At 55.1% G+C, this 57,116-nt stretch carries 56 protein-coding genes and 2 tRNA genes (1 of these 58 running past the window's edge); 39 read left to right on the top strand and 19 right to left on the bottom strand.

Annotated features, from left to right (window positions below; translation table 11 throughout):
- The 4 genes from OVA03_RS04000 to OVA03_RS03985 form a co-directional block, all read right to left on the bottom strand.
- Positions 1-413, bottom strand: the 5' portion of a protein-coding gene (locus tag OVA03_RS04000; protein ID WP_267526885.1) for a hypothetical protein. The gene continues 325 nt to the left of window position 1, outside the view; the window shows 413 of its 738 coding nt (coding positions 1-413); the start codon lies at positions 411-413; its stop codon lies beyond the left edge, outside the window.
- A gap of 94 nt (positions 414-507) precedes the next feature.
- Entirely contained in the window at positions 508-1,092 is a 585-nt protein-coding gene (locus OVA03_RS03995; RefSeq protein WP_267526884.1) for a hypothetical protein, read from the bottom strand.
- A 37-nt stretch (positions 1,093-1,129) separates the two neighbouring features.
- Positions 1,130-1,921 (bottom strand): exodeoxyribonuclease III, encoded by a 792-nt coding sequence (locus tag OVA03_RS03990; protein WP_267526883.1) that lies wholly within the window; start codon positions 1,919-1,921, stop codon positions 1,130-1,132.
- Between the two features lie 13 nt (positions 1,922-1,934).
- Entirely contained in the window at positions 1,935-2,270 is a 336-nt protein-coding gene (locus OVA03_RS03985) for a HesB/IscA family protein (RefSeq protein WP_267526882.1), read from the bottom strand.
- A 143-nt stretch (positions 2,271-2,413) separates the two neighbouring features.
- Between OVA03_RS03985 and OVA03_RS03980 the strand changes: the two genes are divergently transcribed.
- The 17 genes from OVA03_RS03980 (at position 2,414) to OVA03_RS03900 (ending at position 18,450) form a co-directional block, all read left to right on the top strand.
- The gene (locus OVA03_RS03980) at positions 2,414-3,583 is read left to right on the top strand and encodes a deoxyguanosinetriphosphate triphosphohydrolase (RefSeq protein ID WP_267526881.1); all 1,170 of its coding nucleotides are present in this window, start codon (positions 2,414-2,416) and stop codon (positions 3,581-3,583) included.
- A 246-nt stretch (positions 3,584-3,829) separates the two neighbouring features.
- Positions 3,830-4,579, top strand: coding sequence for an SPOR domain-containing protein (locus OVA03_RS03975; RefSeq protein WP_267526880.1), 750 nt, complete (start codon positions 3,830-3,832; stop codon positions 4,577-4,579).
- A gap of 9 nt (positions 4,580-4,588) precedes the next feature.
- Positions 4,589-5,680 carry a beta-N-acetylhexosaminidase gene (nagZ, locus tag OVA03_RS03970; protein WP_267526879.1) on the top strand — a complete coding sequence of 364 codons (1,092 nt, stop codon included), beginning with the start codon at positions 4,589-4,591 and terminating at the stop codon, positions 5,678-5,680.
- Between the two features lie 6 nt (positions 5,681-5,686).
- A complete protein-coding gene (locus OVA03_RS03965) occupies positions 5,687-6,568 on the top strand; it encodes a segregation and condensation protein A (RefSeq protein WP_420710474.1) in 882 nt (293 codons plus the stop codon).
- Positions 6,558-7,211, top strand: coding sequence for an SMC-Scp complex subunit ScpB (gene scpB, locus OVA03_RS03960; RefSeq protein ID WP_267526878.1), 654 nt, complete (start codon positions 6,558-6,560; stop codon positions 7,209-7,211). Before OVA03_RS03965 ends, scpB begins: the two co-directional genes overlap by 11 nt.
- A 131-nt stretch (positions 7,212-7,342) precedes the next feature.
- Entirely contained in the window at positions 7,343-7,546 is a 204-nt protein-coding gene (gene tatA, locus OVA03_RS03955; RefSeq protein ID WP_189486785.1) for a twin-arginine translocase TatA/TatE family subunit, read from the top strand.
- A 92-nt stretch (positions 7,547-7,638) separates the two neighbouring features.
- Entirely contained in the window at positions 7,639-8,163 is a 525-nt protein-coding gene (gene tatB, locus OVA03_RS03950) for a Sec-independent protein translocase protein TatB (RefSeq protein WP_267526877.1), read from the top strand.
- 49 nt (positions 8,164-8,212) lie between these two features.
- Complete coding sequence (tatC, locus tag OVA03_RS03945) at positions 8,213-9,055, top strand: twin-arginine translocase subunit TatC (RefSeq protein WP_267527672.1); 843 nt, start codon at positions 8,213-8,215, stop codon at positions 9,053-9,055.
- A gap of 178 nt (positions 9,056-9,233) precedes the next feature.
- Positions 9,234-10,760, top strand: a complete 1,527-nt coding sequence (gene serS, locus OVA03_RS03940) for a serine--tRNA ligase (RefSeq protein ID WP_267526876.1) — start codon at positions 9,234-9,236, stop codon at positions 10,758-10,760.
- Between the two features lie 149 nt (positions 10,761-10,909).
- A complete protein-coding gene (gene surE, locus OVA03_RS03935) occupies positions 10,910-11,701 on the top strand; it encodes a 5'/3'-nucleotidase SurE (protein ID WP_267526875.1) in 792 nt (263 codons plus the stop codon).
- A complete protein-coding gene (locus OVA03_RS03930) occupies positions 11,698-12,354 on the top strand; it encodes a protein-L-isoaspartate(D-aspartate) O-methyltransferase (protein ID WP_267526874.1) in 657 nt (218 codons plus the stop codon). The genes surE and OVA03_RS03930 overlap by 4 nt, the downstream gene beginning before the upstream one ends.
- 324 nt (positions 12,355-12,678) lie before the next feature.
- Positions 12,679-13,854 (top strand): M23 family metallopeptidase, encoded by a 1,176-nt coding sequence (locus OVA03_RS03925; RefSeq protein ID WP_267526873.1) that lies wholly within the window; start codon positions 12,679-12,681, stop codon positions 13,852-13,854.
- Between the two features lie 108 nt (positions 13,855-13,962).
- On the top strand, positions 13,963-14,322 hold the full coding sequence (gene yajC, locus OVA03_RS03920; RefSeq protein WP_420710473.1) for a preprotein translocase subunit YajC: 360 nt from the start codon (positions 13,963-13,965) through the stop codon (positions 14,320-14,322).
- Positions 14,323-14,425: 103 nt separating this feature from the next.
- Positions 14,426-16,024 carry a protein translocase subunit SecD gene (gene secD, locus OVA03_RS03915; RefSeq protein ID WP_267526872.1) on the top strand — a complete coding sequence of 533 codons (1,599 nt, stop codon included), beginning with the start codon at positions 14,426-14,428 and terminating at the stop codon, positions 16,022-16,024.
- Between the two features lie 18 nt (positions 16,025-16,042).
- Complete coding sequence (gene secF, locus OVA03_RS03910) at positions 16,043-17,020, top strand: protein translocase subunit SecF (RefSeq protein WP_267526871.1); 978 nt, start codon at positions 16,043-16,045, stop codon at positions 17,018-17,020.
- Positions 17,021-17,149: 129 nt separating this feature from the next.
- Entirely contained in the window at positions 17,150-17,764 is a 615-nt protein-coding gene (locus tag OVA03_RS03905) for a hypothetical protein (protein WP_267526870.1), read from the top strand.
- A gap of 11 nt (positions 17,765-17,775) precedes the next feature.
- Positions 17,776-18,450: a squalene/phytoene synthase family protein gene (locus OVA03_RS03900; protein WP_267526869.1), complete on the top strand. Its 675-nt coding sequence runs from the start codon at positions 17,776-17,778 to the stop codon at positions 18,448-18,450.
- Here the strand turns inward: OVA03_RS03900 and OVA03_RS03895 are convergent.
- Both OVA03_RS03895 and trmFO read right to left on the bottom strand, forming a co-directional pair.
- On the bottom strand, positions 18,413-19,129 hold the full coding sequence (locus tag OVA03_RS03895; RefSeq protein ID WP_267526868.1) for a DUF1353 domain-containing protein: 717 nt from the start codon (positions 19,127-19,129) through the stop codon (positions 18,413-18,415). The genes OVA03_RS03900 and OVA03_RS03895 overlap by 38 nt on opposite strands.
- Positions 19,130-19,183: 54 nt before the next feature.
- Positions 19,184-20,614, bottom strand: coding sequence for a methylenetetrahydrofolate--tRNA-(uracil(54)-C(5))-methyltransferase (FADH(2)-oxidizing) TrmFO (trmFO, locus tag OVA03_RS03890; protein ID WP_267526867.1), 1,431 nt, complete (start codon positions 20,612-20,614; stop codon positions 19,184-19,186).
- Positions 20,615-20,828: 214 nt separating this feature from the next.
- On the opposite strand from trmFO, the gene OVA03_RS03885 reads away from it, so the two are divergent.
- From OVA03_RS03885 to OVA03_RS03870, 4 genes are all read left to right on the top strand, one after another.
- Entirely contained in the window at positions 20,829-21,233 is a 405-nt protein-coding gene (locus OVA03_RS03885; protein WP_267526866.1) for a hypothetical protein, read from the top strand.
- On the top strand, positions 21,199-21,618 hold the full coding sequence (locus OVA03_RS03880; RefSeq protein ID WP_267526865.1) for a hypothetical protein: 420 nt from the start codon (positions 21,199-21,201) through the stop codon (positions 21,616-21,618). Before OVA03_RS03885 ends, OVA03_RS03880 begins: the two co-directional genes overlap by 35 nt.
- A 61-nt stretch (positions 21,619-21,679) precedes the next feature.
- Positions 21,680-22,603, top strand: coding sequence for a hypothetical protein (locus OVA03_RS03875; protein ID WP_267526864.1), 924 nt, complete (start codon positions 21,680-21,682; stop codon positions 22,601-22,603).
- Between the two features lie 117 nt (positions 22,604-22,720).
- Complete coding sequence (locus OVA03_RS03870; protein WP_267526863.1) at positions 22,721-23,659, top strand: hypothetical protein; 939 nt, start codon at positions 22,721-22,723, stop codon at positions 23,657-23,659.
- On the opposite strand, the gene OVA03_RS03865 is transcribed toward OVA03_RS03870, so the two are convergent.
- The 5 genes from OVA03_RS03865 to OVA03_RS03845 form a co-directional block, all read right to left on the bottom strand.
- Positions 23,646-24,500, bottom strand: coding sequence for a carbonic anhydrase (locus OVA03_RS03865; RefSeq protein WP_267526862.1), 855 nt, complete (start codon positions 24,498-24,500; stop codon positions 23,646-23,648). The genes OVA03_RS03870 and OVA03_RS03865 overlap by 14 nt on opposite strands.
- A gap of 56 nt (positions 24,501-24,556) precedes the next feature.
- Entirely contained in the window at positions 24,557-27,430 is a 2,874-nt protein-coding gene (gene uvrA / locus OVA03_RS03860) for an excinuclease ABC subunit UvrA (RefSeq protein ID WP_267526861.1), read from the bottom strand.
- A 169-nt stretch (positions 27,431-27,599) separates the two neighbouring features.
- Positions 27,600-28,040: a flagellar basal-body protein FlbY gene (locus OVA03_RS03855; RefSeq protein WP_267526860.1), complete on the bottom strand. Its 441-nt coding sequence runs from the start codon at positions 28,038-28,040 to the stop codon at positions 27,600-27,602.
- Positions 28,037-28,375 carry a rod-binding protein gene (locus tag OVA03_RS03850; RefSeq protein ID WP_189486825.1) on the bottom strand — a complete coding sequence of 113 codons (339 nt, stop codon included), beginning with the start codon at positions 28,373-28,375 and terminating at the stop codon, positions 28,037-28,039. The genes OVA03_RS03855 and OVA03_RS03850 overlap by 4 nt, the downstream gene beginning before the upstream one ends.
- A complete protein-coding gene (locus tag OVA03_RS03845) occupies positions 28,375-29,490 on the bottom strand; it encodes a flagellar basal body P-ring protein FlgI (RefSeq protein ID WP_189486827.1) in 1,116 nt (371 codons plus the stop codon). The genes OVA03_RS03850 and OVA03_RS03845 overlap by 1 nt, the downstream gene beginning before the upstream one ends.
- Positions 29,491-29,681: 191 nt before the next feature.
- Here OVA03_RS03845 and OVA03_RS03840 point away from each other — a divergent pair, with 191 nt between their 5' ends.
- The 5 genes from OVA03_RS03840 (at position 29,682) to OVA03_RS03820 (ending at position 33,272) form a co-directional block, all read left to right on the top strand.
- Positions 29,682-30,206 carry a flagellar assembly protein FliX gene (locus tag OVA03_RS03840; protein ID WP_267526859.1) on the top strand — a complete coding sequence of 175 codons (525 nt, stop codon included), beginning with the start codon at positions 29,682-29,684 and terminating at the stop codon, positions 30,204-30,206.
- 234 nt (positions 30,207-30,440) lie between these two features.
- Complete coding sequence (gene dksA / locus OVA03_RS03835; RefSeq protein WP_189486835.1) at positions 30,441-30,869, top strand: RNA polymerase-binding protein DksA; 429 nt, start codon at positions 30,441-30,443, stop codon at positions 30,867-30,869.
- Between the two features lie 57 nt (positions 30,870-30,926).
- Entirely contained in the window at positions 30,927-31,325 is a 399-nt protein-coding gene (locus OVA03_RS03830; RefSeq protein ID WP_267526858.1) for a TonB family protein, read from the top strand.
- A gap of 82 nt (positions 31,326-31,407) precedes the next feature.
- Positions 31,408-32,754, top strand: coding sequence for a glutamate--tRNA ligase (gene gltX / locus OVA03_RS03825; protein ID WP_267526857.1), 1,347 nt, complete (start codon positions 31,408-31,410; stop codon positions 32,752-32,754).
- A 62-nt stretch (positions 32,755-32,816) separates the two neighbouring features.
- Positions 32,817-33,272, top strand: a complete 456-nt coding sequence (locus tag OVA03_RS03820; RefSeq protein WP_267526856.1) for a DUF6265 family protein — start codon at positions 32,817-32,819, stop codon at positions 33,270-33,272.
- Positions 33,273-33,295: 23 nt separating this feature from the next.
- On the opposite strand, the gene OVA03_RS03815 is transcribed toward OVA03_RS03820, so the two are convergent.
- On the bottom strand, positions 33,296-33,886 hold the full coding sequence (locus OVA03_RS03815; protein ID WP_267526855.1) for a TIGR00730 family Rossman fold protein: 591 nt from the start codon (positions 33,884-33,886) through the stop codon (positions 33,296-33,298).
- A 256-nt stretch (positions 33,887-34,142) separates the two neighbouring features.
- On the opposite strand from OVA03_RS03815, the gene OVA03_RS03810 reads away from it, so the two are divergent.
- Together OVA03_RS03810 and OVA03_RS03805 are read left to right on the top strand one after the other, a co-directional pair.
- Complete coding sequence (locus OVA03_RS03810) at positions 34,143-34,805, top strand: hypothetical protein (protein ID WP_267526854.1); 663 nt, start codon at positions 34,143-34,145, stop codon at positions 34,803-34,805.
- Positions 34,806-34,921: 116 nt separating this feature from the next.
- Positions 34,922-34,997 (top strand) — tRNA-Asn (locus tag OVA03_RS03805).
- Positions 34,998-35,250: 253 nt separating this feature from the next.
- On the opposite strand, the gene OVA03_RS03800 is transcribed toward OVA03_RS03805, so the two are convergent.
- Both OVA03_RS03800 and OVA03_RS03795 read right to left on the bottom strand, forming a co-directional pair.
- Positions 35,251-35,976: an SGNH/GDSL hydrolase family protein gene (locus OVA03_RS03800; RefSeq protein ID WP_267526853.1), complete on the bottom strand. Its 726-nt coding sequence runs from the start codon at positions 35,974-35,976 to the stop codon at positions 35,251-35,253.
- Between the two features lie 173 nt (positions 35,977-36,149).
- Positions 36,150-36,223 (bottom strand) — tRNA-Cys (locus tag OVA03_RS03795).
- Between the two features lie 207 nt (positions 36,224-36,430).
- On the opposite strand from OVA03_RS03795, the gene OVA03_RS03790 reads away from it, so the two are divergent.
- The 4 genes from OVA03_RS03790 (at position 36,431) to OVA03_RS03775 (ending at position 42,194) form a co-directional block, all read left to right on the top strand.
- Complete coding sequence (locus OVA03_RS03790; protein ID WP_267526852.1) at positions 36,431-37,060, top strand: protein-L-isoaspartate O-methyltransferase family protein; 630 nt, start codon at positions 36,431-36,433, stop codon at positions 37,058-37,060.
- Between the two features lie 160 nt (positions 37,061-37,220).
- The gene (locus tag OVA03_RS03785; RefSeq protein ID WP_267526851.1) at positions 37,221-38,639 is read left to right on the top strand and encodes a TolC family outer membrane protein; all 1,419 of its coding nucleotides are present in this window, start codon (positions 37,221-37,223) and stop codon (positions 38,637-38,639) included.
- Between the two features lie 158 nt (positions 38,640-38,797).
- On the top strand, positions 38,798-39,361 hold the full coding sequence (locus OVA03_RS03780; RefSeq protein ID WP_267526850.1) for a DUF2497 domain-containing protein: 564 nt from the start codon (positions 38,798-38,800) through the stop codon (positions 39,359-39,361).
- 124 nt (positions 39,362-39,485) lie between these two features.
- Positions 39,486-42,194: a valine--tRNA ligase gene (locus OVA03_RS03775; RefSeq protein WP_267526849.1), complete on the top strand. Its 2,709-nt coding sequence runs from the start codon at positions 39,486-39,488 to the stop codon at positions 42,192-42,194.
- Between the two features lie 105 nt (positions 42,195-42,299).
- Here OVA03_RS03775 and OVA03_RS03770 read toward each other — a convergent pair whose 3' ends face one another.
- Both OVA03_RS03770 and OVA03_RS03765 read right to left on the bottom strand, forming a co-directional pair.
- Complete coding sequence (locus OVA03_RS03770) at positions 42,300-43,541, bottom strand: hypothetical protein (protein WP_267526848.1); 1,242 nt, start codon at positions 43,539-43,541, stop codon at positions 42,300-42,302.
- A gap of 3 nt (positions 43,542-43,544) precedes the next feature.
- The gene (locus OVA03_RS03765; protein WP_267526847.1) at positions 43,545-44,738 is read right to left on the bottom strand and encodes a hypothetical protein; all 1,194 of its coding nucleotides are present in this window, start codon (positions 44,736-44,738) and stop codon (positions 43,545-43,547) included.
- 127 nt (positions 44,739-44,865) lie between these two features.
- Between OVA03_RS03765 and OVA03_RS03760 the strand changes: the two genes are divergently transcribed.
- A complete protein-coding gene (locus OVA03_RS03760) occupies positions 44,866-46,029 on the top strand; it encodes a glycosyltransferase (RefSeq protein WP_267526846.1) in 1,164 nt (387 codons plus the stop codon).
- A gap of 111 nt (positions 46,030-46,140) precedes the next feature.
- On the opposite strand, the gene OVA03_RS03755 is transcribed toward OVA03_RS03760, so the two are convergent.
- Positions 46,141-46,590: a glycine zipper 2TM domain-containing protein gene (locus OVA03_RS03755; protein ID WP_267526845.1), complete on the bottom strand. Its 450-nt coding sequence runs from the start codon at positions 46,588-46,590 to the stop codon at positions 46,141-46,143.
- 324 nt (positions 46,591-46,914) lie between these two features.
- On the opposite strand from OVA03_RS03755, the gene OVA03_RS03750 reads away from it, so the two are divergent.
- Positions 46,915-48,168 (top strand): class I SAM-dependent RNA methyltransferase, encoded by a 1,254-nt coding sequence (locus OVA03_RS03750; RefSeq protein ID WP_267526844.1) that lies wholly within the window; start codon positions 46,915-46,917, stop codon positions 48,166-48,168.
- On the top strand, positions 48,165-48,833 hold the full coding sequence (locus OVA03_RS03745; protein WP_267526843.1) for a glycosyltransferase: 669 nt from the start codon (positions 48,165-48,167) through the stop codon (positions 48,831-48,833). The genes OVA03_RS03750 and OVA03_RS03745 overlap by 4 nt, the downstream gene beginning before the upstream one ends.
- Here OVA03_RS03745 and OVA03_RS03740 read toward each other — a convergent pair.
- Together OVA03_RS03740 and OVA03_RS03735 are read right to left on the bottom strand one after the other, a co-directional pair.
- Positions 48,830-50,728, bottom strand: coding sequence for a lytic transglycosylase domain-containing protein (locus OVA03_RS03740; RefSeq protein ID WP_267526842.1), 1,899 nt, complete (start codon positions 50,726-50,728; stop codon positions 48,830-48,832). The two genes, OVA03_RS03745 and OVA03_RS03740, sit on opposite strands and share 4 nt — an antisense overlap.
- 173 nt (positions 50,729-50,901) lie before the next feature.
- A complete protein-coding gene (locus OVA03_RS03735) occupies positions 50,902-51,756 on the bottom strand; it encodes a uracil-DNA glycosylase (protein WP_267526841.1) in 855 nt (284 codons plus the stop codon).
- A gap of 106 nt (positions 51,757-51,862) precedes the next feature.
- Here OVA03_RS03735 and OVA03_RS03730 point away from each other — a divergent pair, with 106 nt between their 5' ends.
- The 4 genes from OVA03_RS03730 to OVA03_RS03715 all read left to right on the top strand — a co-directional run bounded on the left by OVA03_RS03730 (position 51,863) and on the right by OVA03_RS03715 (position 57,100).
- Positions 51,863-53,542 (top strand): electron transfer flavoprotein-ubiquinone oxidoreductase, encoded by a 1,680-nt coding sequence (locus OVA03_RS03730; protein ID WP_267526840.1) that lies wholly within the window; start codon positions 51,863-51,865, stop codon positions 53,540-53,542.
- A 42-nt stretch (positions 53,543-53,584) separates the two neighbouring features.
- Positions 53,585-55,363, top strand: a complete 1,779-nt coding sequence (locus OVA03_RS03725) for a tetratricopeptide repeat protein (RefSeq protein WP_267526839.1) — start codon at positions 53,585-53,587, stop codon at positions 55,361-55,363.
- Positions 55,364-55,366: 3 nt separating this feature from the next.
- Complete coding sequence (locus OVA03_RS03720) at positions 55,367-56,257, top strand: 4-(cytidine 5'-diphospho)-2-C-methyl-D-erythritol kinase (RefSeq protein WP_267526838.1); 891 nt, start codon at positions 55,367-55,369, stop codon at positions 56,255-56,257.
- A 90-nt stretch (positions 56,258-56,347) separates the two neighbouring features.
- Complete coding sequence (locus OVA03_RS03715) at positions 56,348-57,100, top strand: NYN domain-containing protein (RefSeq protein WP_267526837.1); 753 nt, start codon at positions 56,348-56,350, stop codon at positions 57,098-57,100.
- Positions 57,101-57,116 lie beyond the last annotated feature (16 nt).

The raw sequence follows: 57,116 nt of genomic DNA, 5'->3' as shown, positions 1-57,116 counted from the left end.
AAGTCCGGACGGGCCGGATCATCAAAAATCAGGCGCATGGTCACGCGGGTCACCTGCGGCGCGATATCATCCAGCATCTTGTGCGGGCCGGAGCGCAGGACACGCGCCACGACCTTGGAATCGACAAATATCTCAATCCCCATCAGTTCGCGTATCGGATAGATGCGGGTGGGCACCTTACCAAATTCGCGCACAATGATAACGCGGTTGAGATTATAGGCGATGGCGCAGGCCGCACGCCTGACCGGTTCCAACGCCTGAACATCGGCGCGGGTGCCTTCCAAAGCTTCGTTAAGTTCGTCTTCGAGTTTTTTAGGCTGCTCGACGCGCGAATTCCAAACACGGTAAAGGATCAGCAGAATCGCGATGCCTGCTGCCGATAAAATTATCAATGTCGGAAGAAACCGTTCCAACCCGTCCACCCCAAAGAATTGCCGCGCATATTAACCATGAATTATATCAGCCGGTAAGGGGGCAGTGAAAGACTTTGTTGAATCCGCGTCATATTTAATCGTCTGCCGTGTCGTCTGCGTCATGATCTTCGCCTGCGGGGCGAGCGCGCACCGTCGCGGGCCGTTTGATGACGGCATCGACATGCGACAACCACTTACGTCCCAGACGCACCGCATCGGCTGCCGTCTTGGGGTGGACTGGATTTGGGGACATCTGCCCAAACAATTCGACTTCAAATTCCGGCGTCTCAATGTCGTCAAACATCAGCCGCAAGATAACCCGACTGGCATTGGGGTAGGTTTCATCCATCACCCGGCGGGTTTCGCCTTTTTGCGTGCGGGCAACGATTTTTTCATCGACGATCAATTCAGCGCCGTCAATTTCATCAAAGGTGAACACCAGACCTTGTTTGCCACTGTCCCACAGTACCGCCATGTCGCCAGCGCTGAAATCAAGGCCGGCGGCTTTTTGTCCGCCCAGATCATAGACAATAGCATCGGCAGGTTTGCCCAAGGCCCTTAACAGGCCACGGGTTAACCTGCGGCTGGATTCAAACCACCATAAAACCACGGATGACACGATAAGCAAGCCAATCCCGGCCAGCAAAAACCATAACAGTACCCGCAGAGTTTCATCCATATCAGGAATCAGCCTTTCAGCCTGAGTTTAAGCTCAATCAGAGGTTAAACTCAACGCTGACCGGCACATGGTCGGAGGCTTTGGCGTTTTCGGTCGCAAATCCGCGCGTGGCTTTGTGGATGGTGAACGCCGATAGCTTATCCGCAGCCTGCGGTGACATAAGGTGATGGTCGATGCGGATGCCTTCGTTCTTTTGCCAGGCACCGGCCTGATAATCCCAGAAGGTGTAACGATTGTCGGCGGGGGGCATAAGGTCGAACGCATCGCTGTACCCTAGGTTTTTAAAGCGCCGGAACGCGGCTCTGACCTCAGTCTGAAACAGGGCGTCATCCATCCAAACGGCCGGATTATAGCAATCAACAGGTTCCGGTATGATGTTGTAATCGCCGGATAAAATCGTGCGTTCTTCAAGTGCCAGCAATTGCGTGGCGCGGGCCATAAGCCGCTCGATCCAGCGCAGTTTATAGCTGTACTTCTCCGTGCCAATCGGATTGCCGTTGGGCAGGTAGATGGAGGTGACGCGAAACGGGTGAGGGGCGTCAACGACGGCCTCCAGATACCGGGCCTGCTCGTCTTCATCTTCGCCTTTGAGGCCCTTGGTGATGTCGGACAGCGGATATTTCGACAGGATAGCCACACCGTTATAGGTCTTTTGGCCATGAACGGCGATGTTGTAACCCAGAGCTTCAAAGGCCTCATAGGGGAACTTTTCGTCGATGCACTTCAGTTCCTGAAGCGAACAGACATCGGGACGTTCCTCTCGGAACCAGTTGAGAATGACCTCTAACCGGGCATTGACAGAGTTGACGTTCCAGGTCGAAATTTTCATGAAATGATCTGTTTTATATCGAAAAGGACACGCCGCACCCGCAGGATGACTTGGCATTGGGGTTGAGGATTTTGAACTGGGAACCGACCAGTTCCTCAACATAGTCAATGATTGACCCGCTTAATAAGGGGGCAGAGACATCATCAACCAGTGCGCGGGCCCCGTTATAGCCGATGACGCTGTCGCCATCTTCGGCCGCGTCAACCAGATCCAGTTGGTACTGAAACCCAGAGCAGCCACCGCCTTCGACGGCGACCCTCAGCAGGATTTCGTGACCGGCCTGCGCAGATAAAGCGTTGATATGGCGCGCGGCGGCGGCGGACAAAGATATGGAATTAGACGTGCTCATAGCCCCTATATAGTCGGATTTGGCGTAAAGTTCAGCCGTCGATTAAATTTTTTAGGTAAAGTTTTTCGGAAATTAGCCATTCGTTTGAGGTTTAGGCTAATATAGGCGATGAACCTGTTTGAAATATATGGATAAAGCCCGACGTGCCCCCATACACACCTCTGTCGCCCTACGCTGAAAATTCCGCCAAAAGCCTTGGCCGTCTTTATACCGAGGACGAAAGCTCCACCCGCACGCCCTTTGCGCGCGACCGGGACCGCATCATTCACTGCACGGCCTTTCGCCGTCTGAAGGGCAAGACGCAGGTTTTTGTGGCGAATGAGGGCGATTACTTCCGCACGCGTCTGACCCATTCGCTGGAGGTGGCGCAGATTGCCCGCTCACTGGCCTTGTCGCTGAATGTCGAGCAGGATCTGGCGGAAACCGTGGCTCTGGCCCATGATCTGGGTCATCCGCCGTTTGGCCATGCCGGTGAGGATGAACTGCATAAGTGTATGGAGCCGTGGGGCGGTTTTGATCACAATGTGCAGACCTTCCGTGTGGTTACAAAGCTGGAGCATCGCTATCCGGCGTTTGAGGGCCTGAACCTGACCTGGGAAACCCTGGAGGGGATCATAAAGCATAACGGCCCGTCGGTGCATCTGCTGTCGCGCCCAAGCTGGAAGGCCGTCAAGGATTTCAATGATATCTATGACTTACGCATGGATACTTATGCGTCGATTGAAGCCCAAATCGCCGCTATTGCCGATGATATCGCCTACAATAATCACGATGTTGATGATGGCCTTAAGGCCGGGTTGTTCACTATTGATGACCTGCGCGATATTCCTCTGATCGGCCCGGCCCTGGCATCGACTGAAAAAGACTGGCCGGATATCGACGACCGGATGCTGCGTCTGGAAGGGGTTAGGCGCATGATCGGGGCCATGATCCGCGACGTTACCGAAGAAACACAGCGCCGGTTAGAGGCTGACGGTATCGAAACGGCAGAAGATGTGCGCAAGGCCACGCGTCAGATGGTGGCGTTTTCCGGGACCATCATGGAAGGCTTGGCGCGGCTTAGGGCGTTTTTGTATGCGCGTATGTATAAGCACCATCACCTTAACCGCACGCGCTCACACGCCAAGCGCATCCTCAATCAGATGTTCTACCTCTATATGGAGGAGCAGGATGTGTTGCCGGATGAGTGGTATCAGTTGGTGTGCTCAAAGGATACCGAGGCGGGGCGGGCACGGGTCATTTGCGACTATATTGCGGGCATGACGGATTCGTTTGCCATCGAAGAGCATCGCAAGCTGTTCTCGTTTACATGAGGCTCGCATGAATAGCATAGGGTTGTTTTAGGCCACAGGGCGGAACAAAACATGCCCGTGCGGCGAATCAGCACTGGATTTTCGCCATAGAGATGCCAAAATGAGGTCTCAGTTTAGGATGATTCCCGCGCTGGCGGGAAAGGCCGGAACTATGCCAGGTCATAGCCGAATCATTGCATGGCGCTGATCGGCTTGATATGGCCCCAAATATCGCTCCCCTGGGATGCACCACAGGATCTGACGTTTATGGTTGATAAGGATCGCGGCACTTACACGCCGCCCACAGAAGACAATTTGAGCTATGAAGCGCGTCAGGGCGGGAGCGGCGGACGTCCGCAGACTCCGATCACCCTGATCGCCAGCGGTATTGTGCTGGTGGTGCTGCTGCTGGCGGTGGTCATGTTCTATAATTCCGGCCTCAATAGCCGCAAAGACATGGCTGAGATTGGCGAGTCCCTTTCGAATTACAAAGATAACCGCATCGAAGATGCCCGTCCGCTGACGGATGAGGATCTGCTTGATCCGGTAGCCCCCGATGCTGAGCCAAAGTTTGCGCCGGGCACCGAAGAGCCGATGGCGCGCGCCGAGGCGTCGGCAACTGTATCTGAGGCACCACCGCCGGCGCAAATCCGCACCGGGCCCATCCCCAGCAATACGATGGATACGCCAGCGGCACCTGCCGCTACGCCGGCTGTCCCGGCTGAAGTCGTGGCACCCGTCGCCCGGATTGAGACACCGAAACCCGTGGTGGCTGGTGCCGGGGCCGCGGTTCAGATTGGCGCCTTCACCTCACGCGATATCGCCGATAAGCAATATGCGGCGCTGGCTTCCAGCTACGGCATGTTTGTGTCGGGTACCTCGAAAGCCGTTGAAAAGGTCGAGCGTGACGGCGCTACGCTGTATCGGACGTCGTTCACGGGCTTTCCGACCAAAGACAAGGCTAAGGCATTTTGCGACGCGCTGAAATCGGCAGGTAAGTCCTGCTTCGTAAAGTAAGGCTGTACTGTGGTCAAAGCTTGCATACTGGGTTGTTCCGGCCTTGAACTGACGCATCGGGAAGCTGAGTTTTTCCGGCGGGAGCGTCCGCTGGGCTTTATCCTGTTCGGCCGCAATATTGACAATCCGCAACAGGTCAAACGACTGATCGCTGACCTTAAATCCAGCGCAGGGCATGCTGATGTGCTGATGCTGATCGATCAGGAAGGCGGGCGGGTTCAGCGGCTGAAACCGCCGCATTGGCCGCTCTATCCGGCCGTGGGCACATTCGCCCGCGTCAGCAACGATATTTATGAACAGCGTGAGTTGGTCCGTCTGAGCGCAAGGCTTATGGCAGCTGATCTTTATGAACTTGGTATCAATGTTGATTGTGCGCCGGTGCTGGATGTACCTTTACCGGGCGGGCATGATATAGTGGGCGATCGGGCCTATGGATTTGACGCCGAGACGGTCGCCGTTATGGGCCGTGCGTCCTGCGAAGGGTTGCTGGCGGGCGGGGTCTTGCCAGTGATCAAGCACATGCCCGGACATGGCCGTGCCGTGGCCGACAGTCATCATGCTCTGCCGGTAGTGACGGCGACGCGACCGGAATTGGAAGCCATAGATTTCCTGCCTTTTGAGGTGAACGCCGATATGCCGCTGGGGATGACGGCGCATATTGTCTATGATGCCTATGAACGCAAACATCCGGCGACGACATCACGCAAAATGGTTCGTCTGATCCGCCAAAAAATCGGTTTTGATGGCCTGCTTCTGACCGATGACCTGTCGATGAATGCGCTGAGCGGGTCAATGGCGGATCGCGTCAAGGCTGCCCGCGCCGCTGGCTGTGATGTCATGCTGCATTGTAATGGCAAGATGGAGGAGATGGAGGCCGTGGTCGCCCATAGCCCCCGGTTACGCGGGACGGCGCAAAAGCGGTTTGAGGCCGCGTGGGCGCGTCTGAATAAACGGATTGAGCCTGTCAATATTGATGAAGCGCGTCTGCGTCTTCAACAAGCTTTGTCGCGTATCGATAAGTCGTCCCCACGGCGTACCGATCCGACCGAAGCCTTCGCGGACACGTCGCTTGCGGCCATGCGCGAACTGGGCGGCGTGTAGGCAAAGGTGGCCCCCAAACTTTCAAAAGACGATATACTGGCTCAGACTCTGGAAAATGAGGTTTTTCAGCATCGTCTGGATTTCGACAATGGTCGGGCTGACAATGCGCCAGATATCGAAGCCGATGACGCACTGGTGCTCGATCTTGAGGGTTACGAAGGCCCGCTGCATGTCCTGCTGGAACTGGCGCGCCAACAAAAGGTCGATCTGCTTAAAATCTCGATCACAACGCTTGCTGAGCAATATCTGAAATTTATTCAGGAGGCGCGGCGTCTTCGGTTTTCGCTGGCGGCGGATTATCTGGTGATGGCGTCCTGGCTGGCCTACCTCAAATCGCGGTTGCTGCTGCCCAAGACTGAGCGCAAAGCCACCGATGAGCCGCCGCCCGAAGAACTGGCGGCCGCGCTGGCGTTTCGCCTGCAAAAACTGAATGCCATCAGAAAGGCCGTTGAGGCCATTCAGGGACGCCCTCAGTTGAAGCGTGATGTCTTTGCCCGCGGTGATCCGCAGGCGCTGGTGATTGTGCCGTCGTCACGTATCGAGGCGTCGATCTTTGATCTGATGACGGCCTATGTGACGCAACGCCGCAAGGAAATCGATCGGCATTACGATCCGACCCGACGCACCGAAGCCTACCAACTGGAGGAAGCGCGGGATCATCTGCGTGATATTTTGCCGGAACTGACCCAGTGGACAACGCTGGATAGCGTAGCCCCTGTGCCGGTCGGAGAACACGGACCGAAACGGCCTTCCTATCTGGCCTCAACGCTTGCGGCCTCGCTCGAACTGACCAAGGAGGGGGCCTTGTCACTGCAACAGCTTGGTGTTTTTGAGCCGCTTTATCTGCGTGTACGACAAGCTTCGGAGGAGGTCGCCCATGATACATGAGGAAACAGAGCGCGCCGTCGAAGCGCTGTTGTTTGCGGCGGCGGGGCCATTATCCGCTGCCGATCTGGCGCGTCGTTTGCCCGAAGGGGCGGAGGTGGGTAAGGCTCTGGCCGCCCTCAAAGCGCACTATGCCGGGCGCGGGGTCGTGCTCGATATCGTCGCGGATAAGTGGCAGTTCCGCACGGCGATCGACCTGTCCTACCTGATGATTGAGGAGCGCGAGGAGCCGCGCAAACTATCAAAAGCGGCGCTGGAAACGCTGGCCATTATCGCCTACCATCAGCCGGTGACGCGGGCGGAGATTGAGACTGTGCGCGGCGTTGGCCTGTCGCGCGGGACGCTGGATGTGCTGCATGAGCTTAATCTTATCAAGCTTCGTGGGCGCAGACGTTCACCCGGACGGCCGGTGACCTATGGCACAACCGAGGCGTTCCTTGAACAGTTTTCGCTACCGAGCCTGGCCGATCTGCCCGGAGCGTCGGAAATGCGGGCGGCGGGTCTGCTGGATCTTAATGTGCCCTCAGACTTTTTCGTGCCCGATCCGTCTGGCACAAAAGCGGTCGAAGATCCTCTGACGATCGAGGAACTGGAGCAACCGGAGTTCCATCAGGACTTTTTTGAGTTTGAAGAGGATAAACCCTGACAGTGGGGAAATGGCCAATCTATTGAAAAGGGATGATGGCCCAATTTCCGCTTTGATGTTAGGATAAAGACTGACTATATGGGGTAAAGTCTGATCCGAAAATTTTCCGGATCGTGTGAAGGAGATGTAACATGGGATCGTTCAGCATCTGGCACATTGCCATTGTTGCGGTTGTGGCGCTGATCCTGTTCGGCGGCAAGGGTAAGCTGTCGGGCATCATGGGTGACGCTGCCAAGGGCATCAAGGCGTTCAAGGACGGCCTGAAAGATGAGCCGGACTCAAAGGACACCACGGTCGCCGCGTCCGAAAAGAAAGACGAAAACAAGGCTGCCTAAGCCTTGGTTTATGTATTGCCGTCAGGCCCCCGCTCAAGGTGCGGGCGGCCTGATTGTGTGTTTTTATGCCTGTATGATGAGGGCCTGAATTAATGTTGCCCGGTATTGGGGCTTCCGAGCTCATAGTCATTGCCGTCGTGGCCCTGATCGTTGTCGGGCCGAAAGACCTCCCCAAAATGTTGCGTCAGCTTGGCCGGTTTGTGGGCAAGATGCGCGCTATGGCGGATGAATTTCGCACCAGTTTTGAGGACATGGCGCGTCAATCAGAGTTAGATGACCTGCGCAAAGAGGTCGAAGCCCTGCGGTCGGGAAAATCCCTGTCGCCGATTATCGATGACATCGATTCTGAGATGAAGTCGGTGCAGGCGGATATCGACAACACCATCCATAGCCCGTCGCGCGCCCTTAGCAGCGAAGCCTATGGCGCGGATGTCCCGTCGCCCGATGCGGCTGATGCTGACCATCTTGAAACCCTGACCACGGCGAACGTACGTGAAAACCCGGCGCCTAAGCCGCGCCGTGCCAAAAAGGCGGTTGAACCTGTGGCCGCCGATGCCGCGCCTAAACCCAGAAAGCCCCGCGCCAAAAAGGTGACCCAAAAGGTGACGAGTGAGTAATTCCGATAGCCAATTGGTCGTTCAGGACACTGACCCGGATGAGGTCGAAATGGAGGCGTCGCGCGCGCCGCTGATGGAGCATCTGGTCGAATTGCGCACCCGTCTGATCTGGATGGTGGTGGCGTTTGCGGCGGCGTTCATCGTCTGTTTTGCGCTGGCGACCCCGATCTATATGTTCCTGCTGCATCCGTTTGAAATGGCGGGGCGACTACTGGCGGCGGAAAAGGAATCCGGCGGCCATCCGGCGGGGATGTTCGATCTGGTGGGCGTGCTGCTGGGCCTCAAAGACATGCCACTCGGCGCCAGCAAGTTGGGGCTGATCTTCACCGCCCCGCTGGAGTTTTTCTTCACCAAGATGAAGATGGCCGGATTTGGCGCGATTATCCTCAGTTTCCCGATTCTGGCCTATCAGGTTTACCGCTTTGTGGCGCCTGGGCTTTATAAGCGTGAGCGGGCGGCGTTTTTGCCGTTCCTGATTGCGGCACCGGCTCTGTTCATTCTGGGTATGGCGCTGGTATATTACATCATCCTGCCGATGGTGTTGTGGTTCTCTTTAAGTCAGCAAATCATTGGCGACGGCGGGGTTTCAGTGCAACTTGTCCCCAAGGTGTCGGACTATCTGTCGCTGGTGACCACCCTGATGCTGGCGTTTGGGCTGTGTTTCCAGTTGCCGGTGGTGCTGACGCTGTTGGGCCTGTCGGGGATGGTTACGGCGGAAATGCTGCGGGCCGGCAGGCGTTATGCGATCATGGGCATTGTGGTGGTGGCCGCGGTCGTGACCCCGCCCGATCCGATTTCGCAGCTTATGCTGGCCGTGCCGATTGTGCTGCTTTACGAAATCTCGATCTGGTGCGTGCGGGCGATTGAGTTGCGCCGCAAGGACGAGGGATAAGGTAACCCACTCTGAATTTTTGCAAAATTCAGCTCCCCCTGCCTCAGGGGGAGTTCTCTTTGCGTGCGACTTACTTTAAAGGAAGCGCTTTCCTTATCCTCCCTTGCGTAGCGGGGGAGGTGGCTGCGGCGATTTGAGCCGCAGACGGAGGGGCATTTTACACGGCTGAGGACAGACCATGCACGATATCAAGGCTTTGCGCGAAACACCTGAGATTTATGTCAAGGGCTGGTCATCCCGCGGGCGTGAAACCGCGCAGTCCGATGTCGATCAGGCGCTGACGCTAGACAAAGACCTGCGCGCCGCTAAGACGGCGTTTGAGACCAATCAGGCCCAGTTGAAAAAGCTGTCGGGTGAGATCGGTAAGGCTAAGGCTCAGAAGGATGAAGCCAGAGCGGCTGAATTGATGGTCGAAGTCGAGGGCTTAAAAGGCGCGATTGCTGAGGCACAAGAGCAGGAACGCGCCAAGGGCGAGGCGCTGAAAGACCTGATGGCATCGCTGCCGAACCTGCCGTTTGAGGACGTGCCGCAAGGTGAAGACGAAGCGGGCAATATAGAGCTCCGCAAACACGGTGCGCCGAATATACTGCCGTTCGCGGCTAAGGATCATGCCGATCTGGGCGAAGCGCTCAAAGGCCCTGCCGGGGCGATGATGGACTTTGAAGCCGCCGCCAAGATCAGCGGATCGCGCTTTGTAGTGCTGAAAGGTCAACTGGCGCGACTGGAACGCGCAATCGGCCAATGGATGCTGGACGTTCAGACCGCTGAGCACGGTTATCTGGAGGTCAATCCACCGGTGCTGGTCAAGGATCATGCGCTGTTTGGCACAGGGCAATTGCCGAAGTTTGAAGAGGATTTGTTCAAAGCAACCAGCACTGATTTTGATGCTATTTCCTTCGATGCGAAACGTACTGCCAATATGACTGCGCCAGCACGTCAGGCGGAATTGGATAGAATCGCGGATGACTTAATTCAGCAGCAAGTTGGTGAGCAGGCTTATTATGAGGCTATGAGAGCTGCTATCGAAGAATTTGCCAACCAAACGGTTGAGGCGGAGCGTGATGGTTTCATCGAACGGCTGAAATCAGGTCAGTTTGCTGATACTCGCTACCTGATCCCCACCGCCGAGGTGTCGCTGACCAACCTTGTCCGTGAGGCCATCACGTCCGAGGAAGAACTACCCTTGCGGCTGACGGCGTTGACCAACTGTTTCCGCGCTGAGGCCGGATCGGCGGGGCGTGATACCAAGGGCATGATCCGTCAGCATCAGTTCCAGAAGGTTGAACTGGTCTCGATCACCACGCCGGAACAGTCTGCCGCCGAGCATGACCGCATGACCGACTGTGCCGAAACCATCCTGAAAAAGCTGGGTTTAAGCTTCCGCACCATGTTGCTGTGTACCGGCGATATGGGCTTTGGGGCGCGCAAGACCTATGACCTTGAGGTATGGCTGCCGTCGCAAAATACCTATCGTGAAATCTCAAGCTGCTCGAACTGCGGGGATTTTCAGGCGCGGCGCATGGATGCCCGTATCCGTAAGGCCGGCGAAAAAGGCACGCGCTTTGCCCATACGCTCAACGGGTCGGGGTTGGCGGTCGGGCGCACTCTGGTGGCCATTATGGAAAACTATCAGGACGAGGGCGGCCGGATTGCCATTCCGGATGTGCTGCAGCCCTATATGGGTGGTTTGACGCATATAGGGTAAAAGATACCCCTCCGTCTGGCCTTCGGCCATCCACCTCCCCACGCAGCGTAGGGAGGAGAGAAGCAGACGGACCGCCCGCGCCAGGTTTCGGGTGCAGGGACCGCGTCCCTGCCTTGCACACTTGAGGCAAATCGCCGTAGAAGGTTTTTATGCGTATTTTGTTAACCAATGACGATGGCATCGAGGCTTATGGCCTTAAGGTCCTGCGTGATATCGCCCATGCCCTGTCCGACGATGTGTGGATTTGCGCGCCGCTGACCGAGCAGTCGGGTAAGGGGCGAGGGATCACCCTGCATGAACCGCTGCGGGCCAAGCGGATCGACCATCAGGTCTATGCGGTGAGCGGCACGCCGACCGACTGCGTGCAGATTGCGATCAATGATTTACTGCCGGAACCGCCTGATCTGGTGCTGTCGGGTGTCAATCGTGGCTTCAACCTGGCGCAGGATGTGACGTTATCGGGCACGGTCGCGGGTGCGTTACAGGGCATGTCGCTGGGGGTGCCGTCGATTGCCCTGTCGCAGTGCCTTGATTTCGATATTGATGTGGAGGCGCAGTGGTCATCCGCCGTGGCCTATGGTGCGCCGGTGATATCGAACCTGCTGGAACACGGTTGGCCCAAAGATATCGTCATCAATATCAATTTCCCGGATTGCGATGCTGAGGCGGTGACCGGCGTTGAAGTGACCAAGCAAGGCTTTCGTGACCTGCACGAAATGCACGCCGTTAAGCGCGTCGATCCGCGCGGGCGGGACTATTACTGGATGAATTTCCATAATCTGGAACATACGCTGGTTGACGGCACGGACCTTAAGGCCGTGGCCGATAACCGGATTTCGGTCACGCCGCTGCATCTTGATCTGACGCACTATGAGACCTTTCATCATTTGCGAAAAACGCTGGGTGGCGCGGCTCCAAAGAAAATCGAGGTGGCGTCATGAGCGAAGAGGATGACGTTCCCGAAACCCGCTTGCATCGGTTGTTAAACAGCCTGAAAGCCCAGGGGATTTCTGAGCCGCGTCTGCTGCACGCGATGGAATATACGCCGCGTGACCTGTTTGTGCCGGAACTGTTCCTCGACCGTTCCTGGGAAGATTCGGCCATTCCGATCGCGGCGGGGCAGACGATCTCTCAGCCCTATATTGTCGCGTTAATGACGCAATCGTTGAAGTTGGAGGCGCGTCATCGGGTGCTGGAAATCGGCACGGGGTCTGGCTATCAGACGGCGATCCTGTCGCGCCTTTGCCGTTATGTCTATACCATAGAGCGCTATCGTTCGCTGATGCTGGAGGCGGAAATCCGCCATAAACGGCTGATGCTGGAAAACATCATTTACCGCTTTGGTGATGGCTGGGATGGCTGGCCGGAACAGGCGTCGTTCGACCGGATTCTGGTGACCGCCGCACTTCCCGATGAGCCGCATCCGTTGTTGTCGCAACTGAAGATCAATGGCGTGATGGTGGCCCCGCAAGGGCGCGGATCGGTACAGCAACTGCTGCGCTATACCCGCACCAAAGATGACCACTATGAGGTTGAGGATCTGGGCGAGGTGCGGTTTGTGCCGTTGCTCGAAGGGGTCGCGAAGGACACTTAAAAGAGATCCCCCTGCCGGATGACAGGGGGATAAGTTAATCCGGAGACCAGAGTGAGTGATCTCCATGCTTTGAAGTGGTACGCCCCCATAAGAAGCCCCCTCTTCAAACTCGAAAATGTAACCCTAGGTTACATTCAATAACGGCGTTATATATTTACTAGCATCATTCGTGCCAGCAGGCCAGTTAAGTAAGTTTAATGTAGGGCGCGGCGGTAGTTATTGACGGTTTATTACCGGGAATGGCGCAAAGGTAACGATTCGTTAGCCATGATTGATAACTATGTCGCGACTTACGTGTCTTTCAGGATCGGAGAGGGCAAGATCATGCACCGTTTCAAAGCTGTCTCTAGGATTGTGATGTTGACTTCGGTCGCGGCATTGGGTTTGTCGGCCTGTGCGTCGATGCAAAATGCTGAGCCGAAATATCCGATCTATATGCAGGATCGTCCGCCCGCGATGGCGCCCCATCCAATGGGCAGTGCGCCCGTGCCTTCGCCACAAGCTGCCGCCCCAGTAGAGGCTGCCCCTGTGGCAGCCCCCAGTGGTCAGATAACGTCGGCCCCACTGGCCGCTTTGCCCACGCCCGCACCGGCCACTGCGGCGGCCCCAAAGCCTGCAACGCCTCAAACCGTGACGGCGGTAAAGCCCGTAGCGACCACGAAAACAACCTATGTCTATACTGTTCAGGCCAAGGACACGCTTTATGGTATTTCGCGCCGTTTCGGTGTGCCGTTGAAAAACCTGATGGGACACAATGGTCTGGCCGAAGGGGCGGGCCTGTCGATCGGTCAAAAGCTTAAATTACCGGATGCCGCCAAGGACGCAGGGGCTGTGGCCCATGCCACCGGCCCGGCTCCGGCCAAGGTGGTGACAACGGTTGCAGTCGCCCAACCTAAGCCCGCGACTCCGGAGACCCCAAAGCCGGAGGTTAAGGTCACAACGACCGTGGCTGTGACGGAGCCCGCCAAGCCGACGACGACGACGACCGTAACCACTCCCACGGCCCCTGTGGCTAAACCGGTGGAAAAGCCTGTGGATACGACTGTGAATAAGCCTGTGGTCGCTAAGGCCGGAACCTTCCCAACCTCATCGACCCTGGCGCAGATGGGCAAAGGGCGCTTCCTCTGGCCCGTTAAGGGACCGCTGCTGGTGCCTTATGGTCAACTTGGGCCTAATGTCCGCAATGACGGCATCAATATTGGGGCCTCCGAAGGGGCTGAGGTGCGGGCGGCGGCTGACGGTGAGGTGGTCTATGTCGGCGGCCACGTTAAGGAGCTGGGCAACACTATCTATGTCCAGCATGGCAATGGCTGGTATACCGGCTATTCTCATCTCGATAAGATGGACGTGAAAACCAATCAAAAGATCCAGAAGGGCGAGGTCATCGGCCGGGTCGGTAAGACCGGAGCCGTGGAAAAGCCGCAACTGCATTTTGAGATTCGCTATACGCCGTCGACCGAAATCGCAAAGCCGATCGATCCCAATCTGGTTCTGCCATAAGCTATCCCCCATTGACCTTTTGAAACTTGGCCTTATGTAGTCTTGAACGCTGAAATCCGCGCGGTGAGGCCGTGGCGGATTTGGCACCTTATTTTTCAGGAGACACTTGTGTTCGCCACACCTGCCTTTGCCCAAGCCGCCACCGATACTGCCGCCGCCTCTGGTGGTCTGGCCGGTGCTTTCACCAGCTTCCTGCCGCTGATCGGTATTTTTGCCCTGATGTATTTCCTCGTCCTGCGCCCGCAGCAAAAGCGCGCCAAGGAGCATCAGGCTCAGATCGCGGCCATTAAGCGCAACGACACGGTGGTCCTGTCCAACGGTATGATCGGCAAGGTGACCCGCGTCGAAGATGCTGAGGTCATGGTCGAAATCGCCACCGGCGTGAACGTGCGCGTGGTCAAGGGCTTCATCACTGAGATCCGTACCAAGGGCGAGCCGGCTCCGGCCAACGACTCCAAGGCCGCCTAATCGCCTTAATATCAAAGCCCCTGCGTATTCCGCGGGGGCTTGTTTTTTGCCTTATTAAGGGCGGGTGAACCGCCTTGAGAGCCTCCAAAAGGGCGCAAACGCTATGATGGAATTTTCCCGCTGGAAGATATGGATGGTGATTATCGCCACGGTCTTTGGCGTACTGTATTCGCTGCCGAATTTCCTGCCGCAAGACATGCGCACCACTATGGCGCGCTACTACCTGCCGTCCCAAGTGCTCAATCTGGGGCTTGACCTTCAGGGCGGGTCTTACCTGCTGCTGGAGGTTGATACTGATGCCCTGGCTCAGGAGCGGACGAATAATCTGACAGAAGATGTACGCTCGGCTTTGCGTCAAAAATCAATCAATTTCAGCGGTCTGGCGGCAACACCGCAAGGTATTTACGTCCGGATCACCGATGCCGCGCAGGTAGATGCCGCGGTGACCGAGTTGCAGCGTCTGTCGACGCCCTTGCCGCGCAATCCGTCTGTGCGCGATATCAATATCGCTAAAGGCGACAACCAGACGATCACGCTTCGTTTTACCGAAGACGGTCGTAAGGCCGAAGCCGCCTCAGCGGTTGACACGTCAATTGAAATCGTCCGGCGCCGGGTTGACAGTCTCGGTACTAAGGAGCCGACAATCCTGCGTCAGGGCGCTAACCGCATCGTGGTGCAGGCACCGGGCGAGTCCGATCCGGAGCAGCTTAAGCGCGTGATCGGTCAAACAGCCAAACTGACCTTTCAGATGGTCGATGAAACCATATCGCCTGCCGAAGTTCAGGCCGGACGGGTGCCGCCGGGCTCAGAATTATTGGTGTCTGAAAACCCGGGCGAGCCTTATCTGGTCGTCAAAAAGCGTGTGCTGGTGTCCGGTGATAACCTGACCAGTGCGTCGGTGGGCACGGATCAGTACAACCGTCCCGCCATTGACTTCCGCTTTGACGGGCAGGGCGCACGTAAGTTTGGTGATGCCACAGCTCAAAACATTGGTAAGCGTTTTGCCATCATTCTGGACGGCAAGATTGTATCCGCTCCGACCATTCAGTCCGCCATCACCGGCGGTTCGGGGCAGATTACCGGCACTTTCTCCACTCAGGAGGCTTCCGAACTGGTCAACGTCCTGAAAGGCGGGGCTCTGCCCGCACCGCTTAAGGTCGAAGAACAAAAGACCGTCGGCGCTGAACTGGGGGCCGATTCGGTCGCCAAGGGTCAGTTCTCAACCCTGATCGCGTTCATCTCGGTCGTTATCTTCATGATCCTGGCTTACGGCTTCCTGTTTGGCGGAATTTCGGTGGCGGCCCTTTTGGTCAACCTGACCCTGCTGGTTGCGGGCATGTCGGTCACTCAGGCGACTTTGACCCTGCCGGGGATCGCGGGGTTAATCCTGACCTTGGCCATGGCGGTGGACGCCAACGTGCTGATCTATGAGCGGATGCGTGATGAAGCGGCCGCCGGTCGCAGCGTCATTGGTGCGCTCGATGCCGGGTTCTCGCGCGCGATTGAAACCATTCTGGATGCGAACATTACCACCCTTGGGTCGGCATTGATCATGTTTGCGTTCGGGGCCGGGCCGGTACGCGGCTTTGCCTGGACCCTGTCGCTGGGGGTCATCACCTCGGTGTTCTCGGCGGTGTTCGTGACGCAGATCCTGCTGGTGTGGTGGTATCGATCCGCCCGCCCCAAAAAACTTCCGATTTAAGCGCCAAGGAGTACATACATGGCTTGGCCACTTATTAAACTTTTGCCCGCAAAAACGAACTTCAGGTTCGTTGCCTTCTCGAAAATCGCGGCAGTCATTTCAATCGTTGCGGTCATCGGATCTATGGCCCTGACCCTGATCCCGTTTGAAGGCCCCTGCGGCGGCCTTAATTGCGGCGTCGATTTTAAGGGCGGGACTGTCCTTGAAATGAATCTGGGTGGTAAGTCTGTCGATCTGGGCAAACTACGCGGTGCCCTGACCGGTGATGAGGGCTTGCATGACGTGCAGGTCCAAGGGGTCGGTGAAAACAACACCGCCGCCATGATAAGGTTTGAAACCCCCGAAGGTGGCAACCCTGCCCAGAAGGTTGAAGAAATCAAAACTCACCTGTCGGGTCAGTTTGAAGGGGCTCAATATACCCGTACCGAAGTGGTAGGCCCCAAAGTTTCCGGTGAATTGCTGACCGGCGGCATTGTCGCCCTGTTTATGGCGATCGGCCTGATGATGGTCTACATATGGTTCCGGTTTGAATGGCAGTTCGGTCTTGGGGCGGTGATTGGGCTGCTGCACGACGTTATTCTGACGTTCGGTCTGTTTGCCTTGTTCGATCTCGAATTTACCCTGACGGCGGTGGCGGCCATCCTCACGATCATTGGCTATTCGATGAACGATACCGTGGTTGTGTTTGACCGTTTCCGAGAAAACCTGCGGAAATATAAGAAACTGCCTCTGGGGGACGTTATCGATCTGTCGATCAATGAAACCTTGTCGCGGACGATCATCACCGGTGTGACGGCCATCATGGCCTTGCTGGGTCTGGCTATTCTGGGCGGTGAGGCTTTGTTTAGCTTCTCGGTCGCGTTGATGTTCGGGATCATTATCGGCACCTATTCGTCGATTTATGTGGCCGCACCCGTTATCCTGCTGTGGGGTGTCAATCGCAACGAAGCCGATGCTGAAATCGTCGATATGGGCGGTTTCAAAGGTAAACGCTAATCCTTTTTAGAAACCTGTGGTCAGTTGGGGGCGAATTACCCTATGCTGACCACAGGTTTCTTATTTTAACGCGCATCATGGCCGAAAACCGCTTTACACTCTTCGGGATGCGCTTAGAGGGGCAGGGCCATGCTGAAAATTCTCAATAATCTGACGGCAACCCTGATCTTCAGCTTGTTGCTGGCGATCATCATGATCGTGGGCCTTGGCATGCATAGCGCGGGCGGGTTTGACCTGATCTTCCTTATCGGGGTTTTACGCTGGCTGCATGTAATTTTCGGCATCATGTGGGTGGGGTTGCTCTACTATTTCAACTTCGTGCAGATGCGGGCCATGCCTGAAATTCCGGCTGAGATGAAACCGGCTGTGACAAAGTATATCGCCCCCGAAGCCCTGTTCTGGTTCCGCTATTCGGCTCTGTTTACCGTGATTGCCGGTTTGGGACTGGCCTGGGCACGGGGCTATATTGCTGAGGCTTTGAGCTTTGGGTTTGCGGGCGGGTTTTATCCGGCCGACCTGCCGCTGGCCTTTATCGGTATCGGCATGTGGCTGGCCCTGATCATGTTCTTTAATGTCTGGCATGTGATCTGGCCAGCGCAACGCATCGCGCTCGGCATCCGTGAGGCGACGCCGGAAGCCAAGACCGCAGCGGCCTTAAAGGCCATGCGCTTCTCCCGGATAAATGTGCTGCTGTCGCTGCCGATGTTGGCGGTCATGGCCATGTACCAGACCCTGTTTGGATAGCCTGCATACCTATGCCTGATGACGACCTGAGCGTGAAAAACGAAGACCTGCTGCTGTCTTCGGCCTTTATCGATGATGCGGTTAAGCGCGCCGATATCCGTACACTCTATGCATTTTTTGACGTTTTGCGTGAGGTGCCTGAGCGCGTCACGCAACCGCTCATGGGCGAAATTCGTCTGCGCTGGTGGTACGAGGCTGTTGAAGAAATCATGGCAGGCGCGCCCGTGCGCTATCACCCTTTGAGTGCCGCGCTGGAGGGTATGTTCGGGCGCTACACCCTCGACGGACAAATCCTGTTGGATTTAATCGAGGGGCAGATGGTTCTGCTGGATAAACAGCCCCTAAGCCACAAAGACGCTCTGACGCTTGCGGATCGCAGCGAAGTTCTGCTGGCACGGATTGCCGCACAGGTGCTTGCCCCCGATACTGATGCGACAACCCTTGCTGAACCTGCCCGCTATTATGCGTTGGCAAGGCTACATGCCGGACAGATGATCGCACCGCCAGCCCCGCAGTTTACGAGCTTGCGAGAAGAGGCTAAGGCCGCGTTCAGACGCATCCCGACATCATTGACGCCGCTCGCAGCCCATGCGGCTTTGGCGTCAGACTACGCCAAACAGACCCACACCGGTCCGCTGATGCGCCGGTTTAAGGTTTTTTGGGCGTTCCTGACGGCGCGGCTATAGGCATTTGCGGCACAGCGTATGAGGCCCGCGCGACCGGATAGGCTTTCCAACCCCCGGCAATCAGGGTCTCAAAACCAATGCATTTAGGCATGATCTTGGTCGCACCGGTACGCGGCTTGCCAAAGGGCGCCGGTTGCTTGGCCAGTGGGCGGGTTGGGTCGATAAACATCCAGTCGTCGGCCAGCCCATAACCGCGTTCACCACCGGCGCGCACGGCATTATAGGCAATACCGGCTTCGAAATCTGAAACGCCGAATTTTTTCATGGCGCGGTAGAAAATATCGTCCGCTTCCTGACGCTTACCTTTTTCACCCACCGTATAGAGCCAGTCGTGGATGATGGCGGCGCGGGCCGTCGGGCCTTGCGGATTGACCACGCCCTGACCGTACCAAGGGACTGACGCGAAGTCGGTGACATACCACTTGGGCACGACCACGACCTTACCGGTCACGACATCGCAATAGGGGAACTCATCATTGAGTACGAACAGTTTGCGCCCCTGCTTGGTCATGTTGAACAGCATGATCGGCTGAGGTGTCAGGGAACTGGGCGGCGGGGGCGGGGCCACGACCACGGGCACATATACCGTCGTGGTAATAGGCTCAGGCGTGGTTTTACACCCTGCCAGCCACAAAGCCGCTAAACCTGCCACCCCAAGACAGATACGTGAAACCTTCATCCCCAATAACCCGCCCAATCACTCGACTGAAACACAAACACTATCGCGAAGCCTTTAGCCCGCAACCTTTTTAAACGATTTATCTAACCACGAATTAAGGTCATTTAATGCCTTTAAGCTCATCAGGCGTTTTTTCGCCCGCCCACGCTCTTTCAACGGGATTTTCTGGCCATTTTCATCAACCTTTGGTGCTTCAAGTGGCGGCAGTAAGCCGTAGTTAATGTTCATGGGTTGGAATGATCCGCCCTCCAGGTGTCCACCTGTGATATGATTGATCAAGGCGCCCATGGCTGTGGTCTCTGGTGGAGTCACCATGTCTCGGCCCAAACGATCGGCGGCGGCAAACCGTCCCGCGAGTAGACCAATGGCTGAGGATTCGACATAGCCTTCGACGCCGGTGATCTGCCCGGCAAAACGCAGAGAAACACCCTCGTTATTCAAGGCCTTAAGCCGGAGTTTTCGATCCAGAATCTTAGGTGACTGTATGAAGGTGTTGCGATGTAAGCCCCCAAGGCGTGCAAACTGGGCATTCTGCAAACCGGGGATCAATCTAAACACATCGGCCTGAGCGCCATGCTTAAGTTTGGTCTGAAACCCGACCATATTATATAATGTTCCCAGAGCGTTATCCTGACGCAACTGAACAATCGCATAAGCTTTGACCAGCGGATCACGCGGGTTGGTCAGGCCGACCGGTTTCAGCGGGCCATGACGCAGGGTTTCGCGGCCACGCTCAGCCATGACTTCGATCGGCAGGCAGCCGTCAAAATAGGGGACGTGTTCCCAATCCTTGAAATCGGCCTTAGGACCGTCGAGCAGGGCATCGATAAAGGTCTCATACTCAGTCTTGGTCATCGGGCAGTTGATATAGGCCGCCGCATCGCCGCCGGGGCCTTCTTTGTCGTAGCGTGACTGGCGCCATGCTATGTCCATATCAATGCTTTCGGTGTGGACGATCGGGGCGATGGCGTCGAAAAAGCTTAGGTGGCCTTCGCCGCTTAACTCCAGAATCACGTCCGACAAGGATTGCGAAGTGAGCGGGCCGGTGGCGCAGATGATATTGTCCCACCCGGTGTTTTTCAGGCTTGTAACCTCTTCGCGCACGACCGTGATGAGCGGGTGCGTGTGGATGGCTTGTGTCACGGCTTGGGCAAAGCCTTCGCGGTCGACGGCCAAGGCTCCGCCAGCAGGCACCTGATGTTTATCGGCGCAGGCCATGATCAGGCTGTCCATCCGCCGCATTTCTTCGTGCAGCAGGCCTACGGCATTGAATTGCCAGTCATCTGAGCGGAAAGAGTTGGAACAGACTAGCTCAGCCAGATCATCGGTCTGGTGCGCGTCGGTCGTTATGGCGCGCCCGTCATTTGAAGGGGCCCCACGCATCTCATGCAGAATGACCGGCACACTTGAGTTTGCCAGTTGCCACGAAGCTTCCGAACCGGCGAGGCCGCCGCCGATAACATGTACGGGTTTGATGTCGGTCATAATATATGCACTGAATGAATGTTGATCCGCCCCTTGGTGTGGCTCTATAGCCCGTGTTTTCAGCAAATGCGACCGGCTTTGATAAATATGCTTTTCAAGCGAATATGTTTGTCACAAAAAGCCGCTTGGTTTGTAGATGCGTGCCGACACTTGCCAGACGCAGACGGTCAGGTATGAGTGGTGGCAAGGTTGTGATTGGGGCGGGCAGTAATCCATGACAGTGAAACCGGCTTTTTCGGTTATAGCGGCTTTGAAGGCGGCGTTCGGTTTTGTACCGACAGGCATAGCCAGAGCGTGGTTGTCGCTCGGCTTGTTGCTTATTGTGTTTGGCCTTTATCAGTCCGGAGCCGTGCCACAGGCGGCGCATCCGGTGTTGCTACTAGCCTCGGTCGGGTTGCAGTTTGCCGCGATCGGCGCGCTTTACCGCGTGGCCATTTTTGGAGCCTATGCGCGCGCCGAAGGTCTGGGGTTTGGTGGATTGCAGTTTGCAAAGACTGAGTGGGCGTCTGATCGGGGCGACGCTTTTGGTCGGTTTGTTCTGGCTGATGGTCTTTATTACCTTAAGCCTTGTGCTGGCTGTGATTATGAGTGCGTCGGGTCTGGGGACCGAGACCTATAACAGTCCGGCAGGGTTGTTTCAGGAGTTGAAAGGCGGGCAGGCGGCCGGGTTGGTGATCATGGCCCTGATCGTATTAATTCTGTGCGTGCTTGGGGGATTGTGCCTCAAACTCAGCCTGTACCAGCCCGCAACGGTGGCAGGGCGGCAGATGATATCGCTCAATGCTCTGAACTTATCATCGGGACAGGTGTTCAAGCTGTTACTCGGCTATGGGGTAATCTGCCTTCCTCTCGCGGTTCTGTCCTATGGTCTTCAAGGGTTTGGCGGCCACTGGTCGGCGCGATTGATTGATGCGGTCGTCGGGGTGTTGTTTGTCCTGCCGGTCACAGTCGGATTTTTATCGTCAGCCTATAAACAGATTATGGATTTGCGGGCTTCGCATTAAGGTGCGACCCGGTGTATAGAGTGCGCGTGCCCCATGTCGGGGCAGATTTAGGTGGACTGAAGTGGCGCTAACGCTTGATTTTGCATTCGAAGGCTTTCGTATTATCCGTGAGCGGCCCAAGCTGATCCTTTTCTGGGCGCCGGTCCTGTTATTATCTCAGGTGATTTCGGCGGGCATATTGATCCTGATGGCCGGGCCTGAGTTCATGGCCATTATGGACATGTATAACAAATTTGGCTTTGGAGTGGTCACAGACCATGCCGCCGAATATGCCAATCTGGCGCAAAAGGTGACGCCAGCGTTTGGCGCGGGTTTTCTGGTTTCAATGTTTTTTTCCGCCATCGTCCTGTGCGCGGTTTATCGTGCGGTTCTGGGCGTAGGCGATGACCGCTACGGCTATCTGAAATTCGGTAAGGATGAACTGCGTCAGATCGCGATTTCGTTTCTGTTGCTGGTGTTTGCCTTTGTAGTGTCGATTGTCTTTACCATTGGACTGATCATTATTGGCGGCATATTGGTGGCCCTGACTCAGGCGACCATGGGGGCGCCCGCAATCACCTTTGGTTTTGTCAGCGCGCTGGTGTCCGTCGCATTTTATTTGTGGTTGGTCATTCGTTTGTCGCTCGTGCCGGTGCAAAGCTTCGATGAGCAGCGGTTGAATTTCATCGGCAGTTTCAAACTGACCAAGGGGCATTTCTGGCAGCTTTTGGTGGGTTATGTCGTCACCATCATCATGATCATGCTGGTGCAGATTTTGTGTGAAATCATCTTTGTAGCTCTGGCTGTGCCGTTTCTGGGGCTCGATATGGGCGGCGCGGATATGCGTCAAACCTTTGATCTGTCGCGCCTTGAAAGCTTGGCTAATCCGGTTGTCGCTGGCTACATGATCATGAGTGCTTTGAGGGCTCCGTTATTGTCGGCCTTGTTGATTGGGGCGCAGGCCGCAGCCTACAAATCACTTAAACCAGCGCGAACAACCACCTGACAACATTCTAAAAAAAATGACACGGAATTGGGGTATAGACGCGACAGACTGACCCCGCCTGAGCAACATGCGTGCAGGGTGGCGTAAGGTTCACCAGCGTGTGTAACAGGGGGGCGTGTGCGTACGGAATTATCCGAAGAGATCGCGTTTGATGGCCTTAGACTGTTACGCGACCGCCCTCTGACCGCGATAAAATGGCTTCTGGTGATGTTTGTTGGCTATGGCGTGGCTTATGGCTTTACAGTGTTCGCGTTTGCGGAACATTGGCTGGCCTTCTGGCAGGCTTTGCGCAGCCAGCCCCAACTTTTGTCAGGTCTGATATACACCACATTGATGGCCGTGAGTGTGTGCGGCATCTTGATCGGCCTGACCCACCTGATCGTGAAGTGTGCCATTTATCGGGCGCAGATAGCTCTTGGGAACCCTCGTGCCGCCACCTTGACCTTCGGGCCGGATGAGGTTCGACTGATGGCGTTTTACGTCCTCAAATTTTTGCTGATCATGGTTCTATCCGTGTCGCTGTTTCTGGTGGTGGCGGGTGTGGCCTGGGTTGCCAACACCGTGCTTGAGTTGCACATCGGGCGCAATTTTGCGACCTTCGGGATCATATTGCTGACAGCCGTGCTGCAGGCCCTGGGCGTGATCTGGCTTAAGTTGCGCTTATCTTTGGCGTCCATGGATACCTTCTACCAGCGGCGCATTAATTTTATTGGGTCGTTTCTGCTGACGCGTCGGTATCTCTGGTCGATACTGGTGGTCTATATCTTCACCTACGTGCTGGTGCTGATCTGCGTAACGGCAGCTCACGCGATATCCGCCATTGGCTTGAATATGTCGCTGATTGAACAGTTTAAGCTGTTTAAGCAAGGCCTTGAAGTTAAAACCTTAACTGACCTGTTACCCTTCATGCCATTTTTTACGGTCGTAGTGACCGTGACAGCGATTTCGGCCTTTTTGCGTGAACTTATGATCGCGGCGGCCCAAAGCCGTCTGTTTCTAACCCTGCGCGATCAGGCCCGTACAACGCGGCAAGTATCGGGTGTCAGCCCGCGCTGATTACGCTTAAAAGGTCACGGTCTTTACGAGCCTGAATGGGGCGGGCCGTTGATCCCAGCAGAGTCTCATAAGCGCTGACCTGTTCGGGAGATACGCTTAAAGGCGCAGAGAACACCATCCAAGTTACGCCCTCTGAGCAAGGCGGTACGGTAAGCGAGCCGGAATAGACAAAAAACTCCTCAGCCGCGGGCATGAGGTCGCGCGCATTGATCAGCAGATCCGGAATGGCGGCCGGTGCCGTCTGATCGCTAGGCAGGTAAGTCCAGATGGGGGCCAACATGGGATCGGCGACCCCGACATTGGACAGGACCCCGACCACCAGATATTCGCCTTTGGCATTTTGGTGAACAAAATGGCTTTCCAGTGCGGCGCGACGGCCATTGATAGTGTGCTCGCTGGGGCTGTGAAAATGTATTTGCTTCAGGTTATAAGGCGTACCATGGGCGATCAGTCCGCCCCCCTTGGACGGCACCACCTTGATGCTGTGGCCATCGTTTTGGATGGTCGCCGCTGAGGACAGGTAATCCAGCGTGATTTTTGACATTTGGGGGCGGCCATTTCCGGTCAGGTCGATCGGAGATTGGCGTGCGCCACTGGCACAGGTCGCCGCGTCCCCGCCCAGTTGGCCCCAGTGCGACGGGCCTTCATCGCCGCTATAGGCCCAATGCGTAAGTTTCGCGCCACCAGCGCCGCCATGAGCATCAGCCTGACCATGGGCGTCACCGTGACTATCGCCATGCGCGTCGTCCGACTTTACGGATTTTTCGCCGCCGCTACATCCCGATAGGGCGAGCAGCATAAGTCCAGCTAAGGTCAGCGAACGAAGTTGGGCGCAGCGCATGGGAGAATCCTTAATCTCAATCAGGTTCACCATGCGCCGATAATGGTTAATTTAGATTAAGCCCGTCTGCGTTCCTTATGTCGCGCCAAAAGATCCTTAAGGTAGCGTCCGGTCCACGATTTCGGATTTTCCGCCACGGCTTCGGGGGAGCCAAAGGCAACGATCTCACCGCCGCCGTCACCGCCTTCGGGGCCGAAGTCCAAAATCCAGTCTGCCGTTTTGATGACATCAAGATTGTGTTCGATGACGATAGTGGTATTGCCGCTGTCGGTCAGTTCATGCAGCACTTCAAGCAGTTTACGGGTATCCTCGAAATGCAGGCCCGTGGTCGGCTCATCAAGGATGTAAAGCGTCTTACCCGTGGCGCGTTTGGACAGTTCCTTGGACAACTTGACACGCTGAGCCTCCCCACCGGACAGGGTCGTCGCTTGCTGGCCGATCTTGATGTAGCCGAGACCGACGCGTTTCAGGGTTTCCAGCTTGTCGCGGATGGTCGGTACGGCCTTGAAGGCTCCGGCGCCTTCTTCAACTGTCATATCAAGAACATCGGCTATTGAACTGTCTTTGAACGATATTTCTAGTGTTTCACGGTTATAACGCTTGCCCTTGCAAACATCGCAGGTGACATAGACATCGGGCAGGAAGTGCATCTCGATCTTGATCAAACCGTCGCCCGAACAGGCTTCGCAGCGCCCGCCCTTGACGTTGAACGAGAAGCGGCCGGGGCCATAGCCGCGAGCCTTGCTTTCGGGCAGGCCTGCATACCAATCGCGGATCGGGCCAAACGCGCCGGTATAGGTCGCCGGGTTGGAGCGTGGGGTGCGACCGATGGGGGACTGATCGATTTCCACAACCTTATCGAAAAATTCCAAACCTTCGATCTTATCGTGGATGGCCGGGTTGGCGGAGGCGTTGTTGAGGCGTCGCGCGGCGGCCTTGTGCAGGGTTTCCAGCGTAAAGGTCGATTTGCCGCCACCCGACACACCGGTGATGCAGGTCATGACGCCCACCGGAATTTCACCCGTGACGTTTTTCAGGTTGTTGCCGCGCGCGCCGATGACTTTGAGCATCTTCTTTTTGTTGATCGGACGCCGATCCAGCGGCACCGGAATCTCGCGTTTACCCGTCAGGTACTGCCCGGTTAGAGAGTTCGGATTAGCCTTAATGTCGTTGGGCGTGCCTTGCGCCACGATTTCACCGCCGTGAACGCCAGCCGCAGGACCCATGTCGATCACATAATCTGCGGTCAGAATGGCGTCTTCGTCGTGCTCGACCACCAGCACGGAATTGCCAAGATCACGCAACCCCTGAAGGCTTTCGAGCAGACGGTCGTTATCGCGCTGATGCAGGCCGATCGACGGTTCATCCAGCACATAAAGTACGCCGGTCAGCCCAGATCCGATCTGCGACGCCAGCCGGATACGTTGACTTTCGCCACCTGACAATGTGCCGGAATTGCGTGACAAGTTGAGGTAATCAAGCCCCACGTCATTGAGGAATTTCAGGCGATCCAGAATTTCCTTTAAGATGCGGCGGGCGATATCCATCTGTTTTTCGCTCAGATGGTTTTCAAGATCGGCGAACCATTCATGAGCCTTTTTAATAGACAGGCCCGATACCTGAGCGATATCAAACGCCTTGATCTTAACCGCCAGAGCTTCGGGCTTAAGGCGCTTACCACCACAGGCTTCACACGGCGTTTCGGACTGATAGCGCGCCAGATCTTCACGCGCCCAGGCGGATTCGGTTTCACGCCAGCGCCGCTCCATATTGGGAATGACGCCCTCAAACGGCTTGGTCACATCATAACGGCGCGATCCGTCAGCATAGGTAAACTTGATCTTTTCCGAACCAGAACCATGCAGCACCACAGCTTGCGCTTCAGGTGTCAGGGCGCGCCATTTGGTGTCCATGGCAAAACCGTAATGGAGCGCCAGAGCTTGCAGCGTCTGCGTGTAAAGCGGTGAGGTGCCTTTTGACCACGGTGCAATCGCACCGCTCGCCAAAGTGGCCGTCTCATCCGGTACGATCAGTTGCTGATCGAAAGTAAGTTTAACGCCCAGGCCATCACAGGTCGGACAGGCGCCAAACGGGTTGTTGAAGGAGAACAGCCGCGGCTCGATTTCAGCAATCGTAAACCCCGACACCGGGCAGGCAAACTTTTCCGAAAAAATGATGCGCTTGGGCTCAGTTTCACCGTCAGCTATATCCGCATATTCGGCGATGGCCAGTCCGTCAGCCAGTCGCAGGGCAGTCTCAAGGCTATCCGCCAGCCGCGCCATCAACCCGTCCTTGATGACCACGCGGTCGATGACAACGTCAATATCGTGCTTATACTTCTTATCGAGTTTCGGGGCGTCTTCGATCGGATAATAGGTGCCGTCGACCTTGAGACGCTGAAAACCCTGACGCTGAAGATCGGCGATTTCCTTTTTGTATTCGCCTTTCCGGCCACGCACAAACGGCGCCAGCAAAAGGATGCGCGTCCCTTCAGGCAAGCTGACAAGCTTATCGACCATCTGGGATATGGTTTGGGATTCGATAGGCAGTCCTGTGGCCGGTGAGTAGGGCACACCGACCCGCGCCCACATCAGGCGCATATAGTCATGGATTTCCGTGACCGTGCCGACGGTCGAGCGCGGGTTTTTAGAGGTCGTTTTTTGCTCAATCGAAATGGCGGGCGACAGCCCTTCAATCAGATCGACATCGGGCTTTGACATCAGTTCAAGGAACTGCCGCGCATAGGCTGACAGTGACTCGACGTAGCGCCGCTGCCCCTCGGCATAGATGGTGTCGAACGCCAGAGACGATTTGCCCGAACCTGACAGGCCGGTAAGGACGACCAGCTTGCCACGCGGGATATCGACATCCACCCCTTTGAGGTTGTGCTCGCGCGCACCACGTATCTTGATAAAGTCAGGATCGGCCATGAGGTCCTATAGTCCGGTTTCTGGATAAGATGTCTATATAGGATGACTTGGCACTGACCAAAAGTGTCAGTATGCCGCTCATCCTTACTTTATCTTATATAGCTGCGGACTTTTAAGCCTGATTTGGCAATATGGCGCAAGAACAATTTGGCAACATGACCCCGGGTGTTCAGGCTTTATGGGACAGGTTAAGCGAGGTAGGCTCACGGTAAATTTGCCGGGCGCCGGGGCCGTAGCTGGCACCCTGAGCTTTGCGTTCCGACACATCGGTAGCGATGGCTTGCAAAATGCCTTCGGTTACAGCGCGGGCGGCTTCGACAGCAACCGCGTGGCGTTTGGCGATCTCCATGAAAGACTCGGTTGCGGTTCGCAATTGAGATTTCGTGGTATCGCTCAGGCCCGACAACAGAGTGGGATCCGCCTTAAGGCGCGCGGTTTCCATCCGGTACAGATTCGATAACTGGCGCGTTTCTTCTATGCCCGCGTGGATATCCTGCGGGCGATGAGCCTCCAGCGCTTTGGTTTCAAAGGCCAATCGCTCACCCAAACGCTCGGTCAGGCTAAGAATCTGGCGGGCACGATCTGAGGGATTGTTAGCGGAAAGGGTCATGACGCGGCCTTGGCTTCTTGGAGTTGCAGCAGTTGTTTTTGAATGGCGTCGGAAATGCCTATGCCGCCATGAAGCGCTGTCTGTTTAGCGATGGCTTCGGTATAGAAAGATTTAAAGGCTTCTTCGCCTTCGCCGCCCCCAAACATCCCATCCGTATCACCGACGCCCTGAAACATCGATTGCAGCATGGCCGACAGAACCATGGTTTCAAATTCCTGGCCGGTCTTTAGGGCGCGCGCCTGATTGGCCGATTTTGCTTGATCGCTGACGGCCGCAATCTTTGCGTCTGTATTCTGGCCTTGCAGGCTCAGGAGGGCGTTGCTTGTCAGGTTCATCACATCACCTCGATATCGGCTTGCAGGGCACCAGAGGTTTTGATGGCTTGCAGGATCGAGATCATGTCGCGCGGTGATACCCCCAGCGCATTCAACCCCTCAATCAAATCACTAAGGGAGGTCGTGGCCTTTAGGTCATAAAGCTTCTTGCCCTTTTCCTCATCGATGGAGACTTGGCTATCTGGCACGAGCGCTGTCTGGCCTTGGCTAAAGGGTGCTGGTTGGCTGGCGAAGGGTTGTTCCTGCACCGAGATGGTCAGATTGCCCTGGGCAATGGCAACGCGGGAGACGCGGACGTTTTCGCCCATAACTATGACGCCGTTCACTTCATCGATCACGACCTTGGCAGGTGTATCGACATTGACATTCATCTGTTCAATATCGGTGACGAAGTTCATCATATTGGTGCCCTGCGGCGCTTTCAGCGACACTATGGTGGGATTTTCCGCAAAAGCAGTCCCTGGATAACTGGCATTGATGGCCAAAGCGATCCGTTTTGAGGTTGTGAAATCTGGATTCTTAAGCGTCAGTCTCACAACCGGCATGGCGTTGAGGTCAAAGGCAATTTCGCGCTCAACAATACCGCCTGAAGCGATGCGGCCAGAAGTCGGCACGCCCTTGGTTATGGAGGAGCCTGACGCGCCGCCCGCAGAGATTGAACCGGTCTGGACGGTGCCTTGAGCGACCGCATAGGCTTCGCCGTCAGCGCCGAGAAGCGGGGTTACCAATAATGTGCCGCCCAAAAGGCTTTTGGCGTCACCCATAGCCGATACCGACACGTCCATGCGTGAGCCAGATGCCGAAAAGGCGGGCAATTCGGCGGTTACCATAACTGCGGCGACGTTTTTGGTGTTGAGGTTGGCGTCGCGGACGTTGACCCCCAGTCGCTCCAGCATGGCCTCAAGGCTTTGCTTGGTGAAGGGCGCGTTTCGCACGCTGTCGCCGGTGCCGTTCAGACCGACCACGATGCCGTAACCGATAAGCTGATTTTTACGCACACCTTCGACATCGACAATGTCCTTAATGCGGGACGCCGCAAAACCCGGTGCGGCGAACGTCAAAAGCGCCGTGGATAAAAGCAGCAATCGGGGCAGGAGGGACGTGAAAAAGCGCATGATCACCTAAACCTTACATTAGTCGGGAGGTGCTATGCGAAGTTTGTGCCAACTTGGGCTGTGAATTTTTCCAATAAAATCAGTGATAAAATTGGTTAATTGGCGTGCTGCGGCCGTGTGGGGAAAAAATTGCCCGGATATTAACGCCAAAGTTACCATCAGGGGGAAATATTGACCCATGGTGCAGGGGTATGATCCCGCGCCTCGAAAGCGGACGCTTTTTGAAAGCAGGCATAAGGCCTGAGCATATTTCATCCATAGTACAGGTGTTTTTGGCGATGACGCTCAGGATCAATCCTTCTCAAGGTTTAGGCGCTTCGGCGACTACAGGCGGCGTCAAGCGTACCGGTGGTGATGGATTTTCCCTATCGAAAGGAAGTTCAGCGCAAAGTGCGGGATCGGCTGCCGGAGCGGCACCTGCTGCCGGGGCCTTTGGTGTGGGCGGCATTGATGCGCTTTTGGCATTGCAGGCCGAAGAAGACGTACTGACGGGCCGTCGTCGTCGTCAGATCCGCCGGGCCAATGACATTCTGGATGTGCTGGAGGACGTTAAGGTCTCGCTTCTGGACGGCACTCTGGCGGATTCCACGCTGCTTAATCTCAAAACCATGATCGCGGATCGGCGCGAAGCGGTCGAGGATGAAAAGCTTCAGGCGGTTCTGGATCATATTGAAACGCGGGCGCTGGTTGAACTGGCTAAGCGCGGCCTGAGTTAAATCTGCATTGCAATGAAGGGTTTAGTTGCATAAGGCGTCTCACTGAGGCGACCTATTGTCTCCCTTGTGAAAAAATCCTGCGTAAAGTCATTGAATCGTCTTATTCCGGTGTCTATAAGCCGCCTAAAAAAGGGCTGTCCGGTTTGTGGCGCGATGTTTGCAGCCGGAGCTAAATGGTTTGGGGTCTGTTAGGACCTTTGGGGACTTAACAGTTAGATTCGGAGTGCAGGTCTTATGAGTACACTCGATATTCAGGTTAAGGGTGAGGGTTACAAACCGTCTGACGGCGAAGAGTATATGAACGATCGTCAGTTAGCCTATTTCCGTAAAAAGCTGGTGGAATGGAAAGAAGATATCCTGCGCGGCTCGAAAGAGACCGTCAACACCATGCAAAAAGAAACCGAAAATCATCCCGACCTGGTAGACCGCGCGTCATCGGAATCGGATCGTGCGCTGGAACTGCGTACCCGTGACCGTCAACGCAAGCTGATCTCCAAGATCGAAGAAGCCATCAGTCGCGTTGATGATCAATCTTACGGCTTTTGCGAAGAAACCGGTGAGCCTATCGGTCTGGCCCGACTTGAAGCCCGCCCGACCGCGACCTTAAGCATCGAGGCTCAGGAGCGTCATGAGCGTCGTGAGCGCGTCCACCGCGACGACTAAGCTTGCCGGAAGGCGCAAGCTCTGGTTTACTTATAGAAAAGTAGAACTGGAGGCCGGATGTTCAGGAAAATTTTGATCTTGGCGGCAATGGCTATGGTTGGCGGAGCCTCGCCTTTGTGGGCCGCGTCGCCAACCGTCGATCCTGTACCGTCCGCTCGTCAGGCTTTGCCAGAATTGCCGGTGACGTGGGATCATGTGCCGTATGAGCGCATGAAGCGGAATTATCCAACCGTGGCCAAGCAACGCAATCAGCCCGGCTCAGTTTTGGTTTCATGTGATTGGGATGACCATGGCCGCGTTACGGAATGCGAAATGATTCGCGAAACGCCCGAAGGCTTAGGGTTTGGAACCGCTACGCTTGAACTCATGAAAACCGCGACGGTCAAATCCAAGGTCGCGGGGGAACCTCTTGTCGCGGGTAAAGGGCTAAAGCTGTTTGTTAAATGGGGACAATAAAAACTTTTGGCCCTTTAAACTCAATGTGTGACAGCGTATGGGAATGTCTCAATTTCGACAGTAACCCAGAGACATTACGCCCATGACCGTTAAGGTTCGTTTCGCTCCGTCACCGACTGGCCGCATCCATGCGGGCAATGTTCGCGCCGCCCTGATCAACTGGCTGTTCGCAAAGAAGCATCAGGGATTATTCGTCCTGCGGATTGATGATACTGACCTTGAGCGCTCCACCAAGGAAAATGAAGACCTGATCGAGACCGACCTTAAGTGGCTGGGGCTCAACTGGGATGAGCGCTATAATCAGTCCAAGCGCTTTGATATTTATCAAAAGGCTGCCGATGCGCTGAAAGCCGATGGCCGCATATATGCCTGCTATGAAACTGCCGATGAACTGGATCGCCGCCGCAAGGTGCAGCTATCGCGCGGCCTGCCGCCCGTCTACGACCGTGCCGCACTAAATCTGACCGAGGCTGAAAAGGCCGCCTTTGAAGCCGAAGGCCGCAAGCCGCACTGGCGCTTTAAGCTGGATGGCAAGCGCGTCGCCTGGGAAGATCTGGTGCGCGGTCATTGCGAAGTCGATACGACCTCCATGTCTGATCCGGTGCTGATCCGCGAAGACGGTGCGTTTCTCTACACCCTGCCGTCGGTGGTCGATGACATTGATATGAAGATCACCCACGTCATCCGCGGAGAAGATCATGTCGCCAATACCGGCACTCAGATCGAGATTTTTGAGGCCTTATCGGCCTTTTTCGGAGGCGCACCTCTGCCCACTTTTGCCCATATGACCTTGCTGGTCGGGGCAGACGGTGAGGGCCTGTCTAAACGTTTGGGGTCCATGTCGATTTCGCAGATGCGTGAGGATGGTTTAGAACCCTTGGCGATTGCATCGCATCTGGCCAAGATTGGCACGTCCGATCCTCTGGAGGTTGCGGCGTCTTTGGAAGTTTTGGCCGAGGCGCAGGATTTCACCAAGATGGGCCGTGCGCCTGCGCGTTATGACTTTGACGATCTGATGCGGCTAAACGCCGGCGTTTTGCAAGTTATGCCTTATGCCGAGGCGAAGCCCCGTCTGGAAGCGCTAAGCGCCGATCTGGGCGAGTTATTCTGGGATACCATAAAGCCGAACCTGCATAAGTTTGCTGAGGTCGTTGAATGGGCTGCGATTGTCCGCGATGATGTGCCTACGGTCATCGAAGACGCGGGCTTTGCCGCCAAGGCGCTGGAGCTGCTGCCTGATCCCTATGGCCGCGATAGCTGGAGCGCGTGGACGGCGACCATTAAGGACGCTACCGGCGCCAAGGGCAAGACCCTGTTTATGCCGTTACGTCTGGCTCTGACCGGCAAACCGCATGGGCCCGACATGGGGGCGTTATCGTTCCTGATTGGCCGTGAAAAGATCGCCAAGCGCTTGGGGGCGGCGGCCTAAGCGCTAAATGCCTTGGCAGATGGGCATCAAGAGCGTTACCCTGACTGAAAACGGAGGGTGCGATGAAGGGCTTGCTGATTGCAATTGGCTTTGCAGCTTTAAGCGGTGTTGCCAATGCCGAAGGTGTTGGGGACTTAAGCTGGCTAACCGGGTGCTGGGTTCAGGCGGACGGTGATCGTGTGGTCGAAGAGTATTGGACCACGGGGTCCGGCGGTGTGCTTATGGGCGCGGGCAAGACGATGCGCGCAGGAAAATTACGCAATTATGAGCATATGCGCATTGAGGCGGTTGCCGGTGTGCTGACCTTCACGGCGATCCCATTAGGGCAGGTGGAGGCCAGCTTTCCGGTGAAATCTCAAGCCGAGGGTGAGGTGGTTTTCGAGAACCTCGCCCATGATTTTCCCCAGCGCGTTATGTATCGAAAGGCTCAGAATGGACTTTTGGCGCGTATTGAGGGCGTTGTAAACGGCCAATCCCGCAGTGTTGATTTCACCTATAAGTCATGCAATGCGAATTAATTGCGTTTCGCAAGTGAATGATTTCACAGAACTTTGCGCGTATCGATATCTTCATCCTGAGTCGACATATAGCTCACCGCTTTGAGAATGTCGGAAACCTTGTCGACGCTCATATAGGTTTTCAGGAAGGCCTCCGGGGTAAAGCCCTCAGCAAGCGTATGGCTGACCATGGCAAAGAACGGGTCCCAATAGCCATTCAGATTAAAGAAAATGATCGGCTTTTTGTGCAGATCCAGCCGCCGCCACGACAAAAGCTCAATAACTTCCTCGAGCGTGCCAACGCCACCCGGAAACACGACGAATGCATCCGAGTCCTCAAACATCAGCATCTTGCGCTCATGCATTGATTCGACAACGACGGTTTCGACTTCGTCAAACAGGCGCTCACGGGTGCGCAGAAAGCGCGGCATAATGCCTTTGACCTGACCACCGGCGTCATAGGCGGCGCGGGCGGCAGCCCCCATCAGGCCAACATCACCACCGCCATATACCAGTTTCAATCCCGTCTGTGCCAGCAGCGTGCCAAATTCCTGAGCGGCCTTAACATAGGCCGGGTCTTTGCCATTTGACGACCCGCAATATAGGCAGATCGTTTTAATATTCTGATGCGTCATGTCATTCCAATCGTTTGGGCTATCTTAAAATGGGCAAGCTTAAAATTAAAAGACTTAAATTGGTTTCGATGCGGTCGGGGGCTATTTTCATGTGGGGATCGTTACTCTATCATTGACACCCATGACCCTGACCGCCCGTCACATTGCTATGAGGTCGCTCACGAAAGGCTTACTTTGCCTTGCCCTGGTGATAGTGGCCGGCTGCCAGAAAGGTAATCCGCAAGATGACGCGGACGGCCCCTTTCTGGCGACGAATATGGGCTACATCCGCGCCCCTGAAATACTTAAGGTTACGATCGGCGGTAATGGTGTTGTCAAAATCAGTGGTGTTGCCCGCCCGGATGGACGGGTACGTCTGACCAGCCGACAAGGGCAGGCTTTCGGGGTAACGGCCAACACGCGCGGCGAGTTTGAGGCTGAGTTGCCCAATGATGTTAATGGTAATCTCTATGATCTGTCGATGGAAGACTCCGGCCGGCTGATGAAAGCAGAGGGACGTCTGTTCGTGCCGACCGGACAGCCAGAGCGGGCTGTCTTCATGCGTTCGGGATCCCCAAGCCTGCCTCTATCGCCCCATGCGCCGCTTTTGGCCGTTGTGGATTATGACGGCCTTGGCGGTGTGGCGGTTGCCGGGCGTACTAAGGCCGGGGCTGTGGTGGCTCTGGGGGTCAACGGTGCAGATGTTGCGCGCGTTAAGGCCGATGAGGCGGGGCTTTACAGCGCTATATTGCCATTACGGCAGAGCCTGGTGGGGCAGGCCGTTATGCTTACGGCGCAATCGGAAGGTGCCGTTGATGCCCGTACGGTCGAGTTGCTGGCGGAGCCTGGGGAAATGGATTCGATACAGCCTACTGAGGCCGCATGGAAGGTTCACTGGCTCTTGCCGGGGGGCGGCTCGCAAACCACCATGGTTTATTAGGGCCTTGAACGTAGAGGCCACAGCGGAAAATTCAAATTCGTGGATAATTTGAAACTTAGGCCTTGCGTCCTGGCCAGACAGCTTGCTATAGGGCGCTCCTTCGCTGCTACAAACATTCCCCGGTAGCTCAGTTGGTAGAGCAGTCGACTGTTAATCGACTTGTCACAGGTTCGAGTCCTGTCCGGGGAGCCAGCGCATTTATCCTGAAAATTGTTAGCGGCTGTCCTGTGAGCAAATCGTGCGCTCGCTTGCCCGTTTTGCTCCGGCTCAATCTCCTTCAACGCATAAAAAAAGCCCGAAGAAAACCTTCGGGCCTTATAAAGTTTGGTGATGGTGGGTGTCTTTAAGAAAGCAAAGACAATACCTGTCTGACTGATTTGAGTTAATGAAACATGAATATCGTATCGGCGTTATAATTTAAATCAATCATTGTCATGGGCGCCGATTATGCCTTGCAAACGCCGGCCATTTGCGTGCTCCAGAGGCTGTAAGCGCTGGGCTGTAAGTGCACACCGTCGCGGGTGGGAACGGGGTGGCCCAGTTCAATAAGCGTTGCGCCGGTCTCAGTGGCCAAAGTGCGAATACCCGCGTTCAGGCGGTCGATATAGGCTTGATCAAAACGATCTGCGGCTGCGGCTCCGATATTAGGTATGGTCGCAATCGCAATGTCATAGCCCTTATAGCGAGTGATGAGCGTGCGATAGGCTGAAAGCGTTTGCTCAACCGGTTGCGCCTTCACCAGGTAGGTCTTGGCATTATTGGTGCCAAGGGCAAAAATCAGGCGCTCTGGTCGGGCGGAAGAGGCTATAACGTCATCGCTCCAGCCTGCGGTGTCCTGAATCGTGGCGCCGCTGACGCCAGCATTAAGCACGGGCTGACCGCACAGGTCGTTAAGTCTGGCAAACTCAGTCAGGCTGTCGCCCAGAACAATGGTCTTGGCTTCCATCTGACCGGCTTGCGATTTTATGGCGTTAAGCCTTTGCGGGAAATGGGCGATGGGCTGGTTTTTCTGAGCCGTTTCCCAGCCATTATCCGTGCCTAACTTCCATCCGACCGCGCCAGCCAGGGCTGTGGCCGAAATAAGGGCAGGAAGAATCAACCACGCCATATGCAGGCGGTGGGGGAGACCCTTGAAGGGAAGTGCGGGTGCGGGCAGTGATGAGGTGGGCATGGTATCTCTATGCGAATATATATTTTGCGACCATTTCAATAAAATTACAACTAAAGATTGTTTTTGTAATGTTATGGTATGGCTGCGTGCTGTTAAGCATCGCAAAGCAAGACTTCGGCCACAGCAAAATGGCTCTCAATGCATAGAGTTTGGTGCTTTTGGTTTAGGGATATTGGAGGCCTGACCCGGAGTCGAACCGGGCTACACGGATTTGCAATCCGCTGCGTAACCGCTCCGCCATCAGGCCTCATAGAGCGTTTAAGGTCAGTGCAGCTATCAGATCATATGCATGGCTGCAATTGATTTTGCGATGCGGCTGTCAGAATTGTTTGGAAAACTCTTCTTTTTATGGCTCATTTTCGTATTTGTAAGAATTGCTGAAACGCATCTGAACGCCTATAAGCGAAGAATCTTCACCAGCATACGTATGGCTTGGTTTTTTAGAGGTCTGAACATGGATTACGTCGCCGCTCGCAATAATATGGTCGAATCTCAGGTGCGTGTGAACGATGTCACCGACATGGCTTTGCAACGGGCTATGCGCCATGTTGAACGTGAGCGTTTGTGTGCGCAATCTCAGGGCTTTGCCGCCTATGGCGAGGTTGAGGCCATGATCGCACCGAACCGTTACCTGATGAAGGCCCGCGATATTTCCAAGCTGATGCACGTTCTGTCGCCCAAGGCCGGTGAAAGCGTTCTGGCGATTGCCGCGCCCTATGCCGGGGCGGTTCTGGCTCATGCGGGCCTAAACGTAATTGTGCAGGAACAAGATGCGCGCACCCTGGCGGTTGTTGAGCCTTATCTGAAAACCCTGGGCGTTAAGACGCAGACTCAAGCCTTTGCAAGCCCTGTGGCGGGTGAGTACGACCTGATCATTATCGAAGGCGCGGTAAGCGAAGTCCCTGACGCCTGGCTTAAGGCGCTTAAGATTGATGGACGTCTCGGCGTGGTGGTGCGCACCTCTGCTGTCGGTAAGGCAACCGTCTTTACGAAGCTTGATTCCGGGGTATCCGCCCGTGAGGTTTTCGATTCGTCGCCATCTACGCTTCCCGGCTTTGAAAAGGCCAAAAGCTTCGTTTTCTGAGCTTGCCTGTGACATTTCCACGCATACGGCAAATGTGAAAAAAGCTTAATTCGCCAAATACCGTAACTTGTGCCAGAGATGACTCTAAGGGTTCTTCGCGCCCAACGGCGCAGGGGCATGACGCGTAAGCGCGTCATTAATCTTTTTAGGGAAGTTATTTATGTCGGGTGCGAAGTCTGTTCGGTTACGTGTCGGTTTAAGCGTTCTGGCGCTATTGGCTGGGGGCAGTTGGGCCGGACTGGCCTCCGCTGAGACGCTGACGGATGTCATAGCCATGGCCTATGCCAGCAACCCGACCATACAAAGACAACGTGCTTTGCAGCGGGCGCAGGACGAAACCTATGTGCAGGCGCGTTCCAGCCTAGGGCCGTCGCTGAATGTCGGGGCGGATGTCGGTTACAATGACCTGCCGGATCTGTCTGGCAACCGTTCAACCACCTCTCTGACCCTGTCCGCCAGCCAACCGATTTTCGCGTCGGGCGCGCTGGTATCGACACTGGATGCCGCCAAGGCTGATGTTCTGGCCGGGCAGGAAGGCCTGCGGTCGGTCGAGCAATCGGTTCTGTTGAACGTGATCTCGGTCTACACCGCCGTGCGCCGCGATCAGGAAGCTTTGCGCATCCGTCAGGAAAATTATGAGGTTTTGAAGCGTCAACTGGATGAGGCCAATGCGCGCTTCTCGGTTGGCGACAACACCCGCACGGATGTGGCGCAATCCGAAGCACGTCTGGCGGCATCCCAAGCATCTCTGGCTCAGGCCAAGGCGCAACTGGACACCAGCCGCGCGTCATATATCGCCATCGTTGGTCAGGCCCCGACCAATCTGGAGCCGGAGACGGCGCTGCCCAATATCCCCACCGATTTTGATTTGGCGCTGAATGCGGCTGAAAAATATAACCCTGATCTGAACTCGGCATTGTTTGCAGAGGCCGCCGCGCGGGCTCGTGTCAAGGCCGCCCGCTCAAATCTGGGGCCAACGGTTGGGCTATCCGCCAGTTACGGCGCGTTTGCGCCGACGAACGATTTCAATAATCTCGATAACCGCGATGCCGCGTCAGCCACTTTGCGGCTCTCTATTCCGCTGTTTTCGGCCGGGTTTAACACCTCACGCATTCGTCAGGCCGCCGAAGGGCACACGGCGCAAAAAATGACGGTCGAAGAAAGCCGCCGCGGCGTCATTCAGGATACCTCATCTTTCTGGGCGCAGATGGTGGCGGCCAAGTCGGCAACGGCAGCCAATCTGGAGCAGGTGCGTGCCACCCGGCTTGCGGCCGAAGGTGTCAAGATGGAGTTTCAGGTGGGGCTTCGCACCAATATCGAAGTGTTGAATGCTGAGCAGGAATATCGGTCTGCCCAGTTGGCGCTGATTAATGCCCAGCGCGACGAATATGTGGCTTCATCTCAGCTTTTGGCGGTTATGGGCAGCCTGAATGCGCGTGAACTGGTGCCCCAGGCTGAGGTTTATGATCCCGCTAAGAACTTTGATCGCGTCAAGAATAAAGGCATGACAATTGAGCCGGTGATTCGCGCAATTGACGGTCTTGGCGCGGGCGTGACCGACGGTATGACTGAAAAGTAGTCATTTTCGCCATTGCAAAACAGGCTGATTTTTCAATGAGTAACAGGAAAATTAGCCCGTTTCGCGAATTAATGGGCGGCTTATAAGCTTAAGAGTTGCCAAAATCCCTTAAGCCGTGTCTTTATAGCACAGTTTTCCGATTCAACGGCGATATTACCATGTCAGACCAATCCGCACACGAGCCGACTATGGAGGAAATCCTTGCCTCCATTCGCCGCATCATCTCCGAAGATGATGCGCCTGAAGAGGCGGCTGAGGCACCGGCCGAAGTGGCGGTTGCCGAACCGGAACCTGCGTCTGAACCGGAGCCGGAACCCATGGCGGCGTTCGAAGAGGACGAGCCGGAGGATGATGTTCTGGAATTGACCGAGCCTTATGTGGCCGCACCGGTCGCGTCGATTGGTGATCTGGATGCCTATGAGCCGGTGGCGGCGGTGGCACCTGCGCCTAAGCCGGAACCCAAGCCCGTTTATTCGGCACCGGAGCCTGATTTTGGCGCGTCGCGTCTGGTTAGCGATCGCACGGAGAGCACGGCGGCAAATGCCTTTGGTGCCTTGACCAATGCCTTGCTGGTGCCCAAAGACGGTCGTACCTTAGAGGACGTGCTCAAAGAACTGATGCGCCCCATGCTTCAGGACTGGCTTGATAAAAATCTGGCATCCATCGTCGAAGAACAAGTCCGCCTCGAGGTCGAGCGTATCGCCCGTCAGGCCCGGCGCTAATAATACAAATTATCAAAGGCGGCTAAAGACTTTCGCTTCGCCGCAAATGGTTATAGAGAGAACGGCGTCCATTGCGGGCGCCGTTTTTGTTTTCCCTTCCTGTTTTTATTGTCAAAGCCTGAGCATGTTAGAAAAGACTTTCGATCCGAAATCCGTTGAACCGCGCCTTTATGAGATCTGGGAAACGTCCGGTGCTTTTAAGCCGACGGACAAGGAGGGGGCTGAGAGCTTTTCGATTGTGATCCCGCCGCCCAATGTGACGGGATCGCTGCACATCGGCCATGCGCTGAATAATACCTTGCAGGACGTGCTGATACGCTTTGAGCGGATGCGCGGTAAGGCGGCTTTGTGGCTGCCGGGGACGGATCACGCCGGTATTGCCACTCAGATGGTGGTTGAGCGTCAACTGGCCGCCGCCGGTCAGCAATCGCGCCGGGATATGGGCCGTGAGGCCTTTGTACAAAAGGTCTGGGATTGGAAAGCCGAATCGGGCGGGACGATTGTCGGTCAGTTGCGCCGTCTGGGGGCATCGTGCGACTGGTCGCGGGAACGCTTTACGCTGGATGAGGGCTTATCGGCCGCGGTGCGCAAGGTCTTTGTGCAGTTGCATAAAGAGGGGTTGATTTACCGCGATAAGCGTTTGGTAAACTGGGACCCGTATTTTCAGACGGCGATTTCCGACCTTGAGGTCGAACAAAAAGAAGTCGACGGGGCCTATTATCACTTCGCCTACCCCTTAGCAGACGGGCTGACCTATCAGCATCCCGTCACGGATGAAGAGGGCAATGAGACCTTTGAGACGCGCGACTATATCGTCGTGGCTACCACACGTCCGGAAACCATGCTGGGCGATACGGCGGTGGCCGTCCATCCGGATGATGAACGCTATAAGGGCTTAGTCGGCAAGGAAGTAGTTCTGCCGATCGTTGGCCGCCGCATTAAAATTGTGCCAGATGACTATGCCGATCCTGCCAAGGGTTCTGGTGCGGTTAAGATCACGCCCGCCCATGATTTTAACGACTTTCAGGTCGGCAAAAGGCATGGTTTGGAGTCGATCAATATTCTGGATGATCAGGCGCGTCTGAATGATTCTGTGCCGGAAGCCTATCGCGGTCAGGATCGTTTTGCCGCGCGCAAAGCTATCATTGCCGAAATGGAAAATCTCGGCCTGCTCAAAGAGATCGAAAAAACGCGCCATATGGTGCCGCATGGCGACCGCTCCGGCGTAGTGATTGAACCTTATCTGACAGATCAGTGGTATGTTAATGCCGGTGAACTGGCCAAGGACGCACTCGCTGCTGTCGAAGATGGCCGCACGGTTTTTGAGCCTAAGAACTGGGAAAAGACCTATTTTGAGTGGCTGCGGAATATCGAGCCGTGGTGTGTGTCGCGCCAGCTTTGGTGGGGCCATCGTATTCCGGCTTGGTTTGGACCGGATGGCAAAATTTTCGTTGAAGAAAATGAAAGTCAGGCTTTTGCTGCCGCTAAGGCCAATTACGGTCACGAAGTTCATCTTCAACAAGACGAAGATGTTCTCGACACTTGGTTCTCGTCGGCACTGTGGCCATTTTCAACGATGGGGTGGCCGGAGCAGAGCAAAGACTTAGAGCGCTTCTACCCGACCCATACCTTGATCACCGGCTTTGATATCATCTTTTTCTGGGTTGCCCGGATGATGATGATGGGCTTGCATTTTACGGGTAAGGCCCCGTTTGAGCGGGTGTTTATCAATGCGCTGGTCCGCGACGACAAGGGCCAGAAAATGTCCAAGTCCAAGGGCAATGTCATGGACCCGCTGGTGCTGATTGATGAATTCGGTGCCGATGCGCTGCGCTTTACCATGACCGCTATGTCAGGGCAGGGCCGCGACATCAAGCTCAGCAAACCCCGCATCGAAGGTTACCGTAACTTTGGTACCAAGCTGTGGAACGCCGCCCGCTTCGCTCAGATGAACGAATGCGCCCATGTCGAAGGCTTTGACCCGGCGACCGCCAAATTGACCCTTAGCCGCTGGATACGCGGTGAGGTTCAAAAGACGGTGCAGGCGGTGACGACCGCGTTGGAAGCCTGTGCGTTCGATGATGCGGCATCAGCGCTCTATAAATTCGTCTGGAACGTGGTCTGCGACTGGTATCTGGAACTCGCAAAGCCGATCCTGAACGGCGATGATGAGGCGGCCAAGGCTGAAATCCGCGCTACAACGGCGTGGGTGCTGGATCAGTGTCTGATCCTGTTGCATCCGGTCATGCCGTTCATCACCGAAGAACTATGGGACAAGACCGCAAACGGTGTGCGTTCGAACCACCTGATCGTTCAGCAGTGGCCGAAGTATGACTCGTCGCAGATTGATGCGTCGGCTGATGACGAAATCAACTGGCTGATCGACCTGATTTCCGAAGTGCGTTCCATACGGTCGGAAATGAATGTGCCCGGATCGGCACGCGCACCGCTTAGCCTGACCGGCGCATCCAACGTAACCAGGGCGCGGCTTGAGACCCACCGTGATCTGATCCTGTTCTTAGGTCGTTTGTCCGATGTTACCGTGGCTGACACCGCTCAGGCAGGGTCTGTGCCGTTCGTCAGCGCCGAGGCGACCGCTCATCTGGCCATTGCCGAGTTTATCGACCTCAAGGCCGAAGAGGCGCGTCTGCTGAAAGACATCGCCGCCTTTGACAAGTCGATCGACGGCACGCGCCGCAAGCTCGATAATCCGGAGTTCGTCAAAAAAGCCCCGGACGAAGTAATCGAGGAAAACCGCGAACGTCTAGCCGAAGCCGAAGGCGGTAAAGCCAAGCTGGCCGCGGCACTGGAGCGTCTGAAAGCGGCGCTGTAGACGCTAAAGATGCTGTGCCGTCAACCTAAAATAGGCAGGACGGCACAGCCGTTTGCATGAAAGATAGCTTTAAAGCCAGATGTCAAAGCATCAACCCTTCATTGCTTAAATGTTTCCCTTCGCCGCATCTGACAAGATTTTTACTGGATTTGAAAGTGCTGCTTTTAATTCTTTGAATCTTGGTTTGACGACAATATAAGTCGCGTATCCGATTATACAGACGAATAGCGGGCTGACCACATCGGCGGGCTTAATGCCTTGGATTGGCGCGTTCGCTAATATGAAGCTGGCACCGCCAATTATTGTAATTATCCAGGACAAGCGCCAGAAACTACGCCCCGGCAAATCCTGAGTGACCATGATTATACCTGTGATAATCGTTGGCAGATAGATCATGTCATATGACATCATGCGGGGATTTAGCAGTTGAGCCATCCCCAATCCGATCAGGACGCGCATTTCAAATGAGAGGTTTTTGATTTCGCAAATCAGCAATCCACATAAGGATAGTATTGCGAAATAAAAAGCGAATGAAATTAACGTCACCGGGCTAGTTGCGGCTAACCCGATCCACCCCGCCCAACTAAAGAAGCTATAACCGGGTTGCTCGATCAGTGTTATGTTGTAGATCGCATTTTGCCACTCAGAATAAAATGGGCCGGCAGTTTTAGTGATCAAAATGTAAGATGCGATACCAATTACAGCACCAGTAAACGCAAAGGCTAACCGCTCGCGTACGGGTTTGTTTTGATAGATAAACAGGATCAAGTAGGTCAAAAATATTGGCTTAATCAGGGTCCCAACCAGAACAACAAGCAAAAATGGCCAGCGTGATTTATGCAAATTCAATGCGGCCCACAATGCGGCGGCATGAAAAATAACGACGATGTTGCCGCAGGTCAGGGCTGAGCCTGAGACTACAGTATAGGCCACCACTCTCAGATGCAGAGGCAGATTAGCAAACGGGCGTTTTAGGGCATACCAGATCATAAGGGCCAGCGCGGGCACTAAAACCGCGATATAAAGCGCTTTGGTGCCGAGCAGCCCAAAGGTCTGTATAATTGGAATTATAGCCTCACCCACTTGCGGGGCATAAACGTAAGGCGGGGCCTTCAAGCCCGGACAGGCCAGACTGGCGGCATAAGGGGAAATCCCTCGCCTGAGATAATCCGCACCACAGATAAGGGCGTCAAAATCATTGAGCCACCATTTTTGTTTGAGAATACGACCGACAATATGACTTATGACCGGAAAGCCGACGATAAAGAAAAACCAAAAACGCGATGATGGTTTTACTGTGTGTGTTTTAAGCCAGGTCAAGGCGTCGGGTAGTTTAGACAGAGACACGCTTTATGCCTTAAGTTGTTTGTGAAAATTTTTTATAAACAGGTTTGAAATCACAGAGCGATGGCAAGTAAAAGCCAGATAGCCGATCAGTAGAACATACATGCACAGTAATAATGTCCCGATTTTAGTTGCATAGTCGCCGAGTTCGACGGCATTGCCGATTAGAATGAACACGCAGATGAATGTTAGCAGCGTTAACCCTCGGTCCTTAATCCAGTCTACTAGCTTATTTACAGTGTTTAGGGATCGGCTATTAACCGCAATTATCACCAGACCTATGCCGATTAAGAATACATCCTGTGACATCAGTCGAGGGATCATTAATGCCCCCAGGCTTAGGCCAAGCCATACGCGCTCAGTGGCGGACAGTTTCAGGCCTTCGGCAATGGCAAGTCCGGCTAAAGTCATAAGGCCTGCGAACATCAGGAAGCCAATACCGGCCAAGGCACCATTCGCTGACAATCCAAACAGGGACAACCAGCCATAGTAACTTTCGCCGGGGGTAAGTTGGTAAACGAAGTAAGACAGCGTATCGCGCCATTGCTGAGATAAGGCCGAACCGTCGAGAGCAAACAAAACGGTCGGCAGTAAACCTAAAACCGTACCGCTGCCGAACAGGATCAGCCGTTTGAGAATAGGGCCCTGCATGAACAGCACCACCGCCAGATAGGTCAGAAAGACAGGCTTTACGCTACCGCAGGCGGCGACAATAGCCACAAATATCCACGGCCCCCACCAAAAACTGCTGGCGACCAGCAAAGCGCTGAAACCGACCGCCGCATGACACAGAACGGCAATATTGCCCCAGACGACCGCACTGCCGGTCAGGAAGGCTGCGAACGGGATTTTCTGGATCAGAATGGCTGGGGTTGCCTTACGCAGATAGATCAGCCATGTCAGCGCTAAGAGGCTGAATATATATATGACCGCATAAATGGTTTGCAGGCCGGTTTGTCCAAAAATACGCGCCAGAAAGGCCGCCGTGTCCGCGATGAACGGCAAATAGACGAAAACCGCCGGACGCATGCCTTCGCAGGCCAACTGAAAATCATAGATGGGTTGTGATTCGATGACCTTTTGACCGGCGCAGGCAATGGCCTGATAGTCACCGAACCAGGCTTTGGATTTCCCTATTTTGCCAATAAGCCCGGAGAGGATAGGCAGGCAAAACAGGAAGATTATCGCGTAGTGTTTCACTTTTAGCGTTAAAAGTGTTTTTCCAGAATCAAAAGACACTCACACACCCTATTGGCTGGACATTATCTTGCAGCTATAGCAGGCCATAGGCATTTTTACGAAGAATTAGCTAAATCAGGAGTTTTTTTTGTCGGACGTTGATACCAAGGCAGGGCCCGGCGCGCCTGATCTCAGCATGATCATCTGTACCCTTAATGAGGGTGCGGCGATCCGTAACGTGGTGACGGAGATTTGTGAGGCTCTGACGGGCATCGATTATGAGATTATCGTGCTTGACGATGACTCTAAGGATCAGACCCAGTCGGAAGTTCTCGATCTGGCCAAGATAAACCCGCGTGTTCACCTGCATGTACGCTACAATGAGCGTGGCCTGTCATCAGCGGCGATCATGGGCTGGGACCATGCCCGCGGGCGCTATCTGGGGGTGATGGACGGTGACGGGCAGCATGACCCGAAGGCCATTCGCGAAATGGCTGACAAAATCATGGCTGAGAAAAAAGACCTGATGTGCGTATCGCGCTATCTGGGCGATGCCGATACCGGGCTAAGCTGGTTCCGTGATCTGGGGTCCAGAGCCGCAACCGCAGTATCCGGTTTGGTGCTTAAGGCACCTTTGACCGATCCGTTAAGCGGGTGCTTCATCATGACGCGTGAGTGGTACCTCAATGCGCGCCCCAAGCTGACGGGAGTCGGATTTAAAATCCTGGTTGATCTGGTGGCATCGGCGTCGATCCGTCCTAAGTTCGGTGAGGTTAAGGCCGCCCTGCGTCAACGGCAGGGCGGCGAATCCAAGCTTGATATACGGGTGGTGCTGGATCTTGCCGCCCTTTTGGTTGAAAAAGCGACCAATGGTTTTCTATCAGCCCGATTTGTTCTGTTCGGCGTGGTCGGTGTTTCGGGCGTATTCGTTTATGCTCTGGTGCTCGCCTTAAGCCATGAAATAACGCGCGTAGACGGCGGAATGTCTCTTTATCGTTATCAGGTCAGGTTCGATGACATTATCAACTATGGTCTGGCGATTTGGCTGTCGATGACCTGGAATTTTTACATCAACAATATCATTACGTTCCGGGATAAGCGGTTAAGTGGATGGCCCATGGTCACCGGCTTAATCGGGTTCTATTTTGCGTGCAGCATCGGAGCTTTGTTAAGCCTAGGCGTCGCTATTCTGCTCAAAGACTATCTGGGGATCCACTGGTTCGCCGCAGGTGTCTCAGCCGCACTTTTGAGTGGCGTATGGAATTATTGGGGGGCCAAAGCCTTCGCGTGGAACCGTAAAAAGGGCGTATAAAAAAACCCTCTGCGCCCCAAAGTGTAAGGGGGGCGCAGAGGGTGTCTTAAGGCCCGGAAACCGGTGGGGGATAAGGGGAGGAGCGGGAAGCCGATCTCTGAGCCTTATCTGTTACCAGCGGTCGCTGCGGCGGTCATAGCGGTCGTCGTGACGATCACGGCGATCATCGTAACGGTCATTACGGTCGTGACCGTAGCTGGTTTGGCGATACTCATAACGCGGGCGACCATAGCCGTTGTTCTGATAACCGCTATTGTAGCGCGGTTCACAGTCGGCGCTGTTCTTACCAACCTGAGACCCTACGGCAGCACCCAGAACGGCGCCCAGAATAGTGCCTTCGGTCTTGGCGTTACGCGCGGATACACCATTGCCCAGAGCGGCCCCGGCGACGGCGCCGATAATGGCGCCATTGGCCTTACCGTTGGAACGGTCCGTCGAGCAGCTATAGTTGTTGTAACGATCGCGGGCCGAGGCGGTCATAGGGGCTGCGATAGTGGTGATCATGGTGGCGGCCGCCAGAGCGGACAGGGTGATCTTACGGGTCTTGGTCATCTTCAACATGGTTTGCTCCTTTAACCTTTTAAAGCCGGTGGTGAAGAACCTTTCATCACCGTTGTTGAGGACCTTTATAAACCTGCCAATATGAACGGGGTTTGAGATTGGCGTTCATCTTCATTCATCGCAAATAGTGCCCTAGAGTTATATGTTTTTAAAAACAGTATGTTATTTTAACTTTTGTTTTCTTGTGCCGTGAGCGCGGCATTTTTTTTCATCAAAGAGCCGTTATATTTAGGCGGAAACGGGCGAAAATTATGCGGGCTTCTCAAAAAGCCTCGAAAGCCCTATGACAAGCCTCCTTCCAGTTTGTTTGAGTTTCAAAAACCTATGGCGCATCAGAGCTTGTCGATAACTTCCCTGGGCTTTCAGGGTGACGGTATCTCCGCCGAGGGCATCTTCGTGCCGCTGACCTTGCCGGGGGAGGTGGTGCAGGCGGATGTGCACAAAGACCGGGCCGATCTTTTAGACATCATAACCGCCAGTCCCGACCGCACCGATCCGGTCTGTCGCCATTTCAGCCGCTGCGGCGGATGTGCGCTCCAGCATTGGGAGATCAACGCCTACAGTGCCTGGAAGCGTGATCTGGTGATATCTCTGCTCAGCAAGGCCGGACTTGAGACCCAGATCGACCCGATATTGACAACGCCTCCGCATTCCCGGCGGCGGGTTGGCCTTCATGCCAAGCGCATCAATGGCCCGAAAGGCGCGTTCCGCGTCGAACTGGGCTTTAAGATGCGTAAATCCTGGGATCAGGTCCGCATCGAAGAATGCCCGGTGGCTGATCCACGCATCGTCGCGGCCTTACCGAGCCTGACCGAACTGGCTAAGGCGCTGTTCGAACATCCCAAGTCAGCACCTATTTTGAATGTAACGGTTTCAGAGACGGGGCTCGATATCGACATTCGCGGCGTAGAGCGTAGTAAAAGCGGGGGCTTAAGTGCGGACGGGCGGATGCAAATCGCTATGACCGCATCGGCGGCTGATTTTGCGCGCGTCACCCTGTCTGATGAAATTCAATATATGGCCAGAGCGCCGCAGGTGCGCTTTGGGCGGGCCATAGTCGATCTGCCGTTTGGTCCATTCCTTCAGGCCAGCCCAAAATCAGAAGCCGACATGGTGCGTCTGGTCACGCAAGCTGTGGCCGGCGCCAAGAAGGTGGCTGATCTGTTTTGTGGATCCGGCACCTTTACGTTTCCGCTGGCAGAGCAGGCGGTGGTCTATGCCGCCGATGGAGCGGCGGGGGCCGTTGGGGCGCTAAAATCAGCTATGGGCCGGGTCTCTGGCCTTAAGACCATTACGGCGGAGGTGCGCGATCTTTACCGGCGTCCTATGCTGGCCGCGGAAATGAATGGTTTTGACGCCATTGTTTTTGATCCGCCGCGCGCCGGGGCTGAGGATCAGGCGCGTGAGATTGCCCTATCAGCGGTCAAGCGTGTTGTGGCCGTCAGTTGTAATCCGCAGACCTTTATCCGCGATGTGCGTATTCTGACGGAAGCGGGTTTTAGCCTTGATAAGGTCACGCCGATAGATCAGTTCTTGTGGTCGGGGCATGTTGAGTTGGTGGGGGTATTGTCACGATGATTTCGGTCGTTATTCCGACCCTTAACGCCGAAGACAGCCTTGTGCGGACCCTAAGCGCCCTGGTGCCGGGGGTGGTGGAAGGGCTGATCAAGGATGTCATCATTGTCGATGGTGGCTCTGCGGATGCGACCCTTGAAATTGCTGAATCGACAGGATGCCGGATATTGCACGCTGATGCCAGCCGGGGCCTTCAACTCTGGCAGGGTTGTCGTGAAGCGCGCGGCGACTGGTTGCTGATCCTGCATGCGGACTCACAATTGGGCGAAGGCTGGATGGATCAGATAAAGCTTCACATGCGCCAGTTCCCCCAGCGCGCCGGTTATTTCCGGCTAACCTTCGATGATCCTTCGTGGTTGGCAGCGTTCTGGGCTGAGGCTTTGGCGTTCCGGGCGCGCTGGTTTGCAGCGCCTTCGGGCGATCACGGGCTTTTCATGTCGCGGGCGCTGTATGACGCGGTGGGAGGGTATAAGGATCAGGCCGCCTATGAGGCATTGAGCATGGATCTGGCGCTCGGGCGAGCGCGCTTGAGGCCGATACCGACACCGCTTATTACCAGTGGCGAGCGCTTTAAGCGCAAGGGCTGGGCCTTTTCCCAGATAGGTAAAGGCTTTAGGTTTATCGCTTATGTTATGGGCTTTCCGCCTAAACCCCCGAAGCGCGCCTAGTTTAAGCTAATCGCACGAACGTCTCGAGCCGCATGTTTCAGGCTATTTGGCGTTTCCCCCATCAGGTGGCTATATATCCAGTACGCCGCCACGACCTCTTCGACATATTGCCGGGTTTGCGCCACTGGGATTGATTCCATGATAAGAAGGGCATCAGCATCAGGCCCCAGAGCATTGACGGCGTCCTGAACCGGTCGGGGGCCCGCATTATAAGCCGCTACGGCGCGCAGGATGTCGCCACCGATGGGTTTGGCTGCCAGGAGACGCTGAATATACTGCTGACCGATGCTGAGGTTGGTTTCCGGATCAAGCAATGCCGATGGCTTGGAGAGCAGTTTTTGATCACCTGTGACGAGTGCGGCTGTAGCAGGCATAAGCTGCATTAAGCCATAAGCACCGGCATAGCTCTGGGCCTTGGGGTTGAACTTGCTTTCCTTACGGGCAATGGCAAAGACCAGCGCCTTATCAATCTCAAAGCCGCCCTTGGGCTCGTAATCCGGCTGCACATAGGATGATGAATCAAACAGGCGATCAGAGCTTTTCAGCTTGGATACTGACAGTTTGTGATAGGTCGCCAGAGCCAGCCAGTGATTACGCGCCGTATCATCGGAAGCCCGCTGCATGGCATCCTGCAACTCTGCGCGCGCATCATTAGTGCGGCCGATCTGCATCAGGGTCGTTACGCGCTTAGCCTGATCGTTGGTTTTGGTCCACTCGAAGTCATCGGATAAGGTGCGCGCCAGATTGCGCGGATCGTTGCTGAGCGCGGGCGGGAGGCCTTTTTGAGCCAGTGCCACCGCCGGTTCAATCCCTAAGCGTTGCTCGGCGACCAGACCGTAGAATGTGAACGGGAACGAAGCGGCGATACGCAAATAACGATCAGCTTCATCCTTTTGGTTCTGCATCAAGGCTGCGCGCGCGGCCCAATAGGCAGCACCAGACTGGCTCCACGCGTTCTGGCTGGGGTCATTTATGACGAAATCGAAATGCTTTTCGGCCTCGGTGTAGCGTTTAAGGCGATAGGATGCGAGACCGGCAACCCAACGATCGCCGACTTGCACACCAAGTTTAATCGCCTGCTCTAACTGATTATTATTATAAGCGGAACGCGCCGATTTGGGCGTAAGTGACGAATCCGGATTAAGGCTGCCGCTGGTCGATTCGGCCCGACTTGGTTCGGGACGATCAAACATCGCCGCCACCGCATTAATACCGGCCACGGGGTTCAGGCTGGCCAGTCTTAGCGAATCCGAATCCCCTTTGGGGGAGGCTTTGGCGAGCGCGGGTAACGGCGGATCACTTTCACCGTCAGGTTTTTTGCGTTTGGCCAAAGACCATACCCGCATGGACATCGGCAGATCCGAATAACGCTCAAGCCACGCCGTTAACTCGCCATAAGAAGAGGAATAATTACCGTTGAAGAGTTTGTAAAACTCCAGATAGCCTTTGAGCGTTTCATCAGCAATCTGAGAGCTTTTTTCCTGAGCCCCTTCAAAATCACCCTTGGCGATCAGGTTGAAGGCCTGATCATAGCGCTCGGCATCCCACGGCGTTATATTGCCCGTCGCCGGTTGCCCTTTGGCAATGAGTGTCGGCAATACCGGCGTAGCGGCGGCAATGGCCTGATAAGGCACCGGCTGATTTGGCGTAGCGATAAGCGGCTCAGGTCGGGGGGGCGTAGGCTTAACCGGATCAACTTTTGCGAGGGTTGTTTTTTTGGCGTCAAAAGGCTTCGTTTCGGTCGATTTGTTGGAAGCCTTTTCGGTTTTAGACTTCGAATCCGCCTTGGATTTTCCAACGGTCTTGGGCTTTGATGTGGCTTTAGCCGGTGCGGTCGTCTCTTTTGATGGCTTGGATTCGGCGGCCATAGCGCTATGGCAAAGGCCCGCGGCCATGAATAGGCCTGTTGCAGAAATCAATAAGGATTTTCGCAGGTTGCGGCCTAAAGTAAGCGCATATGCAAAGCTGTGTTCAAGTCTCAAGATGTCCCTCCGTTAGGGGTGTATCCGAAATTCGCGCCACAGCGCACATAAAGAACTAAGTGGTGAAGGTACCGAATTAATAAGCGTTAAGCAAGCCTTTGGGATAATTCCAGCAGATCGCGCCACACCAATGCCTTTGCCATAGGCTGTTTCAACAACAGGGACGGATGGAAACTGGCGCGTAAAATCGGGCTATGATCACTGATAAGCGGTTTGAAACTAAGGTCTTTTCCGCGCAGTTTTTGAATGCCGTCCGTAACATCCAGAACCACCTTAACGGCGGCGGGCCCCATAAGCCAAACAGCATCGGGCTTAATTATTGAGATGAAACCATGTAAGAATGGCAACATCAGAGCAGTGTCCGAATCCGTAAGAGGTCGGTTGCCGGCTGGCCGCCAGAACACAGCCGGCAGCGTGTAAAAGTGATCGCTCACTCCCGCTTGCGACAGCATCTGATCAAGCATCTTGCCCGATTTTCCACCAAAAGCTACGCCGCTGTCATCTTCGTCGGCATCGGGGGCATCGCCGATGATCAGTAAGCGGGCATTGGGATTGCCCCGGCCCTTGACCAGGTTTTTGCCGCCCTCATACCGTAGGGGCAGCGCTTCGAACTTTGACAGGTTAGTATAAAGCTCGTCCAGAGTGGTGGCTGTGCTGGCCAGATGGCGGGCCTGATTAAGGGCAATCTCCGGATCGAAATGACGCAGATTTTCCGGGACCAGAGCATTCAGGTTGACGTTTTGCGGGGTTTGCGTTACCTGATTGTTGACGTTCGCGGAAGCTTTTCCGGCGGGCGTTTTAGCGGTTACGCGGGGTTTATTCTCAAGAAGGGTTCGGTTAATAGGTTGGAATTCATAGGCTTCCGCTACGTCATGATCCATCCAAAAGCCCAGATAGCTTTCAAGCGCCTTGACGGCGTCATGGGGAGCAGACAGAGACAAGACGTAACCCTATTGAAGATAATGTGTTTCGGCGGTCATAGCTTTACGGGCAATCGGCGCCGAAATCAAAAACAAAGTGCGTATGATATATAAGGCGAAAAAGCTTATGTCTGAGGCGATGGAACGCGAAAGCATGGAATACGATGTCGTGATCGTCGGTGGCGGTCCGGCGGGCCTTTCGGCGGCGATACGATTGAAGCAGCGGGCTGAAAAAGCCGGTGCTGACATCAGCGTCGCTTTGCTTGAAAAGGGTTCGGAAATCGGGGCGCATATCCTGTCCGGGGCGGTGATGGACCCGGCGGGTCTTGAAAAGCTTTTTCCTGACTGGAAGGAGATGGGCGCGCCGCTTGAAACCGCGGTGACTGAGGATAGGTTCATTTATCTGGGACCGCAGGGGGCGCTCGATATTTCGTGGCTGCCCATGCCCGATTACATGAAAAATCATGGCTGCTACATTGGGTCGCTCGGCAACCTGACGCGCTGGATGGCGGAACAGGCTGAGGGGCTTGGGGTTGAGATATATCCCGGCATGGCCTGTTCGGAAGTGCTTTATGACGATGATGGCGCGGTTTCAGGTGTCGTGGCCGGGGTTTTTGGTCTTGATCGCCACGGGCAGCCCAAGCCGGATTTCCAGCCTGGCCTTGAACTGCGGGCGAAGTACACCTTCTTTGCCGAAGGTGTGCGCGGATCGCTGTCGCAACAGGTGATCAAAAAGTACGAACTCGATAAGGCCTCGGATTATCAAAAATACGGTATAGGTCTAAAAGAGTTATGGAAGATTCCTAAAGCCAAACATAAGCCCGGATACGTTCAGCATACTCTGGGATGGCCGCTCGATGATAAAACCGGCGGTGGGTCGTTCATGTACCATTTCGGTGAGGAATACGTCTCGATCGGCTTTGTGGTCCATCTGAACTATCAGAACCCGTATCTGTCGCCGTTCGATGAGTTCCAGCGTTTCAAGCAGCATCCGGTTATTCGTGAGCACCTGGAAGGCGGGACGCGTATTTCTTATGGTGCGCGCGCCATCTCCGAAGGCGGTTTTCAGTCGGTGCCGAAGCTTAATTTTCCGGGCGGATTACTGGTGGGAGACTCGGCGGGTTTTGTGAATGTGCCGCGCATCAAGGGCAGCCATAACGCCATTAAAACGGGAATCATGGCCGCTGACGCGGCTTTTGAAGCCTTAACCGATACGTCTAAAGCCTCCGCCAACCGCAGTCTTGATGCCTATCAGTTGGCCTATGACAAATCCGATGTCGCCAAAGAACTTAAGCTGGTGCGCAACGTCAAACCGATCCTGACGCGCTTTGGTACCGGCTTGGGTACGGTGCTGGGCGGTATGGAAATGCACGTCACCAAACTTTTGGGCGGCGCGTCGGTGCTGGGAACTCTGAAACACGGAAAATCCGATGCTCAATCGCTCAAACCCGCGGCTGAGTTCAAGCCGATAGATTATCCAAAGCCTGACGGGGTTTTAAGCTTTGATAAACTGTCGTCTGTTTTCATTTCCAATACGAACCACGAAGAAGATCAGCCGGTTCATCTGACCTTAAAAGATGAGCGCGTGCCGATCGACATCAATCTGGCGAAATATGCTGAGCCTGCGCAACGCTATTGCCCGGCAGGGGTTTATGAAATTGTTGGATTGGAAGAAAACAAGCCGCGCTTACAGATCAACGCCCAGAATTGCGTTCATTGTAAGACGTGCGATATCAAAGATCCGACACAAAATATTGTTTGGGTGACGCCTGAAGGCGGGGGTGGCCCGAACTATCCAAATATGTAATGGTGAGCGCAGTTGCACACCCGTCGTTGAAAGTTTTACCTGATGGATCAGATACTGCCGCGCTTTTCACGTAATTTTTTGGTGGCGGGCCTGTTATTAACGGCGGGTATACTGAGCGCAAATCCGGTATTGGCGGCACCTGCGGGTGAGGGACGGGTGAAGTTTACGAAAGCTTCACCCAACAGCGCTTACGGCGAATATCTGGTCGGCAAATATGCCGTGTCGCGCGGCGATACCATGGTCGCTGCGGAGTCGCTGATTTCGGCCGCCAAGGCCGATCCCCTGAACGAAAGCCTTAGAGAAAAAGCCTTTATTGCCGCCCTTTTGAGTGGTGATATTGATTATGCGGTTTCTGCACGTCCGACCAATTCTGAGAGTCCGCGCTATATTCAGGCCCTGGGTGACCTCGTGGTGGCCGTTGATTACATCAAGGCCAATAAACCGGCAAAAGCGGGTGAGGCGCTGGACGAAATGCTGGCCCTGCAATCGCAGAACCGTACCGGTTCCTTGCTGAGGCCGTGGGTATATGCCCTCGACGGAAAATGGGATCAGGCCTTGTCCGGGGCGCCGCAGTCGCGTGACCGGCTGTTGTCACTATTTGGGGCACTGGATCAGGCAGTCTTATCTGAAATCCGTGGCAAGACCGATGAGGCCGAAGCACTCTATAAGGAGCTTTATCAGCCGGGGGCTGTCGGCGTATTTTTTGGGCCAAGCTACGGTGCGTTTCTGGAGCGACGTGGACGTAAGGACGAAGCGCTGAAAATCTATCAGGATATCGCCGCCATGTCGCCGGATGTCCTGACAGAACAATCGATTATACGTATTCAGTCCGGAAGTTCGGATAAGCCGCCATTGCCCAGCCTCAAGCAGGGTATTGCCGATACGTTATTCATGTCGGCCACCTTGTATCTGACTGAGCAGCAGGTCGAGATGGCCCTGACGTCGCTTAGGTTATCACTTTACCTCAATCCGGATCAGGATCGGGCCAAGATATTGCTGGGGCAAATCCACGGTAAGATGCGTGATTTTAATTCCGCGCAAAAGGTATGGGCTGACATCGAGCCCAATTCGCCGTTCTATCGTGAGGCCCGGATGCGGTTGGCGTGGAGCCTCAATGACCACAATCAAAAAGATCAGGCCTTTGAGATTTTAGCTAACCTTTCCAAGGTTGATCCGCAAAATCTTGATCTGACGGTTCAGATGGCGGACATCCTGCGCGCCCAAAGTAAATATCAATCCGGTCTCGATCTGATCCGTGATCGCGTCAAGACCTATGGTGACAGCGATTTTACATGGCAGGCCTGGTTCATGCAGGCCGTCCTTTATGACCAGCTAGGGCAGTGGGATATGGCCGAAAGTGCGGTCAAAAAGGCTAAGGCTCTGGCGCCTGACCGGCCTGAAGTTTTGAATTTTCTGGGCTATGGATGGATTGAACGCAATATGCACGTCAAGGACGGCATGGAACTGGTCCGAAAAGCCCTGGAGGCTGATCCGAAATCAGGGGCAATGATGGATTCGCTGGGGTGGGGCTATTACCGTCTCGGTGAGTATGATCAGGCGCTGGACTGGATCGAGCAGGCTATTTTGCTGGAACCGTCTGACCCGGAAGTGAATGAGCATCTGGGTGATGTTTACCGTGCGCTTGGGCGTGGCGATGAGGCGCGTTATCAGTGGCAGCGCGTGTTGACGCTTGAGGGGGCCAGCGAAAAGCAACTGGCCTCGGTTAAACAAAAACTCGGTGATACCGAAGTTAAGGCCAAGAGCACCGTGGCTTCGGTTGATGCGCCGGCACCTGCCAAGGTCGTGACATCTAAGCCCTGATCGATGACTGACATATCGCTTCCTCTGACGATTCTGGCGCGCGCCAAGATCAATCTGTACCTGCATGTGGCGGCTCCGGATGCTAAAAACTATCATCCGCTACAGAGCCTTGTCATGTTTGCCGATGTCGGGGATGAGGTCGCCTTGCGCCCTAAGAATGTGCCACAAGAGGCAAGGCTGACCTGTGATGGTCCCTTTGCAGACGGGGTGCCGACCGATGACAGCAACCTCATCCTAAAAGCACTGCGTCGCTTTGAAATGGTGACAGGTATCAATATTGATCGGCATGATATTCACCTGACGAAGAATTTGCCAGTTGCATCAGGGCTCGGGGGCGGGTCGGCGGATGCGGGGGCGGTTCTGCACCTCTTGCGCGCTCAATATGCACCTGACCTGACCGACGCAGCGCTCGAAGCCATAGCGGCAACCACGGGCGCGGATGGAGCCATGTGCCTGTGGGCCGAATCCGCTTTGGCCGAAGGATACGGGGAACGATTGACGAAGCTCTCCTTGCCCGCCGTTCCGGCCGTATTGATCAATCCGGGTATAGCCTGTTCAACTCCGGACGTTTACGGTCAGTATGACAGGCTTGGTCAATTTGACCCGATTGAAGCCAGCGCGCCGTTTCGATCCATCATCAATATTGATCATCTGATCGACGCGCTATCCGAAACCCGCAATGATCTGGAAGCGCCCGCCGTTCATCTACATCCGCAGATAGGCGATTTTCTGACAGGTTTGTCGGGTGAGCCTGAAACCCGTTTGGCCAGATTGTCCGGCTCAGGCGCTACCTGTTTTGCCCTGTGCGACACGCTTGCGGATGCCAAGCGTTTGGCCGAGCGTCTGATCGAAAAATATCCGCAAAGCTGGGTCAGGGCCTGCACTTTAAGCTAAATATGCACGGTGTTACACGAAAGCTGCTGACAAGGGCGTAAACATCGGGCAATACTTAACCACGGGTTAATGGGGTGGTTAAGTCCGAGTATGTCCAATCACAATAAAAACAGACGGCTGGACAAAAGCCTCGAGACTGAAAAAGGTTGGTCATTACCGTTTTTCCGTAAGCGCGCGGCTATCTATTATGATGGTTTTAACCTCTATCACGCGGTTGACGCCTATAAGCGACCCTACCTGAAATGGTTAGACCTTAAGGCATTAGGGCGGGCCCTGGCCCCGGTGGATGAAGTCGTCAAGCGCGTGGTGTGGTGTTCGGCCTTTCGTCCGCAATCAAAAGCCAAGATGAAGCGGCATGATGATTATATGCAGGCGCTGAAAGCGCGCGGGGTTGTCACACGCATGGGCCATTTTGTGTCGGCGCTGGATGGCTGTAATTCTTGCGGGCACACATGGCACCTGTCGATTGAGAAGCAGGGCGATGTCAATCTGGCGCTGTCGATTGCCGCCGACGCTGAGGATAATTTGTTTGATGTCTGCTATCTGGTGACCGCTGATGGTGACCATGCAGCTACGGCGCGCTACCTCAAGGAACGCTTCCCGAAAAAGAAGCTGGTACTGGTCTCACCGCCGGGACGTTTTCCCAATAAACACATATTATTATACGCTGACGCTCATATCGAAATTGAGCGAGAGCATCTGGAAGCCTCATTACTGCCGCAGGCGGTGCGCCATAAAAAGAAGCTTTTGGAACCGCCCAAGGTGATTGAGCGACCCGAAGCCTATGACCCGCCGGAATTGCGCGAAAAGGGTCACCTTAAAATGATCGTCAACAATGGCTGACGCCGCTTGACTCTTG

This window comes from Asticcacaulis sp. SL142 (genome assembly GCF_026625745.1).
Lineage (GTDB): Bacteria > Pseudomonadota > Alphaproteobacteria > Caulobacterales > Caulobacteraceae > Asticcacaulis.
This window is presented reverse-complemented; position numbering and strand designations above follow the sequence as displayed.

Bases quoted from the DNA above. Each gene is read 5' to 3' on its own strand.
- OVA03_RS03995 (WP_267526884.1), bottom strand. From the start codon at position 1,092: ATGGATGAAACTCTGCGGGTACTGTTATGGTTTTTGCTGGCCGGGATT.
- OVA03_RS03990 (WP_267526883.1), bottom strand. From the start codon at position 1,921: ATGAAAATTTCGACCTGGAACGTCAACTCTGTCAATGCCCGGTTAGAG.
- OVA03_RS03985 (WP_267526882.1), bottom strand. From the start codon at position 2,270: ATGAGCACGTCTAATTCCATATCTTTGTCCGCCGCCGCCGCGCGCCAT.
- OVA03_RS03975 (WP_267526880.1), top strand. From the start codon at position 3,830: ATGGTTGATAAGGATCGCGGCACTTACACGCCGCCCACAGAAGACAAT.
- scpB (WP_267526878.1), top strand. From the start codon at position 6,558: ATGATACATGAGGAAACAGAGCGCGCCGTCGAAGCGCTGTTGTTTGCG.
- tatA (WP_189486785.1), top strand. From the start codon at position 7,343: ATGGGATCGTTCAGCATCTGGCACATTGCCATTGTTGCGGTTGTGGCG.
- tatB (WP_267526877.1), top strand. From the start codon at position 7,639: ATGTTGCCCGGTATTGGGGCTTCCGAGCTCATAGTCATTGCCGTCGTG.
- tatC (WP_267527672.1), top strand. From the start codon at position 8,213: ATGGAGGCGTCGCGCGCGCCGCTGATGGAGCATCTGGTCGAATTGCGC.
- serS (WP_267526876.1), top strand. From the start codon at position 9,234: ATGCACGATATCAAGGCTTTGCGCGAAACACCTGAGATTTATGTCAAG.
- surE (WP_267526875.1), top strand. From the start codon at position 10,910: ATGCGTATTTTGTTAACCAATGACGATGGCATCGAGGCTTATGGCCTT.
- OVA03_RS03930 (WP_267526874.1), top strand. From the start codon at position 11,698: ATGAGCGAAGAGGATGACGTTCCCGAAACCCGCTTGCATCGGTTGTTA.
- OVA03_RS03925 (WP_267526873.1), top strand. From the start codon at position 12,679: ATGCACCGTTTCAAAGCTGTCTCTAGGATTGTGATGTTGACTTCGGTC.
- secD (WP_267526872.1), top strand. From the start codon at position 14,426: ATGATGGAATTTTCCCGCTGGAAGATATGGATGGTGATTATCGCCACG.
- secF (WP_267526871.1), top strand. From the start codon at position 16,043: ATGGCTTGGCCACTTATTAAACTTTTGCCCGCAAAAACGAACTTCAGG.
- OVA03_RS03905 (WP_267526870.1), top strand. From the start codon at position 17,150: ATGCTGAAAATTCTCAATAATCTGACGGCAACCCTGATCTTCAGCTTG.
- OVA03_RS03900 (WP_267526869.1), top strand. From the start codon at position 17,776: ATGCCTGATGACGACCTGAGCGTGAAAAACGAAGACCTGCTGCTGTCT.
- OVA03_RS03895 (WP_267526868.1), bottom strand. From the start codon at position 19,129: ATGAAGGTTTCACGTATCTGTCTTGGGGTGGCAGGTTTAGCGGCTTTG.
- trmFO (WP_267526867.1), bottom strand. From the start codon at position 20,614: ATGACCGACATCAAACCCGTACATGTTATCGGCGGCGGCCTCGCCGGT.
- OVA03_RS03885 (WP_267526866.1), top strand. From the start codon at position 20,829: ATGACAGTGAAACCGGCTTTTTCGGTTATAGCGGCTTTGAAGGCGGCG.
- OVA03_RS03880 (WP_267526865.1), top strand. From the start codon at position 21,199: ATGAGTGCGTCGGGTCTGGGGACCGAGACCTATAACAGTCCGGCAGGG.
- OVA03_RS03865 (WP_267526862.1), bottom strand. From the start codon at position 24,500: ATGCGCTGCGCCCAACTTCGTTCGCTGACCTTAGCTGGACTTATGCTG.
- uvrA (WP_267526861.1), bottom strand. From the start codon at position 27,430: ATGGCCGATCCTGACTTTATCAAGATACGTGGTGCGCGCGAGCACAAC.
- OVA03_RS03855 (WP_267526860.1), bottom strand. From the start codon at position 28,040: ATGACCCTTTCCGCTAACAATCCCTCAGATCGTGCCCGCCAGATTCTT.
- OVA03_RS03850 (WP_189486825.1), bottom strand. From the start codon at position 28,375: ATGAACCTGACAAGCAACGCCCTCCTGAGCCTGCAAGGCCAGAATACA.
- OVA03_RS03845 (WP_189486827.1), bottom strand. From the start codon at position 29,490: ATGCGCTTTTTCACGTCCCTCCTGCCCCGATTGCTGCTTTTATCCACG.
- OVA03_RS03840 (WP_267526859.1), top strand. From the start codon at position 29,682: ATGATCCCGCGCCTCGAAAGCGGACGCTTTTTGAAAGCAGGCATAAGG.
- dksA (WP_189486835.1), top strand. From the start codon at position 30,441: ATGAGTACACTCGATATTCAGGTTAAGGGTGAGGGTTACAAACCGTCT.
- OVA03_RS03830 (WP_267526858.1), top strand. From the start codon at position 30,927: ATGTTCAGGAAAATTTTGATCTTGGCGGCAATGGCTATGGTTGGCGGA.
- gltX (WP_267526857.1), top strand. From the start codon at position 31,408: ATGACCGTTAAGGTTCGTTTCGCTCCGTCACCGACTGGCCGCATCCAT.
- OVA03_RS03820 (WP_267526856.1), top strand. From the start codon at position 32,817: ATGAAGGGCTTGCTGATTGCAATTGGCTTTGCAGCTTTAAGCGGTGTT.
- OVA03_RS03815 (WP_267526855.1), bottom strand. From the start codon at position 33,886: ATGACGCATCAGAATATTAAAACGATCTGCCTATATTGCGGGTCGTCA.
- OVA03_RS03810 (WP_267526854.1), top strand. From the start codon at position 34,143: ATGGGCTACATCCGCGCCCCTGAAATACTTAAGGTTACGATCGGCGGT.
- OVA03_RS03800 (WP_267526853.1), bottom strand. From the start codon at position 35,976: ATGCCCACCTCATCACTGCCCGCACCCGCACTTCCCTTCAAGGGTCTC.
- OVA03_RS03790 (WP_267526852.1), top strand. From the start codon at position 36,431: ATGGATTACGTCGCCGCTCGCAATAATATGGTCGAATCTCAGGTGCGT.
- OVA03_RS03785 (WP_267526851.1), top strand. From the start codon at position 37,221: ATGTCGGGTGCGAAGTCTGTTCGGTTACGTGTCGGTTTAAGCGTTCTG.
- OVA03_RS03780 (WP_267526850.1), top strand. From the start codon at position 38,798: ATGTCAGACCAATCCGCACACGAGCCGACTATGGAGGAAATCCTTGCC.
- OVA03_RS03775 (WP_267526849.1), top strand. From the start codon at position 39,486: ATGTTAGAAAAGACTTTCGATCCGAAATCCGTTGAACCGCGCCTTTAT.
- OVA03_RS03755 (WP_267526845.1), bottom strand. From the start codon at position 46,590: ATGTTGAAGATGACCAAGACCCGTAAGATCACCCTGTCCGCTCTGGCG.
- OVA03_RS03750 (WP_267526844.1), top strand. From the start codon at position 46,915: ATGGCGCATCAGAGCTTGTCGATAACTTCCCTGGGCTTTCAGGGTGAC.
- OVA03_RS03745 (WP_267526843.1), top strand. From the start codon at position 48,165: ATGATTTCGGTCGTTATTCCGACCCTTAACGCCGAAGACAGCCTTGTG.
- OVA03_RS03740 (WP_267526842.1), bottom strand. From the start codon at position 50,728: ATGGCCGCGGGCCTTTGCCATAGCGCTATGGCCGCCGAATCCAAGCCA.
- OVA03_RS03730 (WP_267526840.1), top strand. From the start codon at position 51,863: ATGTCTGAGGCGATGGAACGCGAAAGCATGGAATACGATGTCGTGATC.
- OVA03_RS03725 (WP_267526839.1), top strand. From the start codon at position 53,585: ATGGATCAGATACTGCCGCGCTTTTCACGTAATTTTTTGGTGGCGGGC.
- OVA03_RS03720 (WP_267526838.1), top strand. From the start codon at position 55,367: ATGACTGACATATCGCTTCCTCTGACGATTCTGGCGCGCGCCAAGATC.
- OVA03_RS03715 (WP_267526837.1), top strand. From the start codon at position 56,348: ATGTCCAATCACAATAAAAACAGACGGCTGGACAAAAGCCTCGAGACT.